The sequence below is a fragment of the Variovorax sp. GW821-FHT09B05 genome (assembly GCF_059418265.1).
The window spans coordinates 1-54744 of record NZ_JBWKPN010000006.1 but is presented as its reverse complement, the minus strand read 5'-3'; the positions used below and the strand labels follow the sequence as shown (position 1 = coordinate 54744).

Here is a 54744-nt window from a genome sequence, read left to right as displayed (position 1 = left end):
TCAACTGCAGCAGGCCACGAGCCAACTTCCGGTTTCCGCGTATTTCGACGAGGCGCTCTTCGCCCGCGAGATGGAAACGCTCTTTGCCCGTGGCCCACGCTATGTCGGCCACCGCCTTGCCGTGCCGGAGGCCGGCAACTTCCACACGCTGCCCCACGAGCACCAGGGCCGCGCGCTGGTCCACACGCCCAAGGGCGTGGAACTGATCTCCAACGTCTGCCGCCACCGCCAGGCCGTGATCCTGCAGGGCCGCGGCGAACTCGACGCGCGCACCGGCGGCAACATCGTCTGCCCGCTGCACCGCTGGACCTATGCCGCGGCCGACGCGCGCACCACCGGCACGCTGATCGGCGCCCCGCATTTCGCGCAGGACCCCTGCCTGAACCTGCACAACTACCCGCTCACCGAATGGAACGGCCTGCTGTTCGAGGCCAACGGTCGCGACATCGCGGCCGACATGGCCGGCCTGGGACCGCGCGCCGACCTCTCGTTCGAGGGCTTCGCGCTCGACCACGTCGAGCTGCACGAGTGCAACTACAACTGGAAGACCTTCATCGAGGTCTACCTCGAGGACTACCACGTCGGCCCGTTCCACCCGGGCCTGGGCAGCTTCGTCACCTGCGACGACCTGCGCTGGGAGTTCAACCGCAACTACTCGGTGCAGACGGTGGGCGTGGCCAACCGCCTGGGCCGCGCGGGCAGCCCGGTCTACCAGAAGTGGCAGGAACAGCTGCTGCAGTACCGCGAGGGCAAGCCGCCCAAGTACGGCGCGATCTGGCTCACCTACTACCCGCACGTGATGATCGAGTGGTATCCGCACGTGCTCACCGTCTCGACGCTGCACCCGGTCAGCCCTACCAAGACGCTCAACATGGTGGAGTTCTTCTACCCCGAGGAAATCGTCGCCTTCGAGCGCGAGTTCGTCGAGGCCCAGCGCGCCGCCTACATGGAGACCTGCGTGGAAGACGACGAGATCGCCGAGCGCATGGACGCCGGCCGCCGCGCGCTGATGCTGCGCGGCGACAACGAGACCGGCCCCTACCAGAGCCCGATGGAAGACGGCATGCAGCAGTTCCACGAGTGGTACCGGCGCGAGCTGCAGGCCGCCGGCTGAGGCGCCGAAGCGGCTGCTTCGGTTCCGTTTCCTGCTATTCTCTTGATAGCTGAATGCGCCCGGTTGGCGGGCGTTTCAGCTATTTTTCTTTTGTAAGAAGTCAAGACGATGCAAGCGCTCTGGATGGTGCTCGGCGCCTTTTTGTTCGCCTCCATGGGCGTGGCCGTGAAGATCGCCTCGGCCTGGTTCACCAGCGGCGAGATGGTGCTCTGGCGCGGCGTCATCGGCATCGTCTTCCTGTGGCTGCTGGCGCGCAGCCGCGGCGTCTCGCTCGCCACCCGGTACCCGGGCATGCATGCCTGGCGCAGCCTGATCGGCGTGGTCTCGCTGGGCGCATGGTTCTATGCCATCGCCCACATGCCGCTGGCCACGGCCGTCACCCTCAACTACATGAGCAGCGTCTGGATCGCCGCCTTCCTGGTCGGCGGCGCGCTGCTGGCCTGGATGCCGGTGCCGGGCCGCGACGGCCGCGTCTCGCGCCCGCCGCTGCAGGCGCCGCTGGTGCTGACCGTGCTCACGGGCTTCGCCGGCGTGGTGCTGATGCTCAAGCCCAGCGTCGATTCGAGCCAGGGCTTCGCCGGCCTGCTGGGCCTGCTGTCGGGCCTGACCGCCGCCTTCGCCTACATGCAGGTGGTGGCGCTCTCGCGCATCGGCGAGCCCGAGATGCGCACGGTGTTCTATTTCGCGCTCGGCTCGGCCGTGGCCGGGGCGCTGGCCACGGCCTTCACCGGCTTCTCGGAATGGAACTGGCGCCACGGCCTGTGGCTGCTGCCGATCGGCCTGCTGGCGGCCCTCGGACAGCTTTGCATGACCCGCGCCTACGCCACCGCCAAGACCGAGAGCGGCACCCTGGTGGTGGCCAACCTGCAGTACTCGGGCATCATCTTCGCGGCCTTCTACAGCGTGGTGCTGTTCGACGACCGCATCGACGCCGCCGGCTGGACCGGCATGGCGCTCATCATCGCGAGCGGCGTTGCCGCAACCGTGTTGCGTCAGCGTACAGTGCCACAGGCGCCGGCCGAGGAACATTGAGGCCGGTTCGCAGTCCCCTTCACATCCGCCGCCGATATGGTGCGGCCCATGCGTCCAGGAGTTCTTCGCCATGACCTTCACCACCCTCGTTTCCGCCGATGCGCTGCGCGCCCTGCAGGCCGCCGGCACGCCGCTCATGGTGTTCGACTGCAGCTTCGACCTCATGAAGCCCGAGTCGGGCGCCCAGCAGTACGCGGCCTCGCACATCCCGGGCGCGCTGCATGCCGACCTCGACACCGACCTCAGCGCCAAGCACGGAGTGCCGGGCGCGCACGGCGAGGTGGTGGTGGCGCAGGAAGACGGCGTGCCGGCCTCGGGCGGGCGCCATCCGCTGCCCAGCCGCGAGCGCTTCGCGGCCTGGCTCAGCGGCATCGGCTTCTCGAACGACATGCAGGCCGTGGTCTACGACCGCAACGGCGCCAACTACTGCGGTCGCCTGTGGTGGATGCTCAAGTGGATGGGCCACGACGCCGTGGCCGTGCTCGACGGCGGCCTGCAGGGCTGGCAGGCCGAGGGCGGCGAGGTCACCGACCGCGAGGAGCCCGCGCGCTTCCAGTCGAACTTCGTCATGGGCGAGCCGCTGGTGCGGCTCGTGACCACCGACACCGTGGTGCGTCGGTTGGGCCAGCCTGACCAGAACCTGATCGACGCGCGGGCCGGTGCACGCTATCGCGGCGAGGTGGAACCTCTGGACCCGATCGCCGGTCACATCCCCGGGGCACTCAACCGCCCCTTCGCCGAGAACCTCGGTCCCGACGGCAAGTTCAAGCCCGCCGCGCAACTGCGCGCCGAGTTCGAAACGCTGCTCGAAGGCCGCGATCCGGCGACGGTCGTCCACCAGTGCGGCAGCGGCGTGAGCGCCGTTCCCAACCTGCTCGCGATGCGCATCGCGGGGCTCGGAACGGCCGCGCTCTATGCCGGCAGCTGGAGCGAATGGAGCAACACCCCGGGGCTGCCGACCCGGCAAGGCGCCCAACCATGACCCTGACCCGATCCAGCACCGACCGACGCGCTCTCCGACGCATCCTCGCTTCCGCCGCCCTCGCGCTGGTGGCCTCGGCCCCGTTCGCGGCCGCGCAGGCCCAGCAGCAGCACGCCCACGTGCACGGCCAGATCAAGCTCGACGTCGCCATCGACGGCCCCACGGTCGTGATCGACATGGAGTCGCCGCTCGACAACATCGTCGGCTTCGAGCGCGCGCCCAAGACCGATGCCGAGAAGAAGACCGTCGAGGACGCCGTGGCCCAACTGCGCGCGGCCGACAAGCTGTTCGCCATCGACCCCGCCGCGAGCTGCAAGCTCGGCCCGGTCGACCTGCGCTCCAGCGCGCTCGGCCTCGGCAAGCCCGATGCCAGCGAGCCCGAGGGCCATGCCGACCTCGACGCCACCTTCTCGTTCAACTGCGCCAACGCGGCCGCCGCCAAGTACATCGACATCGGCCTGTTCGCCGCCTTCAAGGGCACGCGCCAGATCGATGCGCAGATCGCTTCCGCGCAAGGCCAGTTCAAGCGCCAGCTCAAGCGCCCCGCGGGTGCGCAAGCCGCGCAGCCGGCCCGCCTGACCTGGGGCAAGTGAGGTCGTGAGCCTTCCTTCGCAGGCCGAATCCACGCCGCTGCGCGTGGTGCTCTCGGCCGAATCGCTGCGCTTCTCCTGGCCTGGCAGCGCCACGCCCTGCATCGACATCGAGGCCTTCCGCATCACGGCCGGCGAATCGGTGTTCCTGCATGGCCCCAGCGGCTGCGGCAAGAGCACCCTGCTGTCGCTGCTGGCCGGCGTGCTGGTGGCCGACGAGGGCCGCGTGTGCCTGCTGGGCCACGACTGGTCCAAGCTCTCGGGCGCCGCGCGCGACCGCTGCCGCGTGGCGCACGTGGGCTACATCTTCCAGCAGTTCAACCTGCTGCCCTATCTGAGCGTGGTCGACAACGTGCTGCTGCCCTGCCGCTTTTCGGCACGGCGCCGCGAGCAGGCCTCGCGCCAGCGCGGCGCGCGCGAGGAAGCCGAGCACCTGCTCGACCAGATGGGCCTGGACCGCAAGCTCTGGCAGCGCCAGGCACTGCAGCTCTCGGTGGGCCAGCAGCAGCGCGTGGCCGCGGCGCGCGCGCTCATCGGCCAGCCCGAGGTGGTGATCGCCGACGAGCCCACCTCCGCGCTCGACGAGGACCGGCGCGAAGCCTTCCTCGACGTGCTGCTGACCGCCTGCGCCGAGAACGACAGCGCGCTGGTGTTCGTGAGCCATGACCAGCGCATCGCGCAGCGCTTCGCGCGGCACGTGCTGCTCCCCGAGATCAACCGCGCCTCGAGCGCGACGATGGCGACCGACGCATGAAGGCCCTGTTCTCCATCGCCTGGCGCAGCGCCTGGAACCGCCGCTTCACGCTCGCGCTCACCGTGTTCTCGATCGCGCTGTCGACCTTCCTGCTGCTGGGCGTCGAGCGCATCCGCACCGAGCTGCGCGAGAACTTCGCCTCCTCGGTCTCGGGCACCGACCTGATCGTGGGCGCGCGCACCGGCTCCACCCAGCTGCTGCTGTACTCCGTGTTCCGCATCGGCGCGGCCACCAACAACATCGCGTGGAAGAGCGTGCAGGCGCTGCAGGCGCACCCCGGCGTCGACTGGGTGGTGCCGCTGTCGCTCGGCGATTCGCACCGCGGCTTCGCCGTGCTCGCGACCTCGCCCGAGTACTTCACGCGCTTTCGCTACGGCGACCGCCAGTCGCTCGCGCTGCGCGAAGGCAAGCCCTTCAGCGAGCTGTTCGACGCCGTGGTCGGCGCCGAGGTGGCCGACAAGCTCGGCTACCACGTGGGCCAGAAGATCACGCTGGCCCACGGCAGCGGCGAGCTCAACGTGGCCGAGCATGCCGACAAGCCCTTCACCGTGGTGGGCGTGCTCGCGCGCACCGGCACGCCGGTTGACCGCACCGTGCACATCGGCCTCGCGGCCATGGAGGCGATCCACCTCGAATGGGTGGGCGGCGCGCCCATGCCCGGCGTGAAGATCCCGGCCGAGCAGGTGCGCAAGTTCGACCTCACGCCCAAGAACGTGACGGCCGCGCTCGTGGGCCTGAAGAACCGCGCCGCCGTGTTCTCGGTGCAGCGCTGGATCTCCACCTACACCGGCGAGCCGCTGATGGCGATCCTGCCCGGCGTGGCGCTCGACGAGCTCTGGAGCGTGATCGGCGTGGGCGAGAACGCGCTGCTGCTGATGTCGGGCCTGGTCGCGCTCGTGAGCCTCGCGGGCCTGGTGTCGGTGGTGATGGCCGGTCTCAACGAAAGGCGGCGCGAACTCGCCGTGCTGCGCGCCGTGGGCGCGGGCCTGCGCCACGTGCTGGCGCTGCTCGCGCTCGAGGGCGCGCTGGTCACCGTGCTCGGCGTGCTCGTGGGCGTGCTGATGGCGGTGCTGGGCATCGCCGGCCTCGCGCCCTGGCTGCAGTCGCAGTTCGGGCTGACATTGCGGCTTTCCGAACCTACACTGAACGAATGGCTGCTGCTCGCGAGCCTGCTGGCCGCCGGCTGGCTGGCGAGCCTGCTGCCCGGCATTCGCGCCTACCGGCTCTCGCTCGCCGACGGGCTTTCACCGAGGATCTGATCCCATGCGCCACGCAAAGACTCTCCATCCCGCCGTCCAGGCCTCGAAGCGCTTCGCCCTGCTGATGGCCGGCGCCAGCCTCGCGGCCGCCGCCTGGGCCGCCGAGCCCGCGCCCAAGGACACCACCGCCACCAACCCACTCGGCGGCAAGGCCGCCCCCGCGGCCACCGCCAAGGCCCCGGCCGGCCAGCCGCGCCAGATCACCTGGGAGGAACTCGTGCCCAAGGACTGGGACCCGTCGAAGGAGTTCAAGGGCATGGACCTCAGCGCCCTCGACGACGGCGACCCGCGCGCCAACGAGCTGCTGATGAAGATGCAGGAGGTGTCGAACAACGCGCCGACCAATCCCGCGATGAACGGCGTGGAGGTGAAGATCCCCGGCTTCATCGTGCCGCTCGAGGAAGCCAAGGGCGAGGTCACCGAGTTCCTGCTCGTGCCCTACTTCGGCGCCTGCATCCACACCCCGCCGCCGCCGGCCAACCAGATCCTGCACGTGGTGCCGCAGAAGGGCGCCAAGTTCCGCGCCATGGACACCGTGTGGGTCACGGGCAAGCTGCAGACCCTGCGCAACGATTCGATGATGGGCGTGAGCGGCTACCACGTGAGCGCGAGCAGCGTCACCAAGTACACCGGCGGCGCGAAGTAGCCGCCAGCCGCATGCCGCGGCACTGACCGCGAGCTGACTGGGAGCAAGGGGCCGGCATTCACCGGCCCTTCACCTTTCTTGACAGGCCTGTTCCTACCCGGCCAGCGCCCGGCAGACGACACAGCCCGTTGCATCCTCGGGCCATGCTTCGTCATCGCTCGAGTTGCGGCACCCGTTCTGTACGAGCGGGTGCTCCAACAGCGCCCCAGGAAGGCCAGGATGATCCCCTCCAATCACACCCCCCTCGCGCGTGCACTCACGCTGTCGCTGTGCACCGCAGCATTGGTGCTCGCGGGCTGCGACAAGTCCGAGACCCCCGCCGCGCAGAATGCCGCCGCACCCGCGCCCCAGGCCGCGGCCTCCGTGCCCGCCGCCGCGGCACCGGCCCCCGCGGCCCCCATGCCGGTGGCCTACGTGCCACCCGCGGCCGAGGAGCTCTACCAGATGGTCGCGCCCATCGCGCTGTACCCCGACAAGCTCGTGGCGCAGGTGCTGGCCGGCGCCACCTATCCCGAGCAGATCACCGCCGCGCAGGACTGGCTCAAGCAGAACCCCACGCTCAAGGCCGGCGCGCTCGCAGATGCCGTCAACCAGCAGCCCTGGGACCCGAGCGTCAAGTCGCTGACCGCCTTCCGCAACGTGATGGACCAGATGGCCGGCAACCTGCCCTGGACCGAGGCACTGGGCAAGGCCTACTACAACGACCCGGCCGACGTGATGAACGCCATCCAGGTCATGCGCCAGCGCGCCTCCAAGGCCGGCCGACTCAAGAACAACGACAAGCTCAAGGTCGCGACCGCCGCGGCGCCGGCCAACTACACGCCCGCGCCCGACCCGCAGGGTGCCTATGCGGGCCCGCTCATCGTCGAGCCGCCGCAGCAGCTCATCACCATCCAGCAGGCGCAGCCCGACGTGGTCTACGTGCCCAGCTACAACCCGCAGCAGATCTACGGCGAACCCGTGGCCGCCTACCCCGGCTATGCCTACACGCCCCCGCCGCAGCCCGTGTACGTCGACCGCGGCTACAGCGGCGCCCAGGTCGCCACGGCCGGCGTGCTGGCCTTCGGTGCCGGCGTGGTCGTGGCCTCGGCGCTCGAGCGCCATGGCTGGGGCTGGAACTCCTGGAACGTGAACTGGGGCCGTCCGCGCGATCGCGACTATCAGCGCGCCGCGCCGCCGCCGCCGGCCTATCGCCCGGCCGTGGTCTACAACAACAACACCTACGTCTCGCGCTCGACCACCGTCGTCAACAACGTCTACAACAACAACGGCGGCGGCCGCGACCGTGACCGCCCGCGCGGCGATGCGGGCGTGGCCGCCTGGCAGGCCGCGCATCCGGGGCAGTCGCCCAACTTCGCGATGCAGCAGCAGCAGGCCCAGCAACAGCAGGCCGCCGCGCTGCTCGCGCAGCAGCAACAGGCGCGCCAGCTGCAGATGCAGCAACAGCAGCAGCAACACGCGCAGCAGTTGCAGAGCCAGCAGCAGGCGCAGCAACAAGCCCAGCAGCAGGCCCTGGCGCGCCAACAGCAGATGCAGCAGCAGGCGCATCAACAACAGGCGCAACAACAGGCTCAGCAGGACCAGGCGCGACGCCAGCAGTTGATGACGCAACAGCAGACGCGCGAGCAGCAAGCCCAGCAGGCCCAGGCCGCACGCCAGCAGGCGCAGCAGCAGCAAGCGCAGCAGGAGCAGGCTCGTCGCCAGCAGCAACTGGCCCAGAACCAGGCCGGCCAGCAGCAGGCGCAACAGGAACAGGCGCGCCGCCAACAACAACAGCAGCAACAGCAAGCGCAGGAACAGGCGCGACGCCAGCAACAGCAGGCTCAGCAAGACCAGGGCCGCAGGCAGCAGCAACAACAGCAGGCGCAGCAGGAACAGGTCCGTCGCCAACAAGAGCAGCAACAGCAAGCCCAGCAGAACCAGGCCCGCCAACAGCAGCAAGCGCAGCAGGAGCAGGCACGCCGCCAGCAGATGCAACAGCAGCAGGTCGCGCAGAACCAGGCACGGCAGCAACAGCAGCAGGCCGCCCAGCAGGCACAGCAGCAGGAACAGGCGCGGCGCCAGCAGATGCAGCAACAACAGCAGCAGCAACAACAGGCCGCGCAACGCCAGCAACAGCAGGCCCAGCAGCAACAGGAGCAGATCCGTCGCCAGCAGCAGCAAGCGCAACAGGCCCAGCAACAAGCCCAGCAGCAGGCCATGCAGCGGCAACAGCAGCAGGCTCAACAGGCGCAGCAGCAAGCCATGCAACGCCAGCAGCAACAGGCCCAGCAAGCCCAGCAGCAGGCGATGCAGCGCCAACAGCAGCAGGCCCAACAGGCTCAGCAGCAGGCCGCGCAGCGCCAGCAGCAACAGGCCCAGCAGATGCAGCAACGGCAGGCACAAGCTCAAGCGCAGGCCCAGGCTCAAGCCCAGGCCGCGCACCGCAACCGCCCACCCGGCGATCAGCGTCCGCAGTGACGGCAGGCGCCGCGGGGCGCCAGCCGATCAAAGCCTTCAGCCCCCAGCAAAAAGGCGCATGCGAGTCCTTCGCATGCGCCTTTTTCATGGCGGGTGCGGCGTGCTTCAGCGGCCCTTGCCGATCTCCGTCAGCAGCCGCGTCACCAGGTACAGCCGCGGCACGATCGAGTCGACCTCGATGTACTCGTCGCGCGCGTGGTAGCCGAAGCCCGCGAGGCCGAAGCTCTCGACCACCGTCGCCTTGCCCGAGCGCCCCGCGTAGCCCGCGTCGGTGCCGCCGCCGGTCATCGGCGTGAGCGCGAGTTCGCGGTCGATCTCCTTGTAGATCGCCTGCGCCTTCTCGGCCAGCGCACGGCCCTTCTCGCCCGCCACGAAGGCCGGGCGGCCCACCTCCACCTTCACCGTCGTCTCGGTATCGGGAATCAGCTTGCCGCTCGCGATCTTCGCCTGCAGCGCCGCGTCGAGCTTCTTCTCCGCGCCGGGCTCGGTGATGCGCACGTCGCCGAGCGCCTGCGCCTTCTCGGTGATCTGGTTGATCGGGCCCACCGCGCGCGCCACCGTCCAGTTGAGCGTCACGCCCGGGATGTCCTTCGCGAGATCCTTGGTCTGCAGCATCTGGTACGAGAGTTCGTACAGCGCGTTGCGGCCCAGCTCGGGCGCCGCGCCCGCGTGCGAGGCGCGGCCCTTCACCTCGAGCGTGGCCTGCGCGATGCCGGCCGCGCCGAGCAGCAGCGATTCGCCCTTCACCACCGACTTCGCCGCCGTCGGCTCGAACGACAGCACCGTGTCGTGCAGGTCGGCCGTGGTCGCGATCAGCTCGCCCGAACCGACCGAGCCCACTTCCTCGTCGGGATTCATCAGCACCGTGAGCGTGTCGTAGTCGCGCCAGCCCGCGTCGGCCAGGATCTTGAGCGAGGCCATCATCACCGCGAGCCCGCCCTTGTCGTCCGCGATGCCGGGCCCGTAGATGCGGTTGCCGTCGACCTTGTAGGGCTGCGAGTTCAGGATGCCGGGCTGGTAGACCGTGTCCATGTGGCCCTGCAGCATGATCTTGCGCTTGCCGTTGCCCTTCATCGTGCCGATCACGATGTCGGCCCCCGCCCCGGCCGTCGCCTTGCGCCGCTCGACCTTGAAGCCGGCCGCCTTGAGCCGCCCTTCCACCACGTCGGCCATCTTCATCAGCCCGTCGACGTTGAGGCTGCCCGACTCGATCAGCACCATCTCCTTGAGGTTCTCGATCACGGCCGGCTGCGCCTTCTCGGCCGCGGCGAGCAGCTTGGCGTCGGGGGCGGCATGGGCGGCGGTCGCGGCGCCGAGGGCGAAGGTACAGGCCAGCGCGATGGAGCGCAGCGAGAAGATGGGTGAGGAAGGTTGAGTCATGAGGGTCCCCTTTTCTTGAAGTGAATGGCGAGCGGAAGGATAGCGAGGCGGGGTGGGATGGGGAGCAAATGGGCGACAGGGTCACCGGTCGGCTCAAGCAATGTTGCGCCGCCGGACACGAAACTTGACGACCCTCGCCGCGACCACCTACAGTGCCCTCGCCTCGTGTGAACGAGGCCGGGTTTGGCGGCCTGAAGACATCCTGCGATTCACTTTGGAGGCCCACATGGCCAAAGACTTCGATGCAGGCACCGACGCCGGTGATTCGGGGGCACGCCCCGTCTCTCAGTTCAAACCCTTCGAATGGGTTCCTCCGCAGGGACTCGATCCCAGCCGACGACACCAGGCCGCTTTCTTGAACGATGCGCGCGACGTGGTGCAAGGCGCGCAGTTGCTGGTTCAACTGCTGCAGTGGGATGAAGAGCGGCACGATGCTGCGTCATCCGATACCGACCCCGGCCCTGTGCTCGACGCGTGCCAGCGCAGCTCGCTACAGCGCTTCGTTGCGGTGTCGCTGGGCTTGCTTCATGCGCGGATCGAGGCGCAGTGCGAGGCGATGAGGAAGTAGCGCACGAGGTGGGTCGAACGGCATCGGCAATACTCGGCCGATCGACTGCACGAATCCTCGAGGACTCACAAGACCCATGCGCGCACTCGCCTTGAATCTTCTTCTTGCACTGGCACTGTCCCTCGCATATGCCGCCAACGATGCCGACACCGTCGGCACCTACCTCACCCCGGGCATGGAACGCGAAGAACTCGCGCAACGGTTCAGCGGGCGCAATGCGATCGTAATCGCCTCCGTGACGACGCACATCGAGCCCATGTGCAACCCCGACAGCCTGCCACCCAAGGGATCGCGCATTCAGGAACTCACCTTCTTCGACGATCACGGGAAAACGCTGCGAATCCGCATTCCCAGGACCGATGCCGAATGGGCCGCCAAGGCGGCAGCCCAACCGACGATACCCAGGCAGACGGCATACACGTATTTGCCGGTGGCCTACGTCATTCCCAGCGGCCGCTATACCCTGCAGAGCCACACCATCGAAGCCGGGATGACCGCTCGCCGCGCACCGGCGAGCGGCTGGAGCGATGGCTACCCGGAAGTCGTGCCTGCGGACGGATTGGCGGAAAACAGAGTCTTCGTGGCGGAAGCTGGCAAGCCTGTCTATATCGGGCACTTCCATCAGGCCTGTGGCATCGGGTCCAAATCAGTGCCACCCATGTATGCCGATGGGATGTATGAGAAAAGCGGCGCCACCGGAGTCGTGGATTCGCGCTACCCGAGCCTGGAGGAAGTCGTGAATCAGCGCTACCCGAGCCTGGATCTGGCGCAGCTGGTTCGTCGTCCCATTCGGCAGGGGCCGTCTCTGGGGATGGAGCCGCGTCGTGGGAAGTAAGTGGCCTGGGTCCCCGCATCCCATGCGGCCGACAACGCCCCCGGCGTCATGAAGCTCGTTTTCATCGACGGGCCTGCCGCCTTCGGCAAGCCAAGGATCGCGCGAGAGCTTGGCCGCACCCTTGCTGCGGTTCTCGGGCCTTCGGCGGCCGCGCACGATATCTTCGAAACGTCGGGCTTTCCTGCTTCCGGTGTGGATGGAAGTTTCGCGGCATGACCACCGCGACCCGTCCGCTCATCCGTCCGGCGACCATCGCCGATGTAGACGCCATGTTCAACGTCAGAACGACGGTGCGAGAGAACGCGATGACCATCGAGGAACTCGCCGGGATTGGCGTGACACCGGCAGCCATCGCCCAGGCCGTCGAAAGCGCGGCTTGCGCCTGGGTCGGCGAAGTTCAGGGCGATGTCGTCGGCTTCGCGATGGTGGATCTCGAAACGGCCTGCCTGTTCGCCGTGTTCGTGTTGCCGGAGTTCGAGGGCCAAGGCATCGGGAAGCGCCTCATCCAGGTCTGCGAAGCTGCCTTGTTCGACCTGCATCCTGTCGTTTGGCTCGAGACGGCAAGAAGCAGCCGTGCTGCCTGCGTCTATCGGCATCTCGGCTGGGGACGCGAGCAAGACCTGGGGGATGGTGACGTTCGGCTGGAGAAACGACGTTCGGGCGAACCCGATCCGAGGATCACTCTTTCCGGATGACTGCTTTCGACAAGAAGCGAACATCTCCGCGCCCCTCGGAATTGCCGCCATATCGGCCGTTCGAATCCTCCGTCCAGCTTCACGAACCACTATCGCTTGGTTGCGCTCGTCATCAACCCACCGATCGACCTCTGCCGGCGCGCGGCGCCCGCCGCCAAGCTCCACGGCCTCAGCCCTGGTTGTATTCCTTGAGCCTCCGCCCCGCCGCCAACGGCAACCCCCGCAACCTCCGCCCCGTAGCATCCGCAATCGCATTCCCCAACGCCGCAGGCGCCGGCCCCTGCGATGCCTCGCCGGTCCCCAGAAACGGCGCCCCGGGCCGATCGATGATGTGCACCTCCACCTTCCGCGGCACGTCCGAGAACCGCATGATCGGATAGCGGCTCCAGTCGTAGCTGCGGATGCGCTGGGCGTCGTACTGCACCTGCTCGTACAGGGTCCAGCTGGCCGACTGCAGGATGCCGCCCTCCACCTGGTTGCGCACGCCGTCGGGGTTGACCACCTGGCCGCAGTCGATGGCCGCGATGGCGCGCTCGATGCGGATCTCACCGGTCTCCGGCACGATCGACACCTCGACCGCGAGCGCGAGGTAGCTCATGAGGTTCTTGTACTGGGCGAATGAGAAGCCCACGCCGCGGTTCGGCACGCGCTTGCGCCTGGGGTCCCAGCCGAACTTCTTCGCCGCGAGCTGTACCACGTCGCGCCCGCGCGGGTCGTCGAGGTGGCGCAGCCGAAACTCGACCGGATCGGCGCCCGCGGCGGCGGCCAGCTCGTCCATGAAGCTCTCGATGGTGAAGACGTTCATGTACGCGCCGAGGCCGCGCATGGCCGATACGCGCACGGGCATGTCGGGCAGGAAGTGGTGCTCGACGTTGTAGTTGGCGAAGTTGTACAGCGGCAGGCTGTTGCGGTCGCCTCCGCCCTCGGGCATGGGAATGGGCTTGGGCGGCGCCGGCGTGAAGGGCTTCGCGAGGTACTGCGCGGAGATGAAGCGCCCGGCGTTGTCCAGGCGCTGGTTGTGCGAGTTGCTCCAGATCTCGTACTGCCAGTCGACCACGCGGCCGCTGGCGTCGAGCGAGGCCTTCACGTCGGTGACCATCGCGGGGCCGAAGGGCTCCCAGGTGAACTCGTGCTCGCGCATCCATTGCAGCCGCACCGGCCGACCCGGCACGGCGCGCGCGATCAGCGCGGCCTCGGCGCCGGCATCGTCGGCGGCGTTGTGGCCGTAGCAGCCCGAGCCTTCGACGTGCACGCAGCGGATGTCCTCGGGCTTCATCGAAAGCAGTTCCGACAGCGCGCCACGCATCGGGAACACGCCCTGCGAGTGGGTCCACACGGTGAGCTTGCCCTGCGCATCGAACTGCGCGACCGCGCACGAGGGGCCGATCGACGCATGCGCGAGGTAGGGCTTGGTGAAGCGCGCATGCAGGGTCTTGGCCGCGGGCACGGTCTCGCCATGGCGGTCGCCGACGTGGATCTCCTGCCGGGGCAGCTTCATCAACGTGTCGTGGATGGTGGCCGGCGTGGGCAGCGAAGCGCTCTCCTGCCAGCGCGCGGCCTCGGTGAGCGCGCGCATGGCCTGGATGGCCTGCCACTCGTCCTGCGCCACCACGGCCAGGAAGCTGCCGTCGCGCACCACCTTGACGACGCCCGGCATCTTCTCGACGGCCGCGCTGTCGACGCCGGTCAACACGGCGCCGTACGACGGCGGCCGCACCATGCGCGCATGCACCATGCCCGGCAAGCGCATGTCCTGCACGTAGCTCGCGCCGCCGGTGACCTTGCCCGGGATGTCGAGCCGCCGACGCGACTGGCCGATGACGCGGTGCTGCTTCGGATCGACCAGCTCGGAGCGCGGCTCGGCGCGCCGGTGCAGGTCGAGGCCGCTCACGGCCTGGCCGTAGCTCAGGGTGCGGCCATCGGGGGCGGAGATGACGCCGTCGCGCAGCTTGAGGGCATCGGCCGCCACGCCGAGCTTGCCGGCGGCCGAGCCCACCAGCAGCACGCGCACCTGCGCCGCCGCGTTGAGGATGGCGGTGCCGCTGTCGGCGGTGGAATGGCTGCCGGCCGTGTAGCCCTCGTTGGGCGTGACGGCGGTGTCGGCCGTCACCAGGTGCACCGCCTCGAAGGGCACGCTCAGCTCTTCTGCGGCGATCTGCGTGAAGGCGGTGCGGATGCCGGTGCCGAGCTCGGCCTTGCCGGTCCACGCGGTGATGCGGCCCTGCTCGTCGATGCGGATCCAGGCGTCGAGCATGGGCGTGCCGGTGAGGTCGCCCGGCAGCTTGGCGGTGCCGGCATCGAGCGCGCTGGGCGCGCCCGCCTCGGTGGCCTGCTTGCCCTGCTGGGCCAGCGCGGCGGCGCCGGGCCAGAGCGAGAAGCTCACGGTGAGCGAGCCCGCGGCCAGGAAGTGGCGTCGGCTCGGGTTGCGCAACGCGGCGTCCTGCCGCTGTGCGGGGTGGCTCATCGCGATGCTCCTTGCCGCGCGGTGCCGGCCAGCGTCTTCGACGCCTCGACGATCGCGGCCACGATGCGCATGTGGGTACCGCAGCGGCAGAGGTTGGGCTGCATGTGCTGGCGGATCTCTTCCTCGTCGGCGCCCGGGCGCTCGTCGAGCAGCGCCTGCGCGCGCATTACCATGCCGGCGATGCAGTAACCGCACTGGGCCGACTGCTGCTCGATGAAGGCCTGCTGGATCGGCGCCGGCTTGTCGGCGCTGCCCAGGCCCTCGATGGTGCGCACCGCGCGCTTGCCCACCGCCGACACCGGCGTCAGGCACGAGAACACGGGGCGCTTGTCGACGATCACGGTGCAGGCGCCGCACTGGCCGAGGCCGCAGCCGTACTTGGCGCCATTGAGCTTGAGGTGGTTGCGCAGTGCGTACAGCAGCGGCATGGAGGGATCGATGTCGAGCGCGTGGTCGACGCCGTTGACGGTGAGCGTGATCATTTCGGCAGTGCCTCCTTCTCCTTGCGGACCTTCGCAACCTCGTTCTGCAGATCGGGCCAGGCCGGGCGCTGCGTGGCGCTGGCGCGCACGTAGCGCAGCACCTCGGCGATCTGCTCGTCGCTCAGCACATCGGCAAATGGCGGCATGTAGTGCGCCGATGCCGAACCGCCCCACGGGTTGCCGCCCAGCACCAGGTTGATGGCGTTGCGCGCGCTGTCGGCATTGACTGCGGTGCTCAGGCCGAGCGCGGGCCGGTCGCCGATGGTGCGCATGGGCGCCGCGCCGCCGTGGCAGCCGGCGCACGAGCCGTTGAACAGCGCGGCACCGGCATCGACGCGCTGGCCCGCGGGCACGGCCGCGGCGGCGACCGAGGCGGACGCCGCCGCCTTGGCCGGCTCGGCCTGCGCCGCGGCAGGGGCCCCGGGCTGCAGTCCCATGATGTAGGTCGCGATCGCGCGCACGTCCGACTCGGGCACGTCGGCCAGGTGCTGCGTCACCGGCAGCATCGGCCCCGCGGCCGCGCCGTGTTCGCTCGCGAGGCCGGTGCGCAGGTAGGACACGAGCTGTTCCTTCGTCCACGGCCTGGGCGCGCTGGCCAGCGCGTTCAGCGGCGGCGCTTCCCAGCCGTCGATGAGGTTGCCCGCGAAGGGCTGGCTGCTCTTCTCGGCGCCGAGCAGGTTCATCGGCGTGTGGCAGGCCGCGCAGTGCGCCGCGCCCTCCACCAGATAGCGGCCACGCAGCCATTCGTCGGACTGCGCCGTGCCGGGCGCGGGCAGCGGGCCCTTCTGCAGGAACAGCAGGTTCCAGCCCGCGACCAGCGGCCTAAAGCCGAGCGGAAACGTGAGCTGGTTGGCCTTGGCCGGCGCATGCACCGGCGTGCGCGCCATCAGGTACGCATAGAGCGCGCCGATGTCGTCGTCCGACATGCGCGTGAAGTGCGGATAGGGAAAGGCCGGGTACAGCAGGTGCCCGTCGCGCGACACGCCGGCGCGCATGGCGCGCGTGAAGGCCTCGAGCGACCAGCTGCCGATGCCGGTCTCGGCATCGGGCGTGATGTTGGTGCTGAAGATCGTGCCGAAGGGCGTGTTGAGCGGCAGGCCGCCCGCGAAGGGTTTGCCGTTGGCGGCCGTGTGGCACACCATGCAGTCGCCCGTGCTGGCCACGTGCGAGCCTCGCACCAGCAGCGCCTGGTCGCCGCCGGGCGGCGGTGGCGCGGGCAAGGCCGCGATGGCCGGCTCCCACGCATAGGCAAAGGCCGCGCCAACGGCAGCAGCCGCGACGACCAGCAGCGTCGCGATCTTGTTTCTCGTGTTCATTCGTCCATCCTGCCCGGCCGGGTTTGCGTACGGCGCATCGCTTCATCGTGGGCGGCGCGGATGCTACGCGGCAAGAATTAGATGGGAGTTCGACTGCGGAGATACCCGAGTCGAATGCTGGTCGGCGCAGAGGCGTGCGGGGCGGCAATGCGCGGGAAGCTGTAGGCCTGGATGACCGGCCAACGTACCGATCCGATCCGAGGTTCGACACGAAGTGGTTCGCACCGAGTGAATTTCCACGACACTTTGCCGGATCAAATCACGGAGGTCCCATGGCTGTACTGATCGCCGCTGAAAACGTGGAAATAGGGTGTGCTGGTTGGGTCTATCGCACGATCTTGAGCGAGATTTCGCAGGTGCTCGCAGAACGCGGTCACGATGCACTCGCAACATGGCTCTCGGATCAAAACGCCAGCGTCCATCTCTACGGCTGCCTTGACGCTCGAACGTTCACGCCTGCCAATCAGGAGGCTTTCCTGTCCGCACTTGTGGTTGCGCAAGAGCGCAGCGAAGCCAATGGACCGACGGGCTGGCGAGATCCCACGTTCTGGCCCGGCTACTCCGACCTCTTCGCCAGCCTGGCAGGCCAGGCCAAACAGGCGGCGCAAGGGGGCCCGCCGATCTTCCGATCCAACTTGTCGGGCTTTGACGAGCACGACGACTCGCTCCGTAGTGGCCCTGGCTGGCCAGGTCAAGACGCGGACTGACTTTTGCTCCGCCCTCTGCGCGACGGGATATTCACGGCGATGGCCGATGCCCGATCTGGGGCAGATTCAACAAAGCGGTGACCAGAAGCTGGCACCACCCTCAAGCCTTGCCGGCGCGCCCAATCCTCTTCTTCGCCACCGCCTCCACGGCTTCCACCTCCGGCGCCTCCCGCGCCGACTTCATGTGCCCGCTCTCCCCGATCGTCATCCCCACGATCTTGGCCAGCTGCCGGCTCACGCTGATGTACGCATGCCCGAGCCGGCTGTCGAAATAGAGCGAATCCCCCCGCCCCAGCCGCACCACCTCGCCGTTGTCGAAGTGCACCTCGATCTCGCCCGAGAGCACATAGGCGAACTCCTCGCCCGAGTGGCGCACGAAGTCCTCGGGCCCGTGGATGCGCCGCGCGTGCACCACGCCGACGATCGGGCTCATCTGCTTGCCGGCGGCGGTGGTGCCGAGGAACTCGTAGGCGATCGATAGGCCGCGATACACCACGCCCTTGCCGGCGCGCGTGACGACGGGGCCGTCGAACTGGGCGGGCTTGACGCCGGCGCCCGCGAACATGGCGTTCATGTCCATGTCGAGCGCGCGGCCCAGGGCGGTGAAGTTCTCGTAGCCCAGCGCGAGCTGGCCGCGCTCGGCGCGCGAGATGGTGGTGATCGACACGCCCGAACGCTCGGCCAGTTGCGCCAGCGTCCAGCCGAAACGCTTGCGCGCGGTGCGCAAGCGATAACCGAAAGTGGTGCGGTCCAGCGTGGGCGCAGCCTCCTTCGGCTTCGCCGCCTGCTTGGTCCCTGTATGTGGATTCACGCTTGGCTCTCTCTTGTGATGCGCAGGATTCTGCCAGTCCATCCGCCGCCCCTCCACCGCCGGGCCGCCTCGGCCGGGCCCGGAATTTGCGTATGCGCAAATTGCAAGTACGCAAATTTCACCGCCATGGTGCAACGAACGTCCTGGGCCCCTCGCCGCGTCCTCACTCTGCACGAGACGACGTCAAAGGAACTCAGGGCTTTCGATAATTTGCGGATACGCAAATTTGTTCCTACACTGCGCCGCAATGACAACGACCGAACACACCACCGCCACCGCCGACTTCCTCGTGATCGGCGGCGGCATCGCCGGCGCCTCGGTGGCGCACTGGCTCGCGCCGCATGCCCGCGTGATCCTGCTCGAACGCGAGAACCAGCCCGGCTACCACTCCACGGGCCGCTCGGCCGCGCTCTTCATGGAGAGCTACGGCACGCCGCAGGTGCGCGCGCTCACGATGGCCAGCCGCGCCTTTCTCGAGAACCCGCCGCCGGGCTTCGCCGAGCATCCGCTGCTCACGCCGCGCGGCGCGATGATGATCGCGGGCCCGGGGCAGGAGGCGCAGCTCGAAGAGCACTGGCAGGTGCTGCAGGGCATGCCCGGCGATCCGCGCCGGCTCAGTGCCGACGAAGCATGCGCGATGGTGTCGGCGCTGCGGCCCGAGCAGGTGATCGGCGCGGTCTACGAACCCGATGCGGCCGACATGGACGTGCATGCGATCCACCAGGGCTACCTGCGCGGCATGCGGCGCGCGGGCGGGCAGCTGGTGTGCGATGCGGGCGTGACGGCCATCGAGCGCGTGGGCGACATCTGGCGCGTGCAGGCCGGCGGACGCAGCTACGAGGCACCGGTGCTGCTCAATGCGGCGGGCGCCTGGGTCGATACCGTGGCTCGACTCGCGGGCGTGCCGCCCATCGGCATCGAGCCGCGCCGGCGCTCGGCCTTCATCTTCGCGCCACCCGAGGGCGAGGCCGCGACGGCCGCGCGCTGGCCCATGGTGTTCGGCGCCGAGGAGGACTGGTACATCAAGCCCGACGCCGGCATGCTGCTCGGTTCGCCGGCCAATGCCGACCCGGTGGAGCCGCAGGACATCCAGCCCGAGGAGCTCGACATCGCGATCGCGATCGACCGCATCGAGCAGGTGACCACGCTTTCGATCCGCCGCCCCACGCGCACCTGGGCCGGCCTGCGTTCCTTCGTGGCCGACGGCGACCTGGTCGGCGGCTTCGATCCCGAGGCGCCGGGCTTCTTCTGGGTCGCGGCGCAGGGCGGCTACGGCATCCAGACCTCGGCCGCGATGGGCGAGGCCTGCGCGGCGCTGGCACGCGGGCTGCCGCTGCCCGAGCGCATCGCAGGCTTCGGGCTCACGGCCGAGATGCTCGGGCCGCAGCGGCTGCGCAGCAAGGTCGCGGCCTGAGGCGGCAACGCCCCATCTTTCCTCCTTCTTCCCTCCACCCCGAGAACAAGAGAAACCCCATGCGTGTCTTCAGTGCCTCCCTCGCCACCGAAACCAACACCTTCGCGCCCATGCCCACGGGCCTGGCCTCGTTCAAGGACCGCGGCTACTTCCCCGCCGGCAAGCATCCCGAAGCGATGACGCTGTTCTCGGGCCCGCTGTGGGCCGCGCGCATCCGCGGCAAGGAGCGCGGCTGGACGCTGTTCGAAGGCATGGTGGCCGGCGCGCAGCCCAGCGGCACGACCACGCGCCATGCCTACGAGACGCTGCGCGACGAGCTGCTGGCCGACCTGCGCGCGGTGCTGCCGGTCGACATGGTGCTGCTGGGCCTGCACGGCGCGATGGTGGCCGACGGCTACGACGACTGCGAGGGCGACCTGCTGAAGCGGGTGCGCGAGATCGTGGGCCCGAAGGTGGTGATCGGCGCCGAGCTCGATCCGCACAACCACCTCACGCCCGAGATGGTGGCCAACGCCGACCTGATGATCTCGTTCAAGGAGTACCCGCACACCGACGTGCTCGAGCGCGGCATGGAGCTGGTCGACATCTGCGCGGCGCAGGTCGAGGGCAAGGTGAAGCCGGTGGCCGCGATGGTCGACTGCGACATGATCGTGACGGTGCACACCTCGCGCCAGCCGGCGCGCGGCTTCGTCGAGCGCATGCAGTCGCTCGAGGGCAAGGACGGCGTGCTCTCGGTCTCGCTCACGCACGGCTTCTCGTGGGGCGACGTGCCCGAGATGGGCACCAAGCTGCTGGTCTACACCGACGGCGACGCGGCCAAGGCGCAGGCCCTGGCGCGCCAGCTGGCCGACGAAGTGATCGGGATGCGCGACGCGCTCACGGTCCCCTACCCCGGCATCGACGCCTCGCTCGACGCGGCGCTGGCCTTCGACGGCGGCCCGGTGGTGCTGGCCGATGGCGCCGACAACCCCGGCGGCGGCGCGGCCAGCGATTCGACCTTCATCCTGCGCCGCATGGTCGAGCGCGGCATCACCAATGCGGCGCTGGGCCCGATGTGGGACCCGATCGCGGTGCGCATCGCCTTCGACGCGGGCGTGGGCGCCAAGCTCACGATGCGCATCGGCGGCAAGATCAGTCCGCTCTCGGGCGACCCGATCGACCTCGAGTGCACGGTGAAGGCGCTGCAGCGCGACCTGGTGATGACCGGCCTGGCGGGCACGCCGGTGCTGATGGGCGACAGCGCGCTGGTGGAAGCCAACGGCATCGAGATCGTGCTGATCACGCTGCGCAACCAGGCGATGGGCACCGACCTCTTCACGCAACTGGGCTGCGACTTGGCGGCCAAGAAGATCGTGGTGGTGAAGTCCTCGCAGCACTTCTATGCCTCGTACTCGAAGGTCGCCAAGCATGTGATCTACGCGGGTGCGCCGGGCGCGGTCACGCTCGACCTCAGCACCCTGCCCTACCGCAAGGCGCGGCTGCCCAAGTGGCCGATCGGCGCCACGGCCTGACGCCTCGTTTTTTCTTTCTCCCTCGTTCCCTTCCCTTTTCCTCAGCCCACGGAGTTCCGCGATGACTTCACCACGCCGCCTTCTCGCCGCCTGTCTCGGCGGACTCGCCCTCGCCACGGCGAGCCTGCACGCGCCGGCCCAGCAGCAGCCCAAGACGCTGCGCGTGGTCGCGCATGCCGACCTGAAGATCCTCGACCCGACCTTCACCACGGCCTACATCTCGCGCAACTTCGGCTACATGGTCTACGACACGCTGTTCGCGCAGGACGCGAACGGCAAGCCGCAGCCGCAGATGGTCGAGAAGTACAGCACCTCGAAGGACGGCAAGCAGTGGAGCTTCACGCTGCGCCCGGGCCTGAAGTTCTCGGACGGCAGCGCCGTGACCTCGGCCGACGCCATCGCCTCGCTGCAGCGCTGGGCCGCGCGCGACAGCCTGGGCCGCGCGATGGTGGCCAGCGGCGCGGAATGGAAGGCGGTCGACGCCCACAGCTTCACGCTCACGCTGACCGAGCCCTTCGGCATGGTGCTCGACGGGCTGGCCAAGCCCTCGGGCTTCCCGCCGGTGATCCTGCCCGAGCGCATCGCGAAGATGCCGGCCACGGCACCGCTGACCGAGGTGGTGGGCTCGGGCCCGTTCGTCTTCAAGCGCGACGAATGGGTGCCGGGCAACAAGGCGGTGTTCGTGCGCAACACCAACTACGTGGCGCGCAGCGAGCCGCCGAGCGGCCTCTCGGGCAGCAAGAAGACCAGCTTCGACCGCGTGGAGTGGCTCTACCTGCCCGACGCCAACAGCGCGGTCGCGGCGCTCAAGCGCGGCGAGGTCGACCTGGTCGAGCAGCTGCCGCCCGACTACATCGCGCCGCTGCGCACCGACAGCAACGTCAAGATCGGCTCGGGCGGCGCCTACCAGGCCTTCCTGGTGATGAACCAGCTGCACGCACCGTTCAACGATCCGAAGGTGCGCCAGGCGCTGCTGCAGGCCGTGAGCCAGGAGCGCTTCGTCGCGGCCATGGGCTATCCGCTGGACATGCGCATGAGCTACTGCGCCACCTATTTCATCTGCGGCAGCCCGAACGAGACCGCGGCCGGCGCCGAGCCCTTCCGCAAGGCCGACGTGGCCAAGGCCAAGAAGATGCTGGCCGACGCCGGCTACAAGGGCGAGAAGGTGGTGCTGCTGGTGCCCAGCGACGTGCCCTACCTCAACGCCGAGGCGTTGATGGCCGCGCAGACCATGCGCAGCATCGGCCTGAACGTCGACGCGCAGACCATGGACTGGGCCTCGATCGGCGCGCGTCGCGCCAAGCGCGATGCGCCCGAGGCCGGCGGCTGGAACATGTACGTGACGGTGGCCGGCGAGTTCGACGCCAACTCGCCGATCGCCAACGCCTACCTGAGCGCGGCCTGCGGCAACAGCCTGCCGGGCTGGCCCTGCGACAAGAAGCTCGACGAGCTGCGCACGGCCTGGCTCAAGGAGACGGTGCCGACCAAGCGCAAGGAATTGCTCGACGCCTTCCAGTCGCGCGCCTACGAGGTCGTGCCCTACATCAACGCGGGCCAGTACTCGGCCGCGTTCGCCGCGCGCTCCAGCCTCAAGGGCGTGGACAAGCTCTGGGCCGGCATGCCGACGGTCTGGATGCTCGACAAGTAAGCCCTTCTCCCCAGCCACGAGAACCTCGAAGCCATGGGCTACATCCTCCGTCGGTTCCTCTCGACGCTCCCGGTCATGGCGGTGGTCGCCGTGGTGGTGTTCCTGCTGATCCACCTCTCGCCCGGCGACCCGGCCGCGCTGATCGCGGGCGACCTCGCCACCGGCGAGGACATCGAGAAGCTGCGCGCCGCGCTCGGCCTCAACCTGCCGCTGTGGCAGCAGTTCGCGCTGTGGCTCGGCCGGCTCGCCACCGGCGACCTCGGCACCTCGATCTTCACGCAGGTGCCGGTCTCGCAACTGCTCGGGCAGCGGCTCGAGCCCACGGTGTCGATCGCGGTGCTCACCATGGCGATCACGCTGGTGGTGGCGGTGCCGCTGGGCACGCTCGCGGCCTACCGCGCCGGCACCTGGATCGACCGGCTGGTGATGCTGTTCGCGGTGCTGGCCTTCTCGGTGCCGGTGTTCCTGGTCGGCTACCTGCTGATCTACGCCTTCGCGATCCAGCTGCCGTGGTTCCCGGTGCAGGGCTACGTGCGCTTCGGCCAGAGCCCGGCCGACTGGCTGCTCGGGCTGGTGCTGCCCTGCGTGAACCTGGCGCTGGTCTACATCGCGCTGGTGACGCGCATGACGCGCGCCACCGTGCTCGAGGTGCTGCACGAGGACTACATCCGCACCGCGCGCGCCAAGGGCCTGGGCGTGCTGCCGGTGCTGGGCCATGCGCTGCGCAACGCGGCCATTCCCATCGCCACCACGGTGGGCGTGGGCATCGCGCTGCTGATCGGCGGCGTGGTGGTCACCGAGACGGTGTTCGCGATCCCCGGCGTGGGCCGGCTGGTCATCGATTCGGTGCAGCGCCACGACTATCCCGTGATCCAGAGCGTGCTGCTGCTGTCGGCCGGCGTGTACGTGCTGATCAACCTGCTGATCGACCTGAGCTACCGCTTCTTCGATCCGCGCATCCAGTACTGAACCGCGCCATGTCCACCGTACTCCCCATGAGCGACAGCGACACGCCCCTCACATCGGCCAGCACACCGATCAGCACACCGGTCAGCACCGAAGCCGACATCGTGCCCTTCGTCCCGCCGCGCTTCCGCTGGCTGCGCAAGCACCCGACGCTGATCGTCGGCCTGCTGCTGCTGCTCGCGGTGGCGGCGCTGTCGATCGCCGCACCCTGGATCGCCACCCACGACCCGCAGGACATCGACCCGCTGGCGCGCATGCAGCCGCCCTCGACCGAGCACTGGTTCGGCACCGACGCGCTGGGCCGCGACGTGTTCAGCCGCGCGGTGTGGGGCGGCCAGGTGTCGATGATCGTCGGCGCCTCGGTGGCCGTGCTGGCCACCGTCTTCGGCATCGTGCTGGGTCTGCTGGCGGGCTTCGTGCGCCGCATCGACGGCTTCGTGATGCGCGTGATGGACGGGCTGATGGCGATCCCCGGCATCCTGCTGGCGATCGCGCTGATGGCGGTCACGCGCGCCAGCCTCACGACCGTGATCGTGGCCATCACCATTCCCGAGATACCGCGCGTGGTGCGGCTGGTGCGCTCGCTGGCGCTCACCTTGCGCGAACAGCTGTTCGTGGAGGCCGCGCATGCGGTGGGCACGCGGCTGCCGACCATCCTGTGGCGCCACGTGTTGCCCAACATGGTGGCACCGCTGATCGTGCAGTCGACCTTCGTCGCGGCGGCCGCGGTGCTGACCGAGGCGGCGCTGTCCTTCCTCGGCGTGGGCGTGCCCGCGCAGACGCCGAGCTGGGGCAACATGATGGCCGAGGGGCGCAACTTCGTCGCCGTGGCCTTCCACATCATCCTGTACCCGGGCCTCTTGCTCGCGGCCACGGTGCTCGCGATCAACCTCGTGGGCGATGGGCTGCGCGATGCGCTCGATCCGCGCCTGGCGCGCCAACTCTGAGGGACGACGCCCCATGACCACTCCCCTGTCCCGCGTCGCGCTCGCGACCGGCGAGCCGCTGCTCGAGGTCGACGAGCTGCGCACCCACTTCCACACGCTGGCCGGCGTGGTGCGCTCGGTCGACGGCGTGTCCTACACCGTGCGCGCCGGCCGCACGCTCGGCGTGGTCGGCGAATCGGGCTGCGGCAAGAGCGTGACCGCGCTGTCGATCCTGCGGCTGGTGCCCACGCCGCCGGGCCATCACGCGGGCGCGGTGCGGCTGCGCGGCACCGACCTGATGCAGCTGAGCGAGCGCGAGATGCGCCAGATCCGCGGCAACCGCATCTCGATGATCTTCCAGGAGCCGATGACCTCGCTGAACCCGGTGCTGACCGTGGGCCGGCAGATCGCCGAGACGGTGCAGCTGCACCAGAAGGCCAGCCGCGCCGAGGCGCTGCAGCGCGCGGTCGAGATGCTGCGGCTGGTGCAGATCCCCGAGCCCGAGCGGCGCGTGAACGAGTACCCGCACCAGCTCTCGGGCGGCATGCGCCAGCGCGTGATGATCGCGCTGGCCCTGGCCTGCAACCCCGAGGTGCTGATCGCGGACGAGCCCACGACCGCGCTCGACGTGACGATCCAGGCGCAGATCCTCGACCTCATCAAGCGGCTGCAGAAGGAGCTGGGCATGGGCGTGGTGATGATCACGCACGACCTGGGCGTGGTGGCCGAGAGCTGCGACCGCGTGGTCGTGATGTACGCGGGCAAGAAGGTCGAGGAGGCCGAGGTGGTCGAGCTGTTCGACCGGCCGCTGCATCCCTACACGCGCGCGCTGATGGCCTCGATGCCCGCGATGAACACCGCGAGCACGCGACTCACCGAGATCCCGGGGCTGGTGCCGGCCGCGCACGAACTCGGCCGCGGCTGCGCCTTCGCGGCGCGCTGCGCCTCGGCGCGCGAACGCTGCCGGCACGAGACGCCGCGGCTCACGCGCCAGGGCGATGCGAAAGACGCCGACGGCGGCCACGTGGTGGCCTGCTTCGCGGTGCAGGAAGGCTGGGCCACGGCTTCGGTCGAACAGGAGGTGGCCGCATGAGCACGACGACGACGACCGAGGCCGCGCCGCTGCTGCGCGTGCACGAGCTACGCAAGCACTATGTTTCGCCCAAGCGCTGGCTGCGGCCGGCGCGGCCGCCGATCCAGGCGGTCGATGGCGTGTCGTTCTCGGTGGCGCGCGGCGAGACGCTCGCGCTGGTCGGCGAATCGGGCTGCGGCAAGACGACCACCGCGAAGTCGGTGCTGCGGCTGGTGGAGCCGAGCGCGGGCTCGGTGCAGCTCGACGGCGAGGAGCTGGTGGGACTGTCGCCCTCGCAGATGCGCCAGCGCCGGCGCGACCTGCAGATCATCTTCCAGGACCCCTACGCCTCGCTCAACCCGCGCCTGACCGCGGGCGAGATCGTGGCCGAGCCGCTGCGCAACTTCGGCGGCGCCGACGCGGCCGCGCGCGAGGAGCGCGTGCGCTGGCTGTTCTCGCGCGTGGGCCTGCGGCCCGAGGCGGCGAAGAAGTATCCGCACGAGTTCTCGGGCGGGCAGCGCCAGCGGCTGGGCATCGCGCGCGCACTGGCACTGCAGCCCAAGCTGATCGTCTGCGACGAGCCGGTGTCGGCGCTCGACGTGTCGGTGCAGGCGCAGGTGGTGAACCTGCTGATGGACCTGCAGGCCGAGTTCGGCATCGCCTACCTGTTCGTCGCGCACGACCTCGCGGTGGTGCGCCACATCAGCCACCGCGTGGCCGTGATGTACCTGGGCCACATCGTGGAGATCGCGGACCGCGACACGCTGTTCTCGGCGCCGCGCCATCCGTACACCGAGATCCTGCTGTCGGCGGTGCCCGTGCCCAACCCGCGCACGCCCGCCAAACGGATGCTGCTGCAGGGCGATCCGCCGAGCCCCGCGAATCCGCCCTCGGGCTGCCGCTTCCACACCCGCTGCCCGATGGCGCAGGCCGTGTGCAAGGAGCAGCAGCCCGTGCTCACGCCGCGCGAGGCCGACGGCCACCTGGTCGCCTGCCATTTCCGCTGAACCCGAACACCCCCACACGAAGAAGGAAGACGCGATGTCGAACCCCACCCACCACGACCTGCTGATCCGCGGCGGCACCGTGATCGACGGCACCAAGGCGCCGCGCTTCGAGGCCGACGTGGCCATCACGGGCGGGCGCATCGCCGCCATCGGCAAGCTCGAGGGCCACACGGCCGACCAGGTGCTCGACGCCACGGGCCGCATCGTGGCGCCGGGCTTCATCGACTCGCACACGCACGACGACCAGGCGGTGCTGTCGCAGGCGCAGATGCCGTTCAAGGTGTCGCAGGGCGTGACCACGGTGATCGCGGGCAACTGCGGCATCAGCGCCGCGCCGTTGCGCGAGGACATGGACCTGCCGATGCCGCTGAGCCTGCTCGACTCGCCGGTCGAGGGCCGCTTCACCACCTTCGCGGCCTACCTCGATGCGCTGCGCGCCACGCCCTCCTCGGTCAACGTGGCGGCGATGGTGGGCCATTCGACGCTGCGCGCCGTGACCATGGCCGACCTCGACCGCCCCGCCACCGCGAACGAGATCGCGGCCATGCAGGCGCTGGTCGAGGAAGCGATGCAGGCCGGCGCCATCGGCCTGTCGACCGGCACCTTCTACCCGCCCGCGGTGAAGGCCACGACCGAGGAGATCATCGAGGTCGGCCGCCCGCTCACGTCGCGCAAGGCGCTCTACGTGACGCACATGCGCGACGAGGCCGACCGGGTGATGGAATCGCTCGAGGAGACCTTCGCCATCGGCCGCGCGCTCGACATCCCGGTGGTGGTGTCGCACCACAAGGTGCAGAACGTGCAGAACCACGGCAAGACCAAGGTCACGCTGCCCTTCATCCAGGAGGCGATGAAGCACCAGTGCATCGGCCTCGACTGCTATCCCTACACGGCAGGCTCGACCATGATCCGCACCGACCGCGGCATGATGGACGGCCGCGTGCTGATCGCATCGAGCGTGCCGCATCCCGAATGCGCGGGCCGCGACCTCAAGGACATCGCGGCCGACTGGGGCGTGTCGGGCGAGGAGGCTGCCAAGCGGCTGCAGCCCGGCAGCGCGATCTATTTCATGATGGACGAGGACGACGTGCAGCGCATCCTCGCCTTCGACGAGACCATGATCGGCTCCGACGGCATTCCGCTCGGCGAGAAGCCGCATCCGCGGCTGTGGGGCACCTTCCCGCGGGTGCTGGGCCACTACAGCCGCGACGTCGGCCTGTTCCCGCTCGAGACCGCGGTGTGGAAGATGACCGGCCTCACGGCGCGCAACTTCGGCCTGCACGAGCGCGGCACGCTCAAGCCCGGCCACCACGCGGACGTGGTGGTGTTCGATGCGAAGACCGTGCGCGACACCGCGAACTACCAGGAGCCGACGCAGGCGGCCGAGGGCATCGAGGCGGTGATCGTGAATGGCGCGCTGACCTGGCGCGATGGCGCGCACAGTGGTGCGCGCAACGGGCAGGTGATCGTGCGGCAGACGAGCTGACGCCGAGGACGGCTCTCAGCGCGCGTCGTGCGAATGGATCTGCAGTGCTTCGAGGAAGCGCGAGACCATGTTGTAGGCCGCGACCGTCGCCGTGAGTTCCACCAGTTGTTGCGGCTCGAACTGCGCCGACACCGCGGCGAAGATCGCATCCGGCACCTGCACGTGGAGCGTCATGGCGTCGGCATAGGCCAGCACCGCGCGCTCGCGCTCGCTGAACAGGTCGCTTTGCGCCCAGTCCTGCAGCGCATCGAGCTGCGGCTGCGACATGCCTTCCTTCAGCGCGATCGGCGCATGCTGGTCCGCTTCGTAGGGCGCGTGGTTGAGCTGCGCCACGCGCATGATCACCATCTCGCGGATCGCGCCGGATAGCGACGACTTCTGCCGGATCGCGGTCAGGTAGTGGAGCCAGCCTTCGGCCACGGGCGGGCTGTTGAGCAGCATGCGATAGAGATGCAGCACCTCGCCGCGCTCGGCGACGATGCGGTCCGCGAGCGGCTTGACGGCGGGGTTCTGGCTGTCCGCGTAGGGAATCCGGGCCATGGGGGTGTTCCTTCCTTGTTCGTGGATCGAGTTCAGCCGCTGGTGACGATCCCGCGCTTGACGAGGTCGTTCATCACTTCGGCGTCCTTCTTGACGCGCTCCATGAACTGCTCGGGCGTGCCGTTCACGATGTCGTAGGCGTTGTCGCCGAAGCGTTTGGCCACCTGCGGGTCGTGCATCGCCTCGCGCACGGCCTTGAGGATCTTCTGGCGCACCTCGGGCGGCATGCCCGGCGGCGCGACGATGCCGATCCAGGTCGGGTATTCGAAACCCGGGATCAGCTCGTTCATCGCCGGCACGTCGGGCAGCATCGCCGAGCGTCCGGGCGAGCTCACGGCCAGTGCGCGGACCTTGCCCGCCTTGATCTGCGGCAGCATCACCGACAGGCCCGCGAACGCGTAGTCGATGTGGCCGCCGAGCATGTCGGTGAGCAGCGGGCCCGCGCCCTTGTAGGGCACGTGCTCGGTGCGCAGCCCCTTGGCCAGCGACAGCTGCGCGCTGTTCACATGCCCGGCCGATGCGGTGCCGGCGGAGCCGTAGGAGCTCTTGGGGTTGGCCTTGAGGTAGGCCACCAGCTCGTCGAGGTTCTTCACCGGCAGGTCGTTGCGCGTGACCAGCACCTGCGGCGTGGTGACGAGCAGGCTCAGGTAGTCGAAGTCCTTGAAGGTATCGAAGGGCAGGTTCTTCACCGTGAGGTGGTTCACCGCCTGCGAATCGAGCGCGAGCATGAGGGTGTAGCCATCGGGCTTGGCGCGGTGCAGGTCGCCCGCGCCCAGCGAACCGCTGGCGCCGGGCTTGTTGTCGATCACCAGCGTCTGGCCCAGCTTCTCGCCCAAGGTGTTGCCGATGATTCGTGCCGTCTGGTCGACCGCGCCGCCCGGAGCGAACGGCACGATGAGGCGGATGGGCTGGCGCGGATAGCCCTGCGCATGGGCGGCCGGCATCAGCGCGGCCGCGGCCGTCGCGACTGCGCAGGCCAATAGAAGTCGTCGCCCGGTCTCGAGCATGGTGTGTCTCCTTGTTTTTGGGGAAGCGGTGGGAAGGGAGCGGGCCGTCAGCGCGTGGCCGCGACCAGGCCACCGTCGACGACGATCTCGGTGCCGGTCACGTAGCGGCTTTCGTCCGCCACGAGGAACAGCACCGCGTGCGCCGTGTCCCAGCCGGTGCCCATGTGCTTCATGGGGACCTGGTTGTTGCGATGGTCGATGAAGCCCTGCGTGTCGCCCTTCGCGTACTTCGCCGCCAGGCCTTCGATCAGCGGCGTGTGCATCAGCCCCGGCACCACGCAATTGAGCCGGATGCCTTCGGGCGCGTGGATGACCGCCGAGGTGTGCGTGAACTGCAGCAGCCCCGCCTTGGCCGCGGCATAGGCGACCTGCGGCTTGCCGATGTAGCGCAGGCCGGCCACGGACGCCACGCTGACGATGGCGCCGCCGCCCTGCTCGCGCATGTGCGGAATGACGTGCTTGCAGCCGAGGAACGCGCTCTTGAGGTTGACCTGGATCTGCGCGTCCCACACTGCCTCATCCATGTCGACGGGGCCGCCGGGCTGCGAGACGCCGACGTTGTTGACCAGGATGTCGATGCGCCCGAAGCGCTGGATGCAGGCGGCCACCGCCTGCTCGACCTGCGCGGACTGGGTGGCATCGCAGGCCTGGACCTCGGCCTCGCCGCCCTCGGCCACGACCAGGGCACGCGTGGCCTCGGCGTTGGCGAGCACGAGGTCGGTGCCGAACACCTTCGCGCCCTGCCGCGCGAGCAGCACCGCGGTGGCGCGCCCATTGCCCCAGCCATCGGCCACGGCGCCGCAGCCCATGACCAACGCCACTTTTCCCTTGAGATCCAGCACCTTGTCGTCTCCTTCGATTTGCCTGAGCGGCGATCGTAGGAAGAACCCATTTATCTTTGAAATTCTTTCTATCTATCGATTTATAGAATCAGGGAATGAATATCTCCCCGCGCCAGCTGCGCCTGTTCCTCGCGCTCAGCGAATCGCTGAACTTCAGCAAGACCGCGGAGCAGCTGTTCATGACGCAGCCCTCGCTGAGCAAGGCGATCCGCGATCTCGAGGAGGCCCTGGGCCTCGTGCTGTTCGAGCGCACCACGCGCAGCGTGCATCTCACCGCGAGCGGCACGCGGCTGGCCAGCATGGCGCGCAGCGTGATCGGGGAATTCGACAGCGGCCTCGAGCGCATGCGCGCATCGGCCGAGCAGGAGGCGCAACAGCTGTGCATCTCTTCGCTGCCGTCGCTGGCCAGCGTGATTCTTCCCACCGCCTGCAGCGCGCTCGAGCGGCGCTTCGCGCAGCCGCGCATCGCCATCCACGACTGCTCCAACAGCGCGAGCATCCAGCGGCTGCTCAACTACCAGGTGGATTTCGCGCTGGCGTCCGTCATGCCCTCGCACCCGGACCTGCAATACGAGGAGCTGCTCAGAGATCAGTTCGTGCTGCTGTCGTGCGGCGCGTGGCGCAAGCGCATCGCCGACGAAGTCATGCTGGAGGAGCTGCTGCGGCTGCCGGTCATCAGCATGACCGACGCCAGCACCGCGATGCGCTACATCAGCGCCGCCTTCCTGCAGCGTGGCGTGGAGTTCCGGCCGAAGATGCAGCTCGACCAGGTCGGCACGATCGCGGGCTTCCTCAAGGAAGGGCTGGGCGTTGCCGTGCTGCCCTATCTGGGAATGATGCCGATGGTGAGCCTGCGGGGCATGAAGATCTCGTCGATTGCCGACGGACCGTTGCGCTCGGTCGGGATGGTCACGCGCAGGCAGGGCGGCACGTCAGCGATCGCGCGGGCGGCGATGGACGAGATCCGCAACGTGGTGAGCGCATTGATGAAGAAGCACCAGGGCTGGCTGCATCCCGCATCGGCCTAGCGCGTGGGCCCGAAAAAAAGCGCCCTCAGTCGGGCGCGTTCATCACCCGATCGAACTCCTCGTCGGCCGGCACGTTGTCGGCATCGAGCTCGCTGGCATCGGTGAGGTCGATGCCGGTTTCCTCGGACAGGGAATCGGCGGCTTCGGCGTCGATGGCATCGAAGTCGTCCTCGGGCAGGCCGTCGGCATCGAGGTCCTCGTCGACTTCCTCGGGGATCGGCGCGGGGCGCGCGCTGGTGACGGCGGCTCGGGTGGTCATGGTCTTTTCCTCACGGATGGCTGGGCGAAGCAGGCCCCTATGTTGCGCCGATTTCGCGTCATCCGGAAGACGGTGCGGGTGACGGGACGTATCGCCCGCCCGCACCTGTTCAAACGATCAGTTCTTGTTCGCCTCGGGCTTGGCCTCGCCTTCGTGCGCATGGTCGTGGTCATGCCCTTCCTCGTGCGCATGCGCCGCTTGGTTGTGCCCGTGGTCGTGGCCATGCTCGCCGCTGTGCGCAAGCCGGCTCACGCCGGTGACCAGCACGATGCCCGCGATCAGCCAGGCGATCTGCCCGAGGGTCTGGCGCATCGGCAGGCGCTTCTGCAGTTGCGGGATCAGGTCGGCCAGCGCGACGTAGACGAAGCTGCTGCCGGCCAGCACGAGGAAGTACGGCAGCCAGCCATGCAGCTGGTCGACCAGCCACCAGCCGGCGATGCCGCCGAGCATGGTCATGGTGCCGGCCAGCGACACCTTCACGAGCGCGGCGCGCTGGTTGGCCGAGCTCTGGCGCAGCACCACGAGGTCGCCGATGTGGTGCGGCACCTCGTGCGCGAGCACGGCGAGGGCGGCGACCAGGCCCAGGCGCAGGTCGGCGATGAAGGCCGAGGCGATCAGGATGCCGTCGCCGAAGCAGTGCACGCTGTCGCCGGTGAGCACGGCCCAGCCGCCGGCGCGCGGGCCGTGGTCGTGGCCGTGGTGCGCATGGCCGTGGCCGTGCGCGTGATCGTGATGGCCGTGGTTGTCGTAGATGGGGCCGAGCTGCACCTGCTGCTCGGGGGTGTCGCCGCCGTGGTGGTGCTCATGCCCGTGGTGCCACAGCTCGGCCTTGTCGAGCAGGAAGAAGAACACCACGCCGAACAGCAGCACCGCGAACAGCAGCGCGGGCTCGATGCGGCTTTCGAAGGCCTCGGGCAACAGGTGCATGAAGGCGGTGGCGAGCAGCGCGCCCGCCGCCAGGCTCAGCAGGTGCTGCGGATTCACGCCGCCCGAGCCGCTGCGCACGCCCACGCGCAACAGCAGCGCCGCGAGCCACACGCTGCCAATGCCGGCGACCAGGGTCGCCAAGATGATCACTATCAAGTTCATAGCTGCTTACGCAATAAGGACGCCCGATGCGCCCAGTTCCATTCATTAAAAGCAAAAAGGCCGCCCCTTGCGGGGACGGCCTTCGGCGGAAGCTGGCTCTGGGGTCGTCCTGGGCGCTGATCGCTCAGGCGACGCCGTTGGCTTTGAACCAGGCGGTGGCTCGCTGCCATCCGTCGTCGGCCGCGCTCTTGACGTAGCTGGGACGGTAGTCGGCATGGAACGCATGGCCTGCTTCGGGATACACGACGAAGCTCGACGCCTTGGCAGCCGGAGAGCCATTTGCCAGGGCCGATTTCATCTTATCAACGGTGTCAAGGGGGATGCCCTGGTCTTTTCCGCCGTACAGGCCGAGCACCGGCGCCTGCAGGTTGGCGGCGATGTCGACCGGGTGCTTCGGGTTCAGCTCGCTGGCCTGGCCGACCAGCCGGCCGTACCAGGCGACGCCGGCCTTGACCTTGCCGGTGGCGGCGTAGAGCCAGGTGATGCGGCCGCCCCAGCAGAAGCCGGTGATGCCGGCCTTGGAGGTGTCGCCGCCGTTGGCCGCGGCGTACTGCAGCGCGCCGTCGAGGTCGGCCAGCACCTGCGCGTCGGGCACCTTGCTCACGATGTCGGCCTGCAGCTTGGGAATGTCGGTGTAGCCGCGCGGATCGCCCTGGCGCGCATAGAGCTCGGGCGCGATGGCGAGGTAGCCGAGCTTGGCGAAGCGGCGGCACGTGTCGGCGATGTATTCGTGCACGCCGAAGATCTCCTGCACCACCAGGATCACCGGCAGGCCGGTCTTGTTGGCCGGCGCCGCGGCGTAGGCCGGCACCTCGAAGCCGTTGACCGTGTACTTGATCGGGCCGGCCTTCAGGCCGTCGGCCGGGGTGCTGATGGCGGTCTGCGCCATCACCGGCATGACGGCGGCGGCATAGCCCACGCCGATGGCGGCCTTGAGCGCGGTGCGCCGCGTCGCGCCCTGGTCGGTGCTTTCGCCGGGGCGCAGCGAATCGAAGTCGGATTGCAGGTCGGAACGGCGGTCGTCGAATTGGGGCATGAGGAGGGCTCCAGGTGAGGGATCGTCGGACAAGGGGCAGTGCGGGGCAGATGCGAAAAAACGCACGCCGCAATGTAGGCGATAACGGCCCGTCCTCCCTGTCCGCGGGGTTGATGACCCCGCGCGGACGCCCTTTTGCCGCTCAGCGCGGTTCGTAGGCCCTGCGCGCCAGCGCCGCCGCCAGCACCTGCGCCGGATCGACCAGCCGCAGCCCCGCCACCGCCGGCGAGCCCGCGAGCCCCAGCGGCACCTCGGTGCAGCCCATGATGATGGTGACCGGCCCGTGGCGCTCGGCCAGCCGCAGCGCGACCTCGGAGAAGCAGCGCTCGGCCAGCGCCATGTCGCCGGCCTTGACGCCCTCGAAGATGCCGCGCGCGATGGTATGGCGCTCTGCCTCGCTCGGCACGTGGCAGCCGAGGCCGGCCTCGGCCAGCGCCTGCTCGTAGAGGCCGATGCGGTAGGTGCCCTCGGTGGCCATCAGCGCCACCTCGCCCGCGCCCTGCGCCGCCAGGTGCTGCGCGGTCTCGCGCGCCATGTGCAGCAGCTCGACCTGTGGAAAGCGTTCCTGCAGCCGCGCATGCCAGGCATGGGCGGTGTTGCAGGCGATCGCCACCGTGCGGCTGCCGAGCGCCGCCAGCCGGCCCAGCGCCTGCAGCATCGGCTCGAGCGGCTGGTGCGCGCCGTTCTCGGCGCTCGACAGCAGCGCGCCGGTGCGGTCGGGCACCGGCACCTGCGCGAGCCAGTGCTCGGGAAAGGACTGGTCGCGCACCGGCTCGCCGCGCGCGCGCATCTGCTGCGCGCAGGCCTGCACGAACAGGCGCACGAAGTCGGCGCCCGCGGCCGGGCCCATGCCGCCCAGGATGCCTACGACCTGCGTGGAGACCATGTCCTTGTTTCCGATCGAAGTCCGGCTCAGGTCGCCGGCTTGTCGCTGAATTCCTTGAGGTTGTCCTTGAGCTGCGGGCTCATCGGCAGGTTCAGCGGCAGGTTCTTCGGCGGGATCGGCGACATGAACCACTTGGTGTAGAGCTTCTCGAACTCGCCGCTCTTCATCATGCCGATGAAGGTGTCGTCGACCAGCTTCTTGAAGGCCGGGTCGTCCTTGGGCAGCATGCAGGCATAGGGCTCGACCTGCAGCGACTCGCCCACCACCTCGTAGTCGGCCGGGCTCTTCGAGTTGGCGATCAGGCCGAACAGCAGGATGTCGTCCATCGCGAAGGCGACGGCGCGGTCGCTCTCCACCAGCAGGAAGGCGTCGGCGTGGTCCTTGCCGAGCACGATGTTCATGTCGAGGTTCTTCTCGGTGTTGTACTTGCGCATGACCAGCGCGTTGGTGGTGCCGGTGGTGCTGGCCACGGTCTTCTTCGCGAGGTCGGCGTAGTCCTTGATCTTCGAGGACTTCTTCACCAGCAGGCGCGTGCCCGTGTAGAAGTGGTTGACCGCGAAGGACACGTCCTTGCCGCGCGCGGTGTTGTTGGTGGTGGAGCCGCACTCGAGGTCGATGGTGCCGTTGGTGATCAGCGGGATGCGGTTCTGCGAGGTCACGGCCATCAGCTGCACCTGCAGGTTCGGCTTGTTGAGCTTCTTCTTCACCGCCTCGACCACCGCGTTCGACATCTCGACCGCGAAGCCGATCGGCTTGTTGGGGCCGTCGAGGTAGCTGAACGGCACCGACGACTCGCGGTAGGCCAGCGTGATCTTGCCGGACTCGGCGATCTTGGCCAGCGTGTCGGCGGCCTGGGCGCCGGTGGCAGCGAGCAGGACCGTGGCGGTGGCGGCCATCAATGCGGAGAGTTTCATGCGTGCCTTCTTCGAGGGAGGTTGAACAGGAGGACCAGTGTAAGAAAGAGTGACTCAGGACGGCAATTCCAATAGCGGGCTGGGCCATACCCAAAGGTTATGGGCAGGGAAAACCCGGGCGACACCCGATTTCTAAGCGCCGCGGCGGGGCATGCCCTTTGGCTATGGGCCACGCCTCTTTTTGCATTTCCGCGCCGGCGGCGGCACGCCTACAGTCGGGGCTCACCCCTTCCCTCCCCTTCCCTTTCCGTTCCCGAAAGTTGCCTCTCATGCATGTGTGCGTGCTCGGCGCCGGCATCGTGGGCCTGGCCACCGCCTGGCAACTCGAACGCCAGGGCCACCAGGTCAGCGTCGTCGATCGCGCGGCGCCCGGCGCGGGCGCGAGCGGCGGCAATGGCGCGCAGCTCAGCTACTCGTACGTGCAACCGCTGGCCGATCCCGCGATCTGGCGGCAGCTGCCGAAGCTGCTGCTCTCGCCCAGCTCGCCGCTCAAGCTGCGCCCGCAGCTCGATCCGCTGCAATGGCGCTGGGGCCTGGCCTTCCTCGCGGCCTGCAATGCGCGCACCTCGCGCGACACCACCGAAAAACTGCTGGCGCTCGCGGCCGAGAGCCGCGCCGGCTTCGAGGCCATGCAGGCCGATGCCGCGCCCGACTGCGACTTCTCGGCCACCGGCAAGCTGGTGCTTTATGCGAGCGAAGCGTCGCTGGCCGGCGCGCGCGCTCAGCTCGAAGTGCAGCGCACCATGGGCAGCGAGCAGCGCATCGTGCGCCCCGACGAGTGCGTGGCGATCGAGCCCGCGCTCGCCGACTACGCGCGCGGCATCGCGGGCGCGGTCTACACGCCCAGCGAATGCGCGGCCGACTGTCTCAAGGTCTGCGCCGAGCTGATGTGGGTGCTGCGCGCGCGCGGCGTGCGCTTCGAGCTCGGCACCGAGGCCCGGGGCTTCGCGCAGAGCGGCGGGCGCATCGCCGCGGTGCGCACGGCCGCGGGCGACATCGAGGCCGATGCCTTCGTGATGGCACTCGGCACCGCTTCGCACAAGCTCGGTCGCGCGCTCGGCGCCTACCTGCCGGTCTATCCGCTCAAGGGCTACAGCATCACGCTCGACGTCGATCCGGCGCCGGGCGCGGCACCGACCGTGAACGTGACCGACAGCGCGCGCAAGGTGGTGTTCGCGCGCATCGGCTCGCGCCTGCGCGTGGCGGGCATGGCCGAACTGGTGGGGCACGATGCGAGCATTCCCGCGACCCGCATCCAGACCCTGGCCGAGGCCACGCGCGCCGTGTTCCCGCACGCGAGCCGGCTGGCCGAGCTGCATCCCTGGACCGGCATGCGCCCGGCCACGCCCACGGGCCTGCCGATCGTCGGCCGGCTCGAGGGCGCGCCTTCGAACATGCTGTTCAACACCGGCCACGGCGCGCTGGGCTTCACGCTGGCCTTCGGGTCGGCGCGGCGCGTCGCGGCCGCGCTGGCTGCCTGAGAGCTAGACCCCCGCCTCCACGATCGCCTGCTGCATGCAGCGCGTGATGCCGCGCACCGCGACCGAATCGGGCCGGCCCGTGAAGCGCAGCGCGCGGATCGGCACCGGGATGTGCGGTTCGAGCGTGAGCACGTCGACCTTGGAGGTATCGGCCGAGCGCGCGGTGCAGCCGTCGACCAGCGCCACGCCCAGGCCGTGGTGCGCCATCGCCAGCGCCGCGTGGTAGGTCTGCACCGTGACCACCGCCTGGTGGAAGCCCACGCCGGCCTGGCGGCAGGCCTGGCTCAGGCTGGTGCCCACCGGGTCGCGGCTGTCGAGGCCGATCACCGGCCGCTCGGCCAGGTCGTGCAGCGCCACCGAGCCGTTGCGCACCAGCAGGCGCGGGAGCATGCCCTTGGGCGCGATGCAGACCATGCGGCTGTCGGCCAGCGTCTCCTGCGTGAGCGAGGGATGCACGGCCGGGCTGAACACGAAGCCGACGTCGGCCTCCTGCAGCAGCAGCGCCGACATGATCTGCGGCGAATGCAGCGACTCGACGCTGATCGCGTAGCCCGGATGCTTCTCTCGGAAGGCCTTGAGGGCGCGCGGCAGGATCTCGTAGCTCAGCGCCAGCACGCTGAGGATGCGCAGCTCGCCGGTGTCGGCGCCCGCGCGCAGGTTGGCCGCGAGCCGCTGCACCTCGTCGAGCTGCGCGAACAGCCGCTCGATGTGCGGGTACAGCGTGAGCGCCTCGGTGGTCGGCGTGAGCCGCCCCTTGGCGCGCTGGAACAGCGGGAAGCCCAGCTGCAGCTCGGCATGCTGCAGCGTGCGGCTGACGGCCGGCTGCGTGATGTTGATGAGCCGCGCCGCCGCGCTCACGCTGCCCGTGAGCATGATGGCGTTGAAGACCTCGATGTGGCGCAGCCGCATGGCGGGGTCAGCGCACGCCGGTCTTGCCGCGCGCGATGTCCATCACCATGCGCGTGGCAAGGTACAGCCGCGGCTCGATGGAATCGATCAGCACGTACTCGGCATCGGCCGAGTGCGCACCGAAGCCCTGCAGGCCGAAGCGCTCGATCACCGGCGCCTTGGTCTTGAGCGAGGCGAAGGCCGCGTCGGTACCGCCGCCGGCGGCCTTGTCGTCGGCGCCCAGCGGGCGGCCCAGTTCGTCCTTGTAGATCGCCTGCGCATGCTGGGCGAGCGCGCGCGAGGCATCGGTGGCCTCGAGCGGCGGACGGCGGCGCTCGAACTTCAGTTCGACCTTGGCCTCGGGGATCAGCTGCTTCTTCACGCGCTCGTTGACCTGCTGCTCGATGCGGTCGTAGTCGGCGACCTTGAGCACGCGCACGTCGGCGCCCGCGGTGGCCGAGGCCGGGATCACGTTGCGGTTGCTGCCCGACTTCGAGATGGTCCAGTTCATCTTGAGGCCGGTGGCCGGGTCGGACAGGTCGCGCATCTGCAGGATCTGGTGCGACAGCTCGTAGAGCGCGTTCACGCCGAGCTCGGGCGCCGAGCCCGCGTGCGATGCCTTGCCGCTCACGTTGAGCGTGACCGAGGCGATGCCGGCGGTGGCCAGCGAGAGCTTGTCGTCCTTGACCGAGGCGCCCTCGAAGGAGAGCACCGCGTCGTGCTCGCCGCCCAGACGCGTGAGCAGCGCGCGCGAGCCGGGCGAGCTGATCTCCTCGTCGCCGTTGATCAGCACCGTGAGCGTGCCGTACTCCTTGAACTTGAGCGCCTGCAGCATCGCCACCGCGTGGAGGATGACGGCCACGCCCTGCTTGTCGTCGGCGATGCCCAGGCCGTAGGCCTTGTCGCCCTCGACGCGGAACGGCTGCCTGTTGAGCATGCCGATGGTGTAGACCGTGTCCATGTGGGCGATCAGCATGATCTTCTTCGTGCCCGTGCCCTTGAAGGTGGCGCGCACCACGCGGCCGATCTTCTCGGGCGTGTCCTCCATGCGGTAGGCCTCGGCGCTCGGATCGATCAGCTCGACCTCGCCGCCGAGCGCCTTGAGCTTCGACGCGATCAGGTCGGAGATCTTTTCCAGGCCCTCGAGGTCGCGGCTGCCGGACTCGATGGCCACCAGTTGCGAGAGCGAATCGAGCAGCGGCTGCTTCTGCGCGGCGGCGAGTTCGGCGATGCGCGCGTCGGGCGCGGCGGCTGCCGTGGCGGCCGCACCGGCCAGCAGCATCGGCAGCAGTGCGCGCGCGAAGAAGCGGGAGGGGTGGAAATGCATGTTCTGGTCTCCTGACGATGATGACGGTCGAATGGCGGATTCAAGCACGGGCGCGGTCGCGATGCGACCCTCTCATTCGCGCACGAGCCGGACGCCGAGATGCATGATGCGTGCCTCGCAATAGATGGCGCCCTCGCGGCTCAGCACCCAGGCGCTGATCGATGCGCGGGCCGTCGATGTCTCCGGGCTCCCATTGCAGACGGTGGAAGACCACTGGCCCGCGCGCGACGCCTCCTTGCCATGCGCCGGAAAGTCCGAGGGCGGCATCTCGAAGCGATCGGCCTCTCGCCGCGCGAGGCTGTTGACTTCCTTGATGGTGGGCAGGCGCCAGCCGGCCTGCTCGCCGGCGCGCTGCAGCGCCTGCACGTAGTCGTAGCGCTTCGCGCTCCACGTGCAGCGCTTGCCGTTCCAGGTCTGCGGCTCCTCGCAGCGGCGCCACACCAGGCCGGTGTGGCGGTCCTCGACCGCGCCGCCGGCCACGCCGCGCTCGTCGGGCAGTTCACGCCAACGCCCGGCCTTCGGCGCCTCGGGGCCGCGCACCAGGCGCACGAAGAGCGGCGGCTCGCGCGACATGTCGGGGTCGCAGTCGTAGACGAAGCCGTTCGCGAAGTTCACGCACCACGGGCTCGTGGGATCGCGCATGTCGGAAGTCAGGTAGATGGCTGGCACGGTGTTCGGAAACCAGCGCGCGTCGATGACCGACTGCTCGGCCAGCGGCCGGTCGGGGCGCACCTCGGGCACGCGTTCCTTGCCCAGGTCGACCAGGCCGTGCAGCTCGGCCACGGTGGGCAGGCGCCAGTCGGCGTAACCGCACAGCCGGCTCGCGTTGACCTGCGCCACGTAGGCCATGGCGTCGGCGGGCCGGCCGTTGTCGCGCTTGCCCTCCCAGACCAGGCCCGACACGCGGTCGCGCACGCAGGCGCCGCGTGGCTGGCCCGGCACGGGCTCGTAGGCCAGCGGGCCCGCGCCCTGCCGGCCGTCCTGCTTCGGAACCAGGGCCAGCGGCCCGGCGTCGGCGCAGGCCTGGGGCGTGGGCCAGGCTTCCTTCGTCAAGCCCAGGCAGATGCGCACACCGGTGGGCGGCACCTTGGTCGGCACGGGCTGCGCGGCCGCGGGCGACGCGGTGCACCCGATGAGAACGGCCGCCGCGACGAGGGCGCGCGCCAGGCTCAATGCGCCTTGTCCCAGTTCGGTCCCACGCCGATCTCAGCGAGCAGCGGCACCTTGAGGTCGGCCACGCTGGCCATGATGCGCGGGATCTCGGTGCGCACCCATTCGATCTCGGCCTCGGGCACCTCGAACACCAGTTCGTCGTGCACCTGCATGATCATCTTCGTGCCGCGCTTCTCGGCATCGAGCACGTCCTGCACCTTGACCATGCTGAGCTTGATCAGGTCGGCCGCCGTGCCCTGCATCGGCGCGTTGATGGCCGCGCGCTCGGCGCCGCCGCGGCGTGGGCCGTTGGGCGAGTTGATCTCGGGCAGGTACAGGCGCCGGCCGAACACGGTCTCGACATAGCCCTGCTCCTTGGCCGAGGCCTTGGTCTCGTCCATGTAGGCCTTCACGCCCGGATAGCGCGCGAAGTAGCGTTCGATGTAGGAGGCCGCGGCCTTGGTCTCGATGCCGAGGTTCTTCGCCAGGCCGAAGCTGCTCATGCCGTAGATCAGGCCGAAGTTGATGACCTTGGCATAGCGGCGCTGCTCGCTCGACACCTGGTCGGGCGTGGAGCCGAACACCTCGGCCGCGGTGGCGCGGTGCACGTCGATGCCCTCGGTGAAGGCGCGCAAGAGCGATGCGTCGCCGCTGATGTGAGCCATGATGCGCAGCTCGATCTGCGAGTAGTCGGCGCTCGCGATCACGCTGCCCGCGGGCGCCACGAAGGCCTCGCGCACGCGCCGGCCTTCGGGCGTGCGGATCGGGATGTTCTGCAGGTTGGGGTCGTTGCTCGACAGGCGCCCGGTGACGGCCACGGCCTGCGCATAGTGGGTATGCACGCGGCCGGTGCGCGGATTGGCGAGCTGGCCGAGCTTGTCGGTGTAGGTGCCCTTGAGCTTCGACAGGCCGCGGTGCTCGAGGATCTTGGCGGGCAACGGGTAGTCCTCGGCCAGCTTCTCGAGCACTTCCTCGTCGGTGCTGGGCGCGCCGCTCGGCGTCTTCTTGACCACCGGCAGGCCGAGCTTGGTGAAGAAGATCTCGCCGATCTGCTTGGGCGAACCGAGGTTGAAGGGCTGGCCCGCGATGTCGTAGGCCTCCTGCTCGAGCGCCATGATGCGCGTGCCGAGTTCGTGGCTCTGCGCGGCCAGCGTGGCGCTGTCGATCAGCACGCCGTTGCGCTCGATGCGGTAGAGCGCCTCGCTCGAATCCATCTCGAGCTGGTAGATGAAGCGCAGCTTCTCGTTCGTTTCGAGCTGCGGCCACAACGTGGCGTGCACGTCGAGCGTCTGGTCGCTGTCCTCGCACGAATACTCTGCCGCCTTGGCGATGTCGACCTGGCTGAACGAAATCTGGTGCACGCCCTTGCCGCAGAGGTCCTCGTACGAAATGCCGCTGCGGCCCAGGTGGCGCTCGGCCAGGCTGGCCAGGCCGTGCGGCCGGTGCACCTCGAGCACGTAGCTCTGCAGCATGGTGTCGTGCGCGTAGCCCTGCACCTCGATGCCGTGGTTGGCGAACACGTGGCGGTCGTACTTGATGTGCTGGCCGAGCTTCTTCTTCGCGCCGTTCTCGAGCCAGGGCTTGAGTTTGGCGAGCACCTCGTCGATCGGCAGCTGCGTGGGCGCGTCGGGGTAGTTGTGCGTGAGCGGGATGTAGGCCGCCTCGCCGGGCTTCACGCTGAAGCTGATGCCGACGATCTGCGCCACCATCTCGTCGAGCGAGGTGGTCTCGGTGTCGATGGCCGCGAGCTCGGCGGCCTCGAGGCGCGCGAGCCAGCCGTCGAACTGCTCCCAGGTGAAGATGGTGTCGTATTGCAGGTTGCTCGCGGGCGCGGCGGCCTCCATCGCGGCGCCCTCCTCGGACGGCTCGTCGAACAGGCCGCTCTGGTCGTCGTTGGCCTTGGCCGCCTTCGAGGCCTTCTTCTTGATGTTCTCCTCGATCAGCTCGGGCGGCACTTCCTGCGCCTCGAGCGACTTCACCAGGCTCTTGAAGCCGAACTTCTCGTAGAAGGGCTTGAGCTCGCCGGTCTGCGGCGCGCCCACGGGCAGGCCTTCGAGCGAGGGCAGGCCATCGACGTGGCCGGCCAGGTCGCAGTCGGTGCGGATCGTCACGAGCCTGCGGCTCAGCGGCAGCTTGTCGAGCGCCTTGCGCAGGTTCTCGCCGGCCGCGCCCTTGACCTCGGCGGCGCGTTCGACCAGCGCGTCGAGCGAGCCGTATTCGAGCAGCCACTTGGCAGCCGTCTTGGGGCCGACCTTCTCGACACCGGGCACGTTGTCGACCGAGTCGCCCACCAGCGTCTGGTAGTCGACCATGAGGTTCGGCGGCACGCCGAACTCGGCCGTGACGCCGGCCACGTCGCGCTTCTTGCCGTTCATCGTGTCGATGATGGTGATGTGCTCGTCGACCAGCTGGCTCAGGTCCTTGTCGCCGCTGGAGACGATCACCTCGATGCCCTGCGCGGCCGCCACCTTGGCGAGCGTGCCGATCACGTCGTCGGCCTCCACGTCGGGCACGCTGAGCACCGGCCAGCCCAGCAGCTTGACCACCTCGTGGATGGGGTCGATCTGGCTGCGCAGGTCGTCGGGCATCGGCGAGCGGTTGGCCTTGTACTCGGGATACCAGTCGTCGCGGAAGGTCTTGCCGGGGGCGTCGAAGATGCAGGCCGCGTAGTCGGCGCGCACCTCGCGCCGCAGCGCCGTCATCATGTTGATCATTCCCCGGATCGCGCCCGTGGCCGGGCTCTTCGGATCGCCGGGCACGGCCCGCAGGTCGGGCATGGCGTGGAAGGCGCGATAGAGGTAGCTCGATCCATCGACGAGCAGCAGCGTTTTCTTGTCGGTCATCGGGGCATTTTGCCTGCCTCCAGGAGCCCCTGAATGTCCTTGCGGACCACGCCGCCACGGGCCCTGCGACGACAACCCCGATACGGCGCGCCGCCTACAATCCGTGCATGCCCGACTCCACACTCCTGGTTGCCCGCCGCCTCCTGCTGGCGCTGGCCCTCGCCACCCCCTTCGCCGCCGTGCAAGCGCAGAACGCGCCCGCGGCAGCACCGGCTGCAGCGGATCCCTCGCTACAGAATCAGGAGCAGCAGGCCGACGGTCGGCGCAACCAGAAGATCGAGCACCTGCACACCGAGGACAGCGGCGCCTCGGTCGACGAGGTCCGCTACGGCGGCCGCACGCAGAGCATCAACGTGACGCCCAAGGCCAACATGCCCGGCTACCAGGTGCTGCCGAACGATCCGTCCGGCGCGCGTCCCAACGCGGCCGACGGCCCCGCGGGCACCTCGCCCCGGGTCTGGAACGTCATGAAGTTCTGACCGTGCGACGCATCGCAGCGGCAGCCGCATCCCAACCGCGCTGAGGGCGCTTTCCATGGCAGTCTTTACCGAAGTCGAATTCGGCGAGGCCGACGCGCTCGTGCAGCGCCTCGGCCTGGGCCCCCTGCGCGAACTGCGCGGCATCGAGGGCGGCATCGAGAACACCAACTACTTCGCCACCACCGAGTCGGGCGAGTACGTTCTCACGCTGTTCGAGCGCCTGAGCGCCGAGCAGCTCCCCTACTACCTGTGCCTGATGAAGCACCTGGCCGCGCGCGGCCTGCCGGTGCCCGAGCCGGTGGCCGACCCGGCCGTGCAGGCGATCGACGCCCATGGCGCGCATCCGCTGTCGGTGCCGGCCAACGCGCCCTGCGAGCTGCTGCTCAAGGTGGCGGGCAAGCCGGCCGCGGTGGTGCGCAAGCTCGCGGGCCGCAGCGAGCTCGCACCGGGCGCCGCGCACTGCGCCGAGCTCGGTTCGCTGCTGGCGCGCATGCACCTGGCGGGTCGCGACTTCCCGCGCATCCAGCCCAACCTGCGCGGCCTGCCCTGGTGGAACGACACGGTGCCGGTGGTGCTGCCCCACATCGACGAGGCCCAGTCGGCGCTGCTGCGCGGCGAGCTCGCCTACCAGAACCACGTGGCCGAATCCTCGGCCTATGCCGCCCTGCCGCGCGGGCCGGTGCATGCCGACCTGTTCCGCGACAACGCGATGTTCGAGACCGGCCACGAAGAAGGCGCCGCTCCGCGCCTGACCGGCGTGTTCGACTTCTACTTCGCCGGCACCGACACCTGGCTGTTCGACCTCGCCGTGTGTCTCAACGACTGGGCGATCGACCTGCCGACCGGCCGCCACGACGAGGAACGCGCCGAGGCGCTGCTCGCCGCCTACGAGGGCGTGCGCGCGCTCAACGCCTCGGAACGCGCCCTGCTGCCCGCGATGCTGCGCGCCGCGGCGCTGCGCTTCTGGATCTCCCGCCTCTGGGACTTCCACCTGCCGCGCGAGGCCAGCATGCTCAAGCCCCACGATCCGACGCACTTCGAGCGCGTGCTGCGCGAGCGCGTGCGGCACCCGCATGTCATGGCCCGCGCCCTCGAGCCCGTGGCCGCCTGACCCGTACCCCATGAAACTCCACCTCGTGCCGGCCAAGACCGGCGCCCAATGGGTCCGCCTCGGACTCAAGACCTTCTGGCGGCAGCCGCTGGCCTTCGTGTCGCTGTTCTTCCTGCTGATGGCGCTGATCTCGACGCTGTCGGTGGTGCCGCTGCTGGGCAGCGTGCTGGCGCCGGTGCTGCTGCCCTTCATGACGCTGGGGCTGATGGTCGCCACCTCGGTGGCCTACGCCGACGAGCAGGCCGGCGGCAACGGGCAGGCCGGCGCGCGCCGGCCCACCGGTTCGGCGATGTTCATGGAGGTCTTCGCGGCGCTGCGCGCCGAATGGCGTCCGCTGGTGGTGCTGGGCCTGATCTCGGCCGTGTACTTCGTGCTCGCGGTGCTGGCCACCGCGCTGGTCGACGGCGGCCAGCTCGCGCGCGCCTACCTGCTCGACGAGGCGCTGTCGCCCGAGGTGCTGGCCAGCAGCGAGTTCCAGGTCGCGCGCATGGTCCACCTGTGCCTGAACCTGCCGCTGTCGCTCGCGATGTGGCATGCGCCCGCGCTGGTGCACTGGCACCGCGTGGAGCCCGTGAAGAGCATCTTCTTCAGCATCGTGGCGCTGTTCCGCAACTTCGGCGCCTATGCGCTGTTCGGCATCGCCTGGTTCGGCGTGTTCCTGCTGGCCGGCATCGCGGTCGGCCTGATCGCCACCGTGCTGGTGGGCGTCGGCGCCGTGGGCGCGGGCTCGGGCGCCACCGCGATCGGCACCGTGCTGATCGTGGGCACGGCGCTGGTGCTGGCGGCGATGTCGCTGGCCTCGACCTGGTTCACCTTCCGCGACAGCTTCGACCCGAACTGAGCCGGGCCGCGCCGCGGCTCAGACCGGCGTGAGCTTGGCCACCGACAGCGCCAGCCACTTCACGCCGTGGCGCGTGAACTTGACCTGCGCGCGCGCATCGTCGCCGGTGCCCTCGAGCGCGGTCACCGTGCCTTCGCCGAACTTGTTGTGGAACACCTGCATGCCCGAGCGCAGGCCATGCGAGGGCGCGCTCTTCTGCGGTGGCACCGGCGGGCTCGCGAAAGTCTCCTTGCTGGCGCCACCACCATAGGCCTTGCCGCCGCCGTAGCCACCGCCACCCGCGCCGCGCGTGCTGCCGTAACCGTTGCCATAGCCGAAGGCCGAGTTGCCGAAGGCCTGGTTCTTGGGCGTGAGCCACTTGAGCGCGCCCTCGGGCAGCTCGTCGAAGAAGCGGCTCTTGACGTTGTAGCGGGTCTGGCCGTGCAGCATACGGGTCTGCGAGTGGCTCAGGTACAGCCGCTTGCGCGCGCGCGTGATCGCGACGTACATCAAGCGGCGCTCCTCCTCGAGGCTCTCGTAGTCGCTCATCGAGTTCTCGTGCGGGAACAGGCCCTCTTCCATGCCGGTGATGAACACGCAGTCGAACTCGAGGCCCTTGGCCGCGTGGACCGTCATCAGCTGCACCGCGTCCTGGCCGGCCTGGGCCTGGTTGTCGCCCGATTCGAGCGCCGCGTGCGTGAGGAAGGCCGCGAGCGGGCTCAGCGTTTCACCGGTCTCGGCGTCGGGCGCCAGCGGCTCGTCGAGCAGCGGGCGGCCCGGGTCGAGGCCCTGGCTCGCGGGCGACTGGCGCAATTCGTCGACCGGCAGCGCCACCGCGTCGCGGCCGAAGCCTTCCTGCGTGACGAAGCTTTCGGCCGCGTTCACCAGTTCTTCCAGATTCTCGATGCGGTCGGCGCCCTCGCGGTCGGCGCGGTAATGCTCGACCAGGCCGCTGTGATCGAGCACCAGCTCGATGATCTCGCGCAGGCTCACGCCCTGCGTCTGCTCGCGCAGCACGTCGATCTTGGCGACGAAGGCCGTGAGGTTGGAGCCGGCCTTGCCGCCGACCGCGTGCACCGCGTCGTGCAGCGAGCGGCCCGCGGCGCGCGCGGCGTCCTGCAACTGCTCGAGCGTGCGCGCGCCGATGCCGCGCGGCGGGAAGTTGACGACGCGCAGGAAGCTGGTGTCGTCGTCCTTGTTCTCGAGCAGGCGCAGGTAGGCCAGCGCATGCTTGATTTCGGCGCGCTCGAAGAAGCGCAGGCCGCCGTACACGCGGTACGGCACCGAGGCATTGAACAGCGCGGTTTCGATCACCCGGCTCTGCGCGTTGCTGCGGTAGAGCACGGCCATCTCCTTGCGGTCGATGCCGTCGCGCACTAGCTGGCGCATCTCCTCGACCATCCACTGCGCCTCGGCGAGGTCGCTCGAGGACTCGTAGACGCGCACCGGCTCGCCGGGGCCCTGATCGGTGCGCAGGTTCTTGCCCAGGCGCTTCTTGTTGTGGCTGATGAGCTCGTTGGCCGAGTCGAGGATGTTGCTGTAGCTGCGGTAGTTCTGCTCCAGCTTGATCTGGTGCGTGACGTCGAACTCGCGCACGAAGTCGGCCATGTTGCCCACGCGCGCGCCGCGGAAGGCATAGATGCTCTGGTCGTCGTCGCCCACGGCCACGACGCTGTTCTCGCCCGGCACGAACTGGCCCGCGACGGTGTTGCCCGAGAGCATCTTGATCCAGGCGTACTGCAGCCGGTTGGTGTCCTGGAACTCGTCGATCAGGATGTGGCGGAAGCGCCGCTGGTAGTGCTCGCGCACCGGTTCGTTGTCGCGCAGCAGCTCGTAGCTGCGCAGCATCAGCTCGCCGAAGTCGACCACGCCCTCGCGCTGGCACTGCTCCTCGTAGAGGCGGTAGAGCTCGACCTTCTTGCGGTCGTCCTCGCTGCGGATCTCGACCGCGTCGGGGCGCAGGCCGTCCTCCTTGGCGCCGGCGATGAACCACTGCGTCTGCTTGGCCGGAAAGCGCTCGTCGTCGACGTTGAACTGCTTCATCAGCCGCTTGATGGCCGAGAGCTGGTCCTGCGTGTCGAGGATCTGGAAGGTCGACGGCAGGTTGGCCAGCTTCCAGTGCGCGCGCAGGAAGCGGTTGCACAGGCCGTGGAAGGTGCCGATCCACATGCCGCGCACGTTGACCGGCAGCATCGCCGTGAGCCGCGTCATCATCTCCTTGGCGGCCTTGTTGGTGAAGGTCACGGCCAGGATGCCGCCGGCGGACACCTGGCGCGTCTGCAGCAGCCAGGCGATGCGGGTGGTGAGCACGCGGGTCTTGCCCGAGCCGGCGCCCGCGAGGATCAGCGCGTTGCCGGCCGGCAGCGTGACGGCTGCGAGCTGCTCGGCGTTGAGGTTGTGCAGCAGCGGCAGGTCGACCGGCGGCGGGGTGCGGTCATCGGCCGCGAATTCTTCAAACATCCGTCGATTGTAGAAACCACGGCGTATGCGGGTTATATGAAGTTCCGGAAGACCTCCCCACGGGAGGCTGCGTAGAATCAATCACCGGGCCCAAGTTTTTGTGCCCGGTTTTTTGTGCGCGTCGCCCGCCCCCGCAGGGGCTTTCGCAGCGACGCCGCCGAAGCCGGCCAGACCAAGCGCTCACTCGTTTTCAACGACTTCCTCCAGGAGCTTGGTTTCATGCAAATCTTCGATTACGACAACATCCTGCTGCTGCCGCGCAAGTGCCGCGTGGAGAGCCGCTCCGAGTGCGACACCAGCGTCACGCTCGGCGGCCGCAGCTTCCGCCTGCCGGTGGTACCCGCCAACATGAAGACGGTGGTGGACGAGTCCATCTGCCTGTGGCTGGCGCAGAACGGCTACTTCTACGTCATGCACCGCTTCGACCTCGACAACGTCGCGCTCGTCAAGCGCATGCAGGGCCATGGCGTGTTCGCCTCGATCTCGCTGGGCGTGAAGAAGGCCGACTACGACACGGTCGACCAGCTCGTCGCGCAGGGCCTGGTGCCCGAGTACGTGACGATCGATATCGCGCACGGCCATGCCGACAGCGTGAAGAACATGATCGGCTACCTCAAGCAGAAGCTGCCCGCGACCTTCGTGATCGCCGGCAACGTCGGCACGCCCGAGGCCGTGATCGATCTCGAGAACTGGGGCGCGGACGCGACCAAGGTCGGCATCGGCCCGGGCAAGGTCTGCATCACCAAGCTCAAGACCGGCTTCGGCACCGGCGGCTGGCAGCTCAGCGCGCTCAAGTGGTGCTCGCGCGTAGCGACCAAGCCGATCATTGCCGACGGCGGCATCCGCGACCACGGCGACATCGCCAAGAGCGTGCGCTTCGGCGCCTCGATGGTGATGATCGGTTCGCTGTTCGCGGGCCACGAGGAATCGCCGGGCCAGACGGTCGAGGTCGACGGCGCGCTGTTCAAGGAGTACTACGGCTCGGCCAGCGACTTCAACAAGGGCGAATACAAGCACGTCGAGGGCAAGCGCATCCTCGAGCCCATCAAGGGCAAGCTGGCCGACACGCTGGTCGAGATGGAGCAGGACGTGCAGAGCTCGATCAGCTACGCGGGCGGCCGCACGCTGATGGACATCCGCAAGGTCAACTACGTCACGCTGGGCGGCGACAACGCAGGCGAACACCTGCTGATGTAAGGCTTCAGGCTTCCAGCAGTTGCACCGCGAGCCGGTGCAACCGGTGCGAGGAATCTGCCAGCGCGTCGACCACGCCGAAGTGGTCGAGGCCGGGCAGCACCTCGCACACCGGCACCGCCCGCGAGCCCCAGGCCTCGCGGATCATCGCGTTGTGGCGGATGAACTCCGCGCTCTCGTTGCCGCCCGTCACCGCGTAGAGCAGTCCGCGCTTCGGCGCGGGCCAGTGCGCGGGGCTCGCACGGCGCACGTCGTCGTCGCTGAGTCGCAGCACCTGCTCGAGGAAGGGCGTGCGCTGCAGCGGCGCGAGGTCGTAGAGGCCCGAGATCGACAGCGCATTGCGCACCAGGTGTTCGGGCAGGTCGGGCGCCACGGCCTTCCAGTCGCAGGTCAGCAGCGCCGCCGCCATGTGGCCGCCGGCCGAATGCCCCGCCACAGTGATCCGCGTGGGATCGCCGCCATGCGCCGCCACGTTGCGCCAGGTCCATGCGAGCGCGCGCACCATCTGCAGCACGATGCCCGGCACCGTCACGGGCTGCTCGGGCGTGCCCGGGCACAGCGCGTAGTTGGGCTGCACTACGCAGATGCCGCGGTCGTTGAACGCGGGCGCGATGAAGGAATGGTCCTTCTTGTCCATCGCGCGCCAGTAGCCGCCGTGGATGAAGACCAGCACGGGCGCGTCGGGCACGGGCGCCGGGAACACGTCGAGCGTCTCGTTGACGCCCTCGCCGTAGCGCAGGTCGATCCGGCTCGGCAGCGTGTCGCGCGCGGCGGCGGATTCGCGCGCCCAGCGCGCGAAGTACGCCGGGTGGTCCTTCACCCGCGCGAGGTTGTTGTACATGCCTTCGAGCCAGGCGGGATCGCGTGTGGGGGCCATGGTGGTGCCGGGAGCCGGTGCTGTTCCTGAAAGGCGCGCATCTTGGCATGCGGCGAGCACGCCATCGCGGGTTCCGGCTAAAATTCGCGTCGCGTTGGGGGGGTAGCTCAGCTGGGAGAGCGCCGCGTTCGCAATGCGGAGGTCGTGAGTTCGATCCTCATCCTCTCCACCAACCGACAAAAAAGGGCCTTGGCATCCGCCAAGGCCCTTTTGCTTGGGGCGCTCTGCCTCGCTGCGCCTCAGTCGAGCGCCAGGTGCTGGCCGTGCAGCGCCGCCGCGCCGGGCGACGCGAGAAAGCCGATGGTCTGCGCGGCGACCGCGGTCGACACCCATTCGGCCGGGTTCGCATCGGGCATCGCCTGTCGGTTGGCCGGCGTGTCGAGCACGCTGGGCGCCACGCTGTTGATATTGACGCCATGCGGCGCCGCCTCGGCCGCCATCGCCTCCACCAGCCGCTGCAGCGCGCTCTTCGACGCGATGTACGACGCCATGGCGGGCAGGCCGCGCGCCGCGACCTTCGCCGTCACCGCGACGATGCGGCCGGCACGGCGCTCGATCATCGAGGGCAGCAATGCCTGCGTCACGGCCACGAAGGACCATGCGTTGAGGTTCATCATCCGGTCCCAGCTCTCGCGCGTGAGCGCGTGCGTCGCCTCGCCCATCTCGAAGCCGCCGGCAATGTGCACCAGCGCGTCGACGCGGCCGAAGGCCTTGAGGATCTGTTCGGACAGGCCGGCCATGGACGAGGCCGAGGTCACGTCGCCGGCCAGCAGCAGGTGCTGCGAGTTGTCGAGGCCCGGGAACACTTCGGACAGGCGCCCGGCGTGGTGGTCGATCAGCGCGGCGCGCGCGCCCTGCGCGAGGAAGTGTTGTGCAACGGCGCGTCCGAGTGCGCCCGCGGCGCCCGTGATCACGACATGCGGCGCGGTGTTTGCATCGCTCATGGAAGTTCTCCTGAATGGGAAAGAGAGGGGGCGAACCCCTTCGTCGGTGCCGAATGCTAATCCGCCACACACGTCCCACTCAAAAATTTTGAGAAACCTGAATTTCTACGCTATACTCGCAGACTTGCCTGAAAACGAATATGTTTTCAACGCAAGGGCTCTTAGCTCAGTTGGTAGAGCAGCGGACTCTTAATCCGTAGGTCGAGTGTTCGAGTCACTCAGGGCCCACCACCAACACTGAAAACGGTCGAAATCCTTCTGGGTTTCGGCCGTTTTTCTTTGTGCGTCCGTACTGCTTGCCTTGGCGCGGGTGGCAGGCCCGACGGACCTGCCACGATCGATGCTCAATCCACCGGCGTTACTTGGGCGAGTACGTCATCTTCGTCGCGACCATCGGCGACTTCGGATCGACACCCTTGAGCAACTGGCCGCGATAAGGTCCTTCGGCGGCCAGCCAGAACTCCTTGGTGGCCGACGGGCCGACCAGGGAACCCAGCGTCAGCTTCAGCGTGAACTTGCAGGTGCTGAACGTGCCCAGCGGCGTCTCCAGCTTTTCGCGACCGCTGTAGCTGAGCTCGCCCTTCGCGGGCAGCGTGCGCGTCGAGACGACGCTGCCATTGGAGGTCTCGGTCTTGGTCACGGAAGACTCCTTGCTCACGACCTGCCCGGGCTTCATGTCGATCGGGAACGAGAACGGGGGCTCGAACACCTGCGACGCGTAGCCTGTGTACTCCCGGGGCACGATGGCGGGAAGCTTCATGTCGTCGGCGAACTTGCCATCGATCTTGCTGTGGTACGAGGTCGACTTTCCATAGAGGAAGAGATTGCCGCCGACCAGGTCCTTGTATTCCTTCTTGACGATGCGCTGCTCGAAGGCTGGAGAGGCACTGACCTCCGTGCCGACGTTGAAGGCCACCGGCGTGGCACCGGCGAAGGCCTCGCGCCCTTCGGTCACGCTCTTCCGGCGGAAGGAATCGGCCGCGGGGTCCTTGCCGGGCGCGACCGCCTCGAACTCGAGCAGCGTGCCTTCGCGGAAATCGGCTTCGTTGAAGCAAGGCGCGGAGCTCTCGGCCTGCGGGTCCGGTGCGGGCGCTGGTGCCGGCGCGGGCGCCGACGCCATGGGCAGCAACGGAAAGCCTCCGCCCCCTCCCCCGCCGCCCCCACAGGCCGACATTGCCGCAGCCGCGGCTGCGATGGAAAGCAGGCGCGCACCCGACATCCTGCTGAAATCTGCGCTTCTCATGACTTCTCCCTTGTGTGACAACAACCGACAAAGAAACTTGCAGTTGTCACGGAAGAATACGTTTGACCCTCGCGGGTGCACACCTCCTTACGGAGGAATAAGTCACGCGGCCCAAATCAAGGTGCTGAACGATCGTGAACCACGTCGCAGCGATTCGGCGTCGTCACACAGCACGCGCATTCGAGCGAAGGCCTCAACCCGCAGACCGCCGTTCCAGCCAGTCGGAGGCATAGGCCGCCAGCAACGCCTGCCTGTCGACCACCTCCGCCTCCAGGTACTGCCGCGCATGCGCCTGCGCGACCTCGCTTGCGAGGAACCAGCGCTCGCGCTCGCCGCTGCCCAGCGGCGGCGGCGTGCCCCACGTGGCGCCGTCCTCGCCGCGGAAGGCTTCGGTGATGGGCAGCCGGCCGCCCGTCATGCCGATCTCCGACAACATGCTGCGCGGGCCATCGAGCTCGATGCGCACCCGCAGGTCGTCGCCGTCGACCTCGATGACCGCTCCGAGTCCACCCACCTGATGCACCCGCCACAGCTGCGCCGGCGAGGCACTGCGGATCCAGTTCTGCAGCGCGGCCTTCAGCGCCTTCAGGATGATTTCCTTGTTCATTTCCGCACTATTTCACATTTTTGGATGACAGCTGCATTGCCGATCCTGCCCCTGCAGTGGCGGCTCCCGTGCCGCATGGCATCTTGCTGTTGCTGTCACACAGCGCCCTACAACAATGACCACAGGGACCAGAAACCGAAGCCAGAAAGCTCGTTGCCACACCCGCCTCGGCGGGTATTTTTTTGTCCGCGCACGAGCCGGCGGAACCCCCTCCGATGAGCCGCCACCCGGGTGGCTTTTCGGGCCTACGCTATATTTCCGCCCCATGGAAAAGGCTCCCGACATCGGCAAACCCACCGTGCCCATCGACCTGATCGGGCCGGAGCACTGGCAGCGCTCCAGGCGCAGCAACGGGCGCACCGCCAGGGTCCTCTTCGCGATCGTCGGCGGCCTCGCGGCGGCCGGTGCGATCGCCTACCGCTACTTCGGACTCGGCCGCTGAACGGCGCGCATGAAAAAGGCCCGCTGTCCGCGAGGACAGCGGGCCTTTGCATTGGCGCCGACTCACTATTGCAGCCGCGACCCCTTCGGCAGCCGCCTGGCCAGCCATTCGTGCACGTCGGCGCGGATATGACGGCCCTCGAGCAGGAAGTTCTCGAAGCGGCTCGGCACGTATGGCAGGTACACGAGCGGCATGCCGGCCTCCTCGGGCGTGCGCGCGGCCTTGCGGCCGTTGCACGCGGCACAGGCTGTCACGAGATTGGTCCAGCTCCAGGCACCGCCGCGCGATGCCGGCAGCACGTGCTCGCACTGCAGCACCTGTTCCGGGAACACGCCCGCGCAGTAGGCGCAGGTATGGCGGTCGCGGCGCAGCAGCTTGCGCTTGGTGAGGCCGGGCACGACATCGAAGAGGTTGATCTTCGAGGCACCGCGCAGCGCGATGATCGGCGCCACCTCGATGCGCGACTGCACGCCGCGCGCCACGTTGAAGCCGCCGCGCATGGTGGCCAGCGGCGCGTCGCCGTCTTCCCAGGCCACGTCGTCGCAGGCGTAGTGCAGCACCGCCTGCTCCAGCGAGACCCAGGCTTGCGGCGTGCCCTGGATGTCGAGTTGCAGGACGTGTGAATGCATGGCTCGCCTCCTTTCGCGGCGATGTCGAACGATGGTCGAAAAGTCTGGGGTACACGAACGGAATCGAACCGTCGTCAGCGGGATCACAACCCGCGGCTCTGCCATTGAGCTACGCGCACCATGGAAAAACGAAAGAAAGATCCGCTACCACTCACCGACTTCGCGCACGCGCTGGTCGAGGTCGAGCTGATCGAGCCGCAGCTCGCGCAGCGAGCCCGACTCGCGCAGGACATCGGTCTTGCGACCGAAGCCCAGGCGCCGCGCCAGCGCGGACACGAAGGGCTTGCGCGCCGGCGCGGGATGCACGGCGATCATGCGGATGGGACTGTTGCGCTTGCGCATGCGATGACTCCTTGTTGTATGGGTTGAGCGATGTGGTGACAGCATTGGCGTTCCGCAGGGGACTCGAACCCCTGGCTTCCTCTTGGGGCCTGTTGACACTACGCAAGGGGTCGCGAAGCTCGCCAGAGCCCGCCCATCAAGGCGCGCGACGACGCGTGTGCGTCCGCACACGCTAGGAG

Annotated in this window: 52 protein-coding genes and 3 tRNA genes (1 of these 55 only partly in view); 30 read left to right on the top strand and 25 right to left on the bottom strand. The window is 68.8% G+C overall.

Going from position 1 to position 54744, the window contains the following annotated elements; genetic code table 11:
* The 8 genes from AC07RM_RS17005 to AC07RM_RS16970 all read left to right on the top strand — a co-directional run.
* On the top strand, nt 1-1114 hold the 3' portion of the coding sequence (locus tag AC07RM_RS17005) for an aromatic ring-hydroxylating oxygenase subunit alpha (protein ID WP_057589543.1). It extends 17 nt beyond the left edge of the window; 1114 of the gene's 1131 nt are visible here — the last part of the coding sequence; its start codon lies beyond the left edge, outside the window; its stop codon occupies nt 1112-1114.
* 108 nt (nt 1115-1222) lie between these two features.
* Entirely contained in the window at nt 1223-2146 is a 924-nt protein-coding gene (locus AC07RM_RS17000; protein WP_495335279.1) for a DMT family transporter, read from the top strand.
* Between the two features lie 70 nt (nt 2147-2216).
* Nucleotides 2217-3128 carry a sulfurtransferase gene (locus AC07RM_RS16995; RefSeq protein ID WP_495335278.1) on the top strand — a complete coding sequence of 304 codons (912 nt, stop codon included), beginning with the start codon at nt 2217-2219 and terminating at the stop codon, nt 3126-3128.
* On the top strand, nt 3125-3721 hold the full coding sequence (locus tag AC07RM_RS16990; RefSeq protein WP_093349121.1) for a DUF2796 domain-containing protein: 597 nt from the start codon (nt 3125-3127) through the stop codon (nt 3719-3721). Before AC07RM_RS16995 ends, AC07RM_RS16990 begins: the two co-directional genes overlap by 4 nt.
* Nucleotides 3722-3725: 4 nt before the next feature.
* Nucleotides 3726-4472 carry an ABC transporter ATP-binding protein gene (locus AC07RM_RS16985; protein WP_431512055.1) on the top strand — a complete coding sequence of 249 codons (747 nt, stop codon included), beginning with the start codon at nt 3726-3728 and terminating at the stop codon, nt 4470-4472.
* The gene (locus AC07RM_RS16980) at nt 4469-5731 is read left to right on the top strand and encodes an ABC transporter permease (protein ID WP_495335277.1); all 1263 of its coding nucleotides are present in this window, start codon (nt 4469-4471) and stop codon (nt 5729-5731) included. The genes AC07RM_RS16985 and AC07RM_RS16980 overlap by 4 nt, the downstream gene beginning before the upstream one ends.
* Nucleotides 5732-5735: 4 nt before the next feature.
* Nucleotides 5736-6377 carry a DUF3299 domain-containing protein gene (locus AC07RM_RS16975; protein WP_093349113.1) on the top strand — a complete coding sequence of 214 codons (642 nt, stop codon included), beginning with the start codon at nt 5736-5738 and terminating at the stop codon, nt 6375-6377.
* Between the two features lie 219 nt (nt 6378-6596).
* Entirely contained in the window at nt 6597-8837 is a 2241-nt protein-coding gene (locus AC07RM_RS16970) for a DUF3300 domain-containing protein (protein ID WP_495335276.1), read from the top strand.
* Nucleotides 8838-8942: 105 nt separating this feature from the next.
* On the opposite strand, the gene AC07RM_RS16965 is transcribed toward AC07RM_RS16970, so the two are convergent.
* Entirely contained in the window at nt 8943-10217 is a 1275-nt protein-coding gene (locus tag AC07RM_RS16965; protein WP_261208022.1) for a M20/M25/M40 family metallo-hydrolase, read from the bottom strand.
* A gap of 226 nt (nt 10218-10443) precedes the next feature.
* Here AC07RM_RS16965 and AC07RM_RS16960 point away from each other — a divergent pair, with 226 nt between their 5' ends.
* The 4 genes from AC07RM_RS16960 (at nt 10444) to AC07RM_RS16945 (ending at nt 12315) form a co-directional block, all read left to right on the top strand.
* Entirely contained in the window at nt 10444-10785 is a 342-nt protein-coding gene (locus AC07RM_RS16960) for a hypothetical protein (RefSeq protein ID WP_495335275.1), read from the top strand.
* Between the two features lie 76 nt (nt 10786-10861).
* A complete protein-coding gene (locus tag AC07RM_RS16955; protein ID WP_495335274.1) occupies nt 10862-11620 on the top strand; it encodes a hypothetical protein in 759 nt (252 codons plus the stop codon).
* 48 nt (nt 11621-11668) lie between these two features.
* Nucleotides 11669-11836: a hypothetical protein gene (locus tag AC07RM_RS16950; RefSeq protein WP_495335273.1), complete on the top strand. Its 168-nt coding sequence runs from the start codon at nt 11669-11671 to the stop codon at nt 11834-11836.
* Nucleotides 11833-12315, top strand: coding sequence for a GNAT family N-acetyltransferase (locus tag AC07RM_RS16945; RefSeq protein ID WP_495335272.1), 483 nt, complete (start codon nt 11833-11835; stop codon nt 12313-12315). Before AC07RM_RS16950 ends, AC07RM_RS16945 begins: the two co-directional genes overlap by 4 nt.
* 169 nt (nt 12316-12484) lie before the next feature.
* Here AC07RM_RS16945 and AC07RM_RS16940 read toward each other — a convergent pair whose 3' ends face one another.
* The 3 genes from AC07RM_RS16940 to AC07RM_RS16930 are packed head-to-tail and all read right to left on the bottom strand — an operon-like array spanning nt 12485 to nt 16577.
* The gene (locus tag AC07RM_RS16940) at nt 12485-14779 is read right to left on the bottom strand and encodes a xanthine dehydrogenase family protein molybdopterin-binding subunit (RefSeq protein ID WP_495335271.1); all 2295 of its coding nucleotides are present in this window, start codon (nt 14777-14779) and stop codon (nt 12485-12487) included.
* Nucleotides 14776-15261, bottom strand: a complete 486-nt coding sequence (locus AC07RM_RS16935) for a (2Fe-2S)-binding protein (RefSeq protein WP_495335270.1) — start codon at nt 15259-15261, stop codon at nt 14776-14778. Before AC07RM_RS16935 ends, AC07RM_RS16940 begins: the two co-directional genes overlap by 4 nt.
* Nucleotides 15258-16577, bottom strand: a complete 1320-nt coding sequence (locus AC07RM_RS16930) for a c-type cytochrome (protein ID WP_495335269.1) — start codon at nt 16575-16577, stop codon at nt 15258-15260. The genes AC07RM_RS16935 and AC07RM_RS16930 overlap by 4 nt, the downstream gene beginning before the upstream one ends.
* A 272-nt stretch (nt 16578-16849) precedes the next feature.
* Here AC07RM_RS16930 and AC07RM_RS16925 point away from each other — a divergent pair, with 272 nt between their 5' ends.
* Nucleotides 16850-17284 (top strand): hypothetical protein, encoded by a 435-nt coding sequence (locus AC07RM_RS16925; RefSeq protein ID WP_398500165.1) that lies wholly within the window; start codon nt 16850-16852, stop codon nt 17282-17284.
* Nucleotides 17285-17384: 100 nt separating this feature from the next.
* On the opposite strand, the gene AC07RM_RS16920 is transcribed toward AC07RM_RS16925, so the two are convergent.
* On the bottom strand, nt 17385-18095 hold the full coding sequence (locus AC07RM_RS16920; protein WP_208508816.1) for a helix-turn-helix domain-containing protein: 711 nt from the start codon (nt 18093-18095) through the stop codon (nt 17385-17387).
* Nucleotides 18096-18342: 247 nt separating this feature from the next.
* Here AC07RM_RS16920 and AC07RM_RS16915 point away from each other — a divergent pair, with 247 nt between their 5' ends.
* From AC07RM_RS16915 to AC07RM_RS16880, 8 genes are all read left to right on the top strand, one after another.
* Nucleotides 18343-19509, top strand: coding sequence for an NAD(P)/FAD-dependent oxidoreductase (locus AC07RM_RS16915; RefSeq protein WP_495335268.1), 1167 nt, complete (start codon nt 18343-18345; stop codon nt 19507-19509).
* A gap of 59 nt (nt 19510-19568) precedes the next feature.
* The gene (locus AC07RM_RS16910; protein WP_495335267.1) at nt 19569-21020 is read left to right on the top strand and encodes a M81 family metallopeptidase; all 1452 of its coding nucleotides are present in this window, start codon (nt 19569-19571) and stop codon (nt 21018-21020) included.
* Between the two features lie 61 nt (nt 21021-21081).
* Nucleotides 21082-22668: an ABC transporter substrate-binding protein gene (locus tag AC07RM_RS16905; RefSeq protein WP_495335266.1), complete on the top strand. Its 1587-nt coding sequence runs from the start codon at nt 21082-21084 to the stop codon at nt 22666-22668.
* Between the two features lie 33 nt (nt 22669-22701).
* The gene (locus tag AC07RM_RS16900; protein ID WP_093349072.1) at nt 22702-23637 is read left to right on the top strand and encodes an ABC transporter permease; all 936 of its coding nucleotides are present in this window, start codon (nt 22702-22704) and stop codon (nt 23635-23637) included.
* 8 nt (nt 23638-23645) lie between these two features.
* Nucleotides 23646-24581, top strand: a complete 936-nt coding sequence (locus AC07RM_RS16895) for an ABC transporter permease (protein WP_495335265.1) — start codon at nt 23646-23648, stop codon at nt 24579-24581.
* Between the two features lie 13 nt (nt 24582-24594).
* A complete protein-coding gene (locus tag AC07RM_RS16890; protein ID WP_495335264.1) occupies nt 24595-25653 on the top strand; it encodes an ABC transporter ATP-binding protein in 1059 nt (352 codons plus the stop codon).
* Nucleotides 25650-26639 carry an ABC transporter ATP-binding protein gene (locus AC07RM_RS16885; RefSeq protein ID WP_495335263.1) on the top strand — a complete coding sequence of 330 codons (990 nt, stop codon included), beginning with the start codon at nt 25650-25652 and terminating at the stop codon, nt 26637-26639. The genes AC07RM_RS16890 and AC07RM_RS16885 overlap by 4 nt, the downstream gene beginning before the upstream one ends.
* Nucleotides 26640-26673: 34 nt before the next feature.
* Nucleotides 26674-28125 (top strand): N-acyl-D-amino-acid deacylase family protein, encoded by a 1452-nt coding sequence (locus AC07RM_RS16880; protein ID WP_495335262.1) that lies wholly within the window; start codon nt 26674-26676, stop codon nt 28123-28125.
* Nucleotides 28126-28140: 15 nt separating this feature from the next.
* On the opposite strand, the gene AC07RM_RS16875 is transcribed toward AC07RM_RS16880, so the two are convergent.
* Genes AC07RM_RS16875 through AC07RM_RS16865 form a run of 3 tightly spaced genes read right to left on the bottom strand, consistent with a single transcriptional unit; the run spans nt 28141 to nt 30514 of the window.
* Nucleotides 28141-28665 (bottom strand): carboxymuconolactone decarboxylase family protein, encoded by a 525-nt coding sequence (locus tag AC07RM_RS16875; protein ID WP_495335261.1) that lies wholly within the window; start codon nt 28663-28665, stop codon nt 28141-28143.
* 32 nt (nt 28666-28697) lie between these two features.
* Nucleotides 28698-29672 (bottom strand): Bug family tripartite tricarboxylate transporter substrate binding protein, encoded by a 975-nt coding sequence (locus AC07RM_RS16870; RefSeq protein ID WP_495335260.1) that lies wholly within the window; start codon nt 29670-29672, stop codon nt 28698-28700.
* A gap of 47 nt (nt 29673-29719) precedes the next feature.
* A complete protein-coding gene (locus tag AC07RM_RS16865; RefSeq protein WP_296796790.1) occupies nt 29720-30514 on the bottom strand; it encodes an SDR family NAD(P)-dependent oxidoreductase in 795 nt (264 codons plus the stop codon).
* Nucleotides 30515-30609: 95 nt separating this feature from the next.
* Here AC07RM_RS16865 and AC07RM_RS16860 point away from each other — a divergent pair, with 95 nt between their 5' ends.
* Complete coding sequence (locus AC07RM_RS16860; protein ID WP_495335259.1) at nt 30610-31542, top strand: LysR family transcriptional regulator; 933 nt, start codon at nt 30610-30612, stop codon at nt 31540-31542.
* Between the two features lie 25 nt (nt 31543-31567).
* On the opposite strand, the gene AC07RM_RS16855 is transcribed toward AC07RM_RS16860, so the two are convergent.
* The 5 genes from AC07RM_RS16855 to AC07RM_RS16835 all read right to left on the bottom strand — a co-directional run bounded on the left by AC07RM_RS16855 (nt 31568) and on the right by AC07RM_RS16835 (nt 35726).
* Nucleotides 31568-31801, bottom strand: coding sequence for a hypothetical protein (locus AC07RM_RS16855; protein WP_296781624.1), 234 nt, complete (start codon nt 31799-31801; stop codon nt 31568-31570).
* A gap of 117 nt (nt 31802-31918) precedes the next feature.
* Nucleotides 31919-32890 (bottom strand): ZIP family metal transporter, encoded by a 972-nt coding sequence (locus AC07RM_RS16850; RefSeq protein ID WP_495335258.1) that lies wholly within the window; start codon nt 32888-32890, stop codon nt 31919-31921.
* A 124-nt stretch (nt 32891-33014) separates the two neighbouring features.
* A complete protein-coding gene (locus AC07RM_RS16845) occupies nt 33015-33926 on the bottom strand; it encodes a dienelactone hydrolase family protein (protein WP_495317100.1) in 912 nt (303 codons plus the stop codon).
* Nucleotides 33927-34068: 142 nt separating this feature from the next.
* Entirely contained in the window at nt 34069-34812 is a 744-nt protein-coding gene (locus AC07RM_RS16840; protein WP_495335257.1) for an aspartate/glutamate racemase family protein, read from the bottom strand.
* A 26-nt stretch (nt 34813-34838) separates the two neighbouring features.
* A complete protein-coding gene (locus AC07RM_RS16835; protein ID WP_093349038.1) occupies nt 34839-35726 on the bottom strand; it encodes a transporter substrate-binding domain-containing protein in 888 nt (295 codons plus the stop codon).
* Between the two features lie 269 nt (nt 35727-35995).
* Here AC07RM_RS16835 and AC07RM_RS16830 point away from each other — a divergent pair, with 269 nt between their 5' ends.
* Complete coding sequence (locus AC07RM_RS16830; protein WP_495335493.1) at nt 35996-37207, top strand: D-amino acid dehydrogenase; 1212 nt, start codon at nt 35996-35998, stop codon at nt 37205-37207.
* A gap of 3 nt (nt 37208-37210) precedes the next feature.
* Here AC07RM_RS16830 and AC07RM_RS16825 read toward each other — a convergent pair whose 3' ends face one another.
* The 4 genes from AC07RM_RS16825 to polA form a co-directional block, all read right to left on the bottom strand.
* A complete protein-coding gene (locus AC07RM_RS16825; RefSeq protein WP_208508831.1) occupies nt 37211-38116 on the bottom strand; it encodes a LysR family transcriptional regulator in 906 nt (301 codons plus the stop codon).
* Nucleotides 38117-38123: 7 nt separating this feature from the next.
* Nucleotides 38124-39422 (bottom strand): M20/M25/M40 family metallo-hydrolase, encoded by a 1299-nt coding sequence (locus tag AC07RM_RS16820; RefSeq protein ID WP_495335256.1) that lies wholly within the window; start codon nt 39420-39422, stop codon nt 38124-38126.
* Nucleotides 39423-39494: 72 nt separating this feature from the next.
* Nucleotides 39495-40595, bottom strand: coding sequence for an Lcl C-terminal domain-containing protein (locus AC07RM_RS16815; protein WP_495335255.1), 1101 nt, complete (start codon nt 40593-40595; stop codon nt 39495-39497).
* Nucleotides 40592-43417: a DNA polymerase I gene (polA, locus tag AC07RM_RS16810; RefSeq protein WP_495335254.1), complete on the bottom strand. Its 2826-nt coding sequence runs from the start codon at nt 43415-43417 to the stop codon at nt 40592-40594. The genes AC07RM_RS16815 and polA overlap by 4 nt, the downstream gene beginning before the upstream one ends.
* Nucleotides 43418-43524: 107 nt before the next feature.
* Here polA and AC07RM_RS16805 point away from each other — a divergent pair, with 107 nt between their 5' ends.
* The 3 genes from AC07RM_RS16805 to AC07RM_RS16795 are packed head-to-tail and all read left to right on the top strand — an operon-like array spanning nt 43525 to nt 45848.
* The gene (locus tag AC07RM_RS16805) at nt 43525-43896 is read left to right on the top strand and encodes a hypothetical protein (protein ID WP_093349026.1); all 372 of its coding nucleotides are present in this window, start codon (nt 43525-43527) and stop codon (nt 43894-43896) included.
* 55 nt (nt 43897-43951) lie between these two features.
* On the top strand, nt 43952-45007 hold the full coding sequence (locus AC07RM_RS16800; protein ID WP_495335253.1) for a homoserine kinase: 1056 nt from the start codon (nt 43952-43954) through the stop codon (nt 45005-45007).
* Between the two features lie 10 nt (nt 45008-45017).
* Nucleotides 45018-45848, top strand: a complete 831-nt coding sequence (locus tag AC07RM_RS16795) for a BPSS1780 family membrane protein (RefSeq protein ID WP_495335252.1) — start codon at nt 45018-45020, stop codon at nt 45846-45848.
* Nucleotides 45849-45866: 18 nt separating this feature from the next.
* Here the strand turns inward: AC07RM_RS16795 and AC07RM_RS16790 are convergent, their stop codons facing one another.
* Nucleotides 45867-48287: a UvrD-helicase domain-containing protein gene (locus AC07RM_RS16790; protein WP_495335251.1), complete on the bottom strand. Its 2421-nt coding sequence runs from the start codon at nt 48285-48287 to the stop codon at nt 45867-45869.
* A gap of 219 nt (nt 48288-48506) precedes the next feature.
* Here AC07RM_RS16790 and AC07RM_RS16785 point away from each other — a divergent pair, with 219 nt between their 5' ends.
* Entirely contained in the window at nt 48507-49484 is a 978-nt protein-coding gene (locus tag AC07RM_RS16785; protein ID WP_093349288.1) for a GMP reductase, read from the top strand.
* 4 nt (nt 49485-49488) lie between these two features.
* On the opposite strand, the gene AC07RM_RS16780 is transcribed toward AC07RM_RS16785, so the two are convergent.
* Nucleotides 49489-50358, bottom strand: a complete 870-nt coding sequence (locus AC07RM_RS16780; protein WP_495335250.1) for an alpha/beta hydrolase — start codon at nt 50356-50358, stop codon at nt 49489-49491.
* Between the two features lie 96 nt (nt 50359-50454).
* On the opposite strand from AC07RM_RS16780, the gene AC07RM_RS16775 reads away from it, so the two are divergent.
* Nucleotides 50455-50530, top strand: a tRNA-Ala gene (locus tag AC07RM_RS16775).
* A 67-nt stretch (nt 50531-50597) separates the two neighbouring features.
* Here AC07RM_RS16775 and AC07RM_RS16770 read toward each other — a convergent pair.
* Entirely contained in the window at nt 50598-51302 is a 705-nt protein-coding gene (locus AC07RM_RS16770) for an SDR family NAD(P)-dependent oxidoreductase (protein ID WP_495335249.1), read from the bottom strand.
* Between the two features lie 155 nt (nt 51303-51457).
* On the opposite strand from AC07RM_RS16770, the gene AC07RM_RS16765 reads away from it, so the two are divergent.
* A tRNA-Lys gene (locus tag AC07RM_RS16765) sits at nt 51458-51533 on the top strand.
* A 127-nt stretch (nt 51534-51660) separates the two neighbouring features.
* On the opposite strand, the gene AC07RM_RS16760 is transcribed toward AC07RM_RS16765, so the two are convergent.
* Together AC07RM_RS16760 and AC07RM_RS16755 are read right to left on the bottom strand one after the other, a co-directional pair.
* Nucleotides 51661-52431, bottom strand: coding sequence for a hypothetical protein (locus AC07RM_RS16760; RefSeq protein ID WP_495335248.1), 771 nt, complete (start codon nt 52429-52431; stop codon nt 51661-51663).
* 307 nt (nt 52432-52738) lie between these two features.
* On the bottom strand, nt 52739-53152 hold the full coding sequence (locus AC07RM_RS16755; protein WP_495335247.1) for a hypothetical protein: 414 nt from the start codon (nt 53150-53152) through the stop codon (nt 52739-52741).
* Nucleotides 53153-53417: 265 nt separating this feature from the next.
* Between AC07RM_RS16755 and AC07RM_RS16750 the strand changes: the two genes are divergently transcribed.
* A complete protein-coding gene (locus AC07RM_RS16750; protein WP_495335246.1) occupies nt 53418-53594 on the top strand; it encodes a hypothetical protein in 177 nt (58 codons plus the stop codon).
* Between the two features lie 65 nt (nt 53595-53659).
* On the opposite strand, the gene AC07RM_RS16745 is transcribed toward AC07RM_RS16750, so the two are convergent.
* The 3 genes from AC07RM_RS16745 to AC07RM_RS16735 all read right to left on the bottom strand — a co-directional run bounded on the left by AC07RM_RS16745 (nt 53660) and on the right by AC07RM_RS16735 (nt 54565).
* A complete protein-coding gene (locus tag AC07RM_RS16745) occupies nt 53660-54223 on the bottom strand; it encodes an HNH endonuclease (RefSeq protein ID WP_093349005.1) in 564 nt (187 codons plus the stop codon).
* A 45-nt stretch (nt 54224-54268) separates the two neighbouring features.
* A tRNA-His gene (locus AC07RM_RS16740) sits at nt 54269-54342 on the bottom strand.
* A gap of 25 nt (nt 54343-54367) precedes the next feature.
* Nucleotides 54368-54565, bottom strand: a complete 198-nt coding sequence (locus tag AC07RM_RS16735; protein WP_057590604.1) for a hypothetical protein — start codon at nt 54563-54565, stop codon at nt 54368-54370.
* Nucleotides 54566-54744 lie beyond the last annotated feature (179 nt).

What these genes read in the sequence shown, in the direction of transcription:
- AC07RM_RS16835 (WP_093349038.1), bottom strand. Translation starts at nt 35,726, where the DNA reads ATGAAACTCTCCGCATTGATGGCCGCCACCGCCACGGTCCTGCTCGCT.
- AC07RM_RS16770 (WP_495335249.1), bottom strand. Translation starts at nt 51,302, where the DNA reads ATGAGCGATGCAAACACCGCGCCGCATGTCGTGATCACGGGCGCCGCG.
- polA (WP_495335254.1), bottom strand. Translation starts at nt 43,417, where the DNA reads ATGACCGACAAGAAAACGCTGCTGCTCGTCGATGGATCGAGCTACCTC.
- AC07RM_RS16735 (WP_057590604.1), bottom strand. Translation starts at nt 54,565, where the DNA reads ATGCGCAAGCGCAACAGTCCCATCCGCATGATCGCCGTGCATCCCGCG.
- AC07RM_RS16895 (WP_495335265.1), top strand. Translation starts at nt 23,646, where the DNA reads ATGTCCACCGTACTCCCCATGAGCGACAGCGACACGCCCCTCACATCG.
- AC07RM_RS16870 (WP_495335260.1), bottom strand. Translation starts at nt 29,672, where the DNA reads ATGCTCGAGACCGGGCGACGACTTCTATTGGCCTGCGCAGTCGCGACG.
- AC07RM_RS17000 (WP_495335279.1), top strand. Translation starts at nt 1,223, where the DNA reads ATGCAAGCGCTCTGGATGGTGCTCGGCGCCTTTTTGTTCGCCTCCATG.
- AC07RM_RS16915 (WP_495335268.1), top strand. Translation starts at nt 18,343, where the DNA reads ATGACAACGACCGAACACACCACCGCCACCGCCGACTTCCTCGTGATC.
- AC07RM_RS16795 (WP_495335252.1), top strand. Translation starts at nt 45,018, where the DNA reads ATGAAACTCCACCTCGTGCCGGCCAAGACCGGCGCCCAATGGGTCCGC.
- AC07RM_RS16900 (WP_093349072.1), top strand. Translation starts at nt 22,702, where the DNA reads ATGGGCTACATCCTCCGTCGGTTCCTCTCGACGCTCCCGGTCATGGCG.
- AC07RM_RS16980 (WP_495335277.1), top strand. Translation starts at nt 4,469, where the DNA reads ATGAAGGCCCTGTTCTCCATCGCCTGGCGCAGCGCCTGGAACCGCCGC.
- AC07RM_RS16975 (WP_093349113.1), top strand. Translation starts at nt 5,736, where the DNA reads ATGCGCCACGCAAAGACTCTCCATCCCGCCGTCCAGGCCTCGAAGCGC.
- AC07RM_RS16750 (WP_495335246.1), top strand. Translation starts at nt 53,418, where the DNA reads ATGGAAAAGGCTCCCGACATCGGCAAACCCACCGTGCCCATCGACCTG.
- AC07RM_RS16925 (WP_398500165.1), top strand. Translation starts at nt 16,850, where the DNA reads ATGGCTGTACTGATCGCCGCTGAAAACGTGGAAATAGGGTGTGCTGGT.
- AC07RM_RS16930 (WP_495335269.1), bottom strand. Translation starts at nt 16,577, where the DNA reads ATGAACACGAGAAACAAGATCGCGACGCTGCTGGTCGTCGCGGCTGCT.
- AC07RM_RS16885 (WP_495335263.1), top strand. Translation starts at nt 25,650, where the DNA reads ATGAGCACGACGACGACGACCGAGGCCGCGCCGCTGCTGCGCGTGCAC.
- AC07RM_RS16850 (WP_495335258.1), bottom strand. Translation starts at nt 32,890, where the DNA reads ATGAACTTGATAGTGATCATCTTGGCGACCCTGGTCGCCGGCATTGGC.
- AC07RM_RS16785 (WP_093349288.1), top strand. Translation starts at nt 48,507, where the DNA reads ATGCAAATCTTCGATTACGACAACATCCTGCTGCTGCCGCGCAAGTGC.
- AC07RM_RS16840 (WP_495335257.1), bottom strand. Translation starts at nt 34,812, where the DNA reads ATGGTCTCCACGCAGGTCGTAGGCATCCTGGGCGGCATGGGCCCGGCC.
- AC07RM_RS16875 (WP_495335261.1), bottom strand. Translation starts at nt 28,665, where the DNA reads ATGGCCCGGATTCCCTACGCGGACAGCCAGAACCCCGCCGTCAAGCCG.
- AC07RM_RS16990 (WP_093349121.1), top strand. Translation starts at nt 3,125, where the DNA reads ATGACCCTGACCCGATCCAGCACCGACCGACGCGCTCTCCGACGCATC.
- AC07RM_RS16965 (WP_261208022.1), bottom strand. Translation starts at nt 10,217, where the DNA reads ATGACTCAACCTTCCTCACCCATCTTCTCGCTGCGCTCCATCGCGCTG.
- AC07RM_RS16820 (WP_495335256.1), bottom strand. Translation starts at nt 39,422, where the DNA reads ATGCATTTCCACCCCTCCCGCTTCTTCGCGCGCGCACTGCTGCCGATG.
- AC07RM_RS16860 (WP_495335259.1), top strand. Translation starts at nt 30,610, where the DNA reads ATGAATATCTCCCCGCGCCAGCTGCGCCTGTTCCTCGCGCTCAGCGAA.
- AC07RM_RS16755 (WP_495335247.1), bottom strand. Translation starts at nt 53,152, where the DNA reads ATGAACAAGGAAATCATCCTGAAGGCGCTGAAGGCCGCGCTGCAGAAC.
- AC07RM_RS16845 (WP_495317100.1), bottom strand. Translation starts at nt 33,926, where the DNA reads ATGCCCCAATTCGACGACCGCCGTTCCGACCTGCAATCCGACTTCGAT.
- AC07RM_RS16805 (WP_093349026.1), top strand. Translation starts at nt 43,525, where the DNA reads ATGCCCGACTCCACACTCCTGGTTGCCCGCCGCCTCCTGCTGGCGCTG.
- AC07RM_RS16935 (WP_495335270.1), bottom strand. Translation starts at nt 15,261, where the DNA reads ATGATCACGCTCACCGTCAACGGCGTCGACCACGCGCTCGACATCGAT.
- AC07RM_RS16960 (WP_495335275.1), top strand. Translation starts at nt 10,444, where the DNA reads ATGGCCAAAGACTTCGATGCAGGCACCGACGCCGGTGATTCGGGGGCA.
- AC07RM_RS16940 (WP_495335271.1), bottom strand. Translation starts at nt 14,779, where the DNA reads ATGAGCCACCCCGCACAGCGGCAGGACGCCGCGTTGCGCAACCCGAGC.
- AC07RM_RS16880 (WP_495335262.1), top strand. Translation starts at nt 26,674, where the DNA reads ATGTCGAACCCCACCCACCACGACCTGCTGATCCGCGGCGGCACCGTG.
- AC07RM_RS16800 (WP_495335253.1), top strand. Translation starts at nt 43,952, where the DNA reads ATGGCAGTCTTTACCGAAGTCGAATTCGGCGAGGCCGACGCGCTCGTG.
- AC07RM_RS16945 (WP_495335272.1), top strand. Translation starts at nt 11,833, where the DNA reads ATGACCACCGCGACCCGTCCGCTCATCCGTCCGGCGACCATCGCCGAT.
- AC07RM_RS16970 (WP_495335276.1), top strand. Translation starts at nt 6,597, where the DNA reads ATGATCCCCTCCAATCACACCCCCCTCGCGCGTGCACTCACGCTGTCG.
- AC07RM_RS16910 (WP_495335267.1), top strand. Translation starts at nt 19,569, where the DNA reads ATGCGTGTCTTCAGTGCCTCCCTCGCCACCGAAACCAACACCTTCGCG.
- AC07RM_RS16955 (WP_495335274.1), top strand. Translation starts at nt 10,862, where the DNA reads ATGCGCGCACTCGCCTTGAATCTTCTTCTTGCACTGGCACTGTCCCTC.
- AC07RM_RS16825 (WP_208508831.1), bottom strand. Translation starts at nt 38,116, where the DNA reads ATGCGGCTGCGCCACATCGAGGTCTTCAACGCCATCATGCTCACGGGC.
- AC07RM_RS16890 (WP_495335264.1), top strand. Translation starts at nt 24,595, where the DNA reads ATGACCACTCCCCTGTCCCGCGTCGCGCTCGCGACCGGCGAGCCGCTG.
- AC07RM_RS16855 (WP_296781624.1), bottom strand. Translation starts at nt 31,801, where the DNA reads ATGACCACCCGAGCCGCCGTCACCAGCGCGCGCCCCGCGCCGATCCCC.
- AC07RM_RS16830 (WP_495335493.1), top strand. Translation starts at nt 35,996, where the DNA reads ATGCATGTGTGCGTGCTCGGCGCCGGCATCGTGGGCCTGGCCACCGCC.
- AC07RM_RS16995 (WP_495335278.1), top strand. Translation starts at nt 2,217, where the DNA reads ATGACCTTCACCACCCTCGTTTCCGCCGATGCGCTGCGCGCCCTGCAG.
- AC07RM_RS16745 (WP_093349005.1), bottom strand. Translation starts at nt 54,223, where the DNA reads ATGCATTCACACGTCCTGCAACTCGACATCCAGGGCACGCCGCAAGCC.
- AC07RM_RS16780 (WP_495335250.1), bottom strand. Translation starts at nt 50,358, where the DNA reads ATGGCCCCCACACGCGATCCCGCCTGGCTCGAAGGCATGTACAACAAC.
- AC07RM_RS16905 (WP_495335266.1), top strand. Translation starts at nt 21,082, where the DNA reads ATGACTTCACCACGCCGCCTTCTCGCCGCCTGTCTCGGCGGACTCGCC.
- AC07RM_RS16950 (WP_495335273.1), top strand. Translation starts at nt 11,669, where the DNA reads ATGAAGCTCGTTTTCATCGACGGGCCTGCCGCCTTCGGCAAGCCAAGG.
- AC07RM_RS16790 (WP_495335251.1), bottom strand. Translation starts at nt 48,287, where the DNA reads ATGTTTGAAGAATTCGCGGCCGATGACCGCACCCCGCCGCCGGTCGAC.